Source organism: Rhodococcoides fascians NBRC 12155 = LMG 3623 (assembly GCF_001894785.1).
In the GTDB taxonomy this organism is placed as follows: Bacteria; Actinomycetota; Actinomycetes; order Mycobacteriales; family Mycobacteriaceae; genus Rhodococcoides; species Rhodococcoides fascians.
On record NZ_BCWW01000001.1, the window covers coordinates 1123359 to 1179115 of the forward strand.

Annotated in this window: 59 protein-coding genes (2 of these 59 cut by a window edge); 31 read left to right on the forward strand and 28 right to left on the reverse strand. The window is 64.7% G+C overall.

What is annotated here, in order from left to right:
* Positions 1 to 348: the end of an alpha/beta hydrolase family protein gene (locus RFA01S_RS05660; protein ID WP_027498426.1), read on the forward strand. Its footprint begins 486 nt before the window's first position; the window shows 348 of its 834 coding nt (coding positions 487-834); the start codon falls outside the window, past its left edge; the stop codon is at positions 346 to 348.
* A gap of 127 nt (positions 349 to 475) precedes the next feature.
* On the forward strand, positions 476 to 1492 hold the full coding sequence (locus tag RFA01S_RS05665; protein ID WP_032406500.1) for an alpha/beta hydrolase: 1017 nt from the start codon (positions 476 to 478) through the stop codon (positions 1490 to 1492).
* A gap of 2 nt (positions 1493 to 1494) precedes the next feature.
* On the opposite strand, the gene RFA01S_RS05670 is transcribed toward RFA01S_RS05665, so the two are convergent.
* Complete coding sequence (locus RFA01S_RS05670; RefSeq protein WP_072692004.1) at positions 1495 to 3564, reverse strand: prolyl oligopeptidase family serine peptidase; 2070 nt, start codon at positions 3562 to 3564, stop codon at positions 1495 to 1497.
* A 114-nt stretch (positions 3565 to 3678) separates the two neighbouring features.
* Between RFA01S_RS05670 and lpdA the strand changes: the two genes are divergently transcribed.
* A complete protein-coding gene (lpdA, locus tag RFA01S_RS05675; protein ID WP_032365160.1) occupies positions 3679 to 5094 on the forward strand; it encodes a dihydrolipoyl dehydrogenase in 1416 nt (471 codons plus the stop codon).
* Between the two features lie 70 nt (positions 5095 to 5164).
* On the opposite strand, the gene RFA01S_RS05680 is transcribed toward lpdA, so the two are convergent.
* From RFA01S_RS05680 to RFA01S_RS05690, 3 genes are all read right to left on the reverse strand, one after another.
* Positions 5165 to 6214 carry a M48 family metallopeptidase gene (locus tag RFA01S_RS05680; RefSeq protein WP_032406499.1) on the reverse strand — a complete coding sequence of 350 codons (1050 nt, stop codon included), beginning with the start codon at positions 6212 to 6214 and terminating at the stop codon, positions 5165 to 5167.
* A 117-nt stretch (positions 6215 to 6331) separates the two neighbouring features.
* Positions 6332 to 7096 (reverse strand): class I SAM-dependent methyltransferase, encoded by a 765-nt coding sequence (locus RFA01S_RS05685; protein WP_072692005.1) that lies wholly within the window; start codon positions 7094 to 7096, stop codon positions 6332 to 6334.
* Complete coding sequence (locus RFA01S_RS05690; protein WP_027498420.1) at positions 7093 to 7653, reverse strand: carboxymuconolactone decarboxylase family protein; 561 nt, start codon at positions 7651 to 7653, stop codon at positions 7093 to 7095. Before RFA01S_RS05690 ends, RFA01S_RS05685 begins: the two co-directional genes overlap by 4 nt.
* A gap of 111 nt (positions 7654 to 7764) precedes the next feature.
* Here RFA01S_RS05690 and RFA01S_RS05695 point away from each other — a divergent pair, with 111 nt between their 5' ends.
* Positions 7765 to 8688, forward strand: a complete 924-nt coding sequence (locus tag RFA01S_RS05695) for an ABC transporter substrate-binding protein (protein ID WP_371829093.1) — start codon at positions 7765 to 7767, stop codon at positions 8686 to 8688.
* A 7-nt stretch (positions 8689 to 8695) separates the two neighbouring features.
* Here the strand turns inward: RFA01S_RS05695 and RFA01S_RS05700 are convergent, their stop codons facing one another.
* The 6 genes from RFA01S_RS05700 to urtA all read right to left on the reverse strand — a co-directional run bounded on the left by RFA01S_RS05700 (position 8696) and on the right by urtA (position 14210).
* Positions 8696 to 9364: a GntR family transcriptional regulator gene (locus tag RFA01S_RS05700; RefSeq protein ID WP_032406497.1), complete on the reverse strand. Its 669-nt coding sequence runs from the start codon at positions 9362 to 9364 to the stop codon at positions 8696 to 8698.
* Positions 9365 to 9375: 11 nt separating this feature from the next.
* A complete protein-coding gene (gene urtE, locus RFA01S_RS05705) occupies positions 9376 to 10068 on the reverse strand; it encodes an urea ABC transporter ATP-binding subunit UrtE (protein WP_032373723.1) in 693 nt (230 codons plus the stop codon).
* Positions 10061 to 10891 carry an urea ABC transporter ATP-binding protein UrtD gene (gene urtD, locus RFA01S_RS05710; protein WP_027498416.1) on the reverse strand — a complete coding sequence of 277 codons (831 nt, stop codon included), beginning with the start codon at positions 10889 to 10891 and terminating at the stop codon, positions 10061 to 10063. The genes urtE and urtD overlap by 8 nt, the downstream gene beginning before the upstream one ends.
* Entirely contained in the window at positions 10888 to 11979 is a 1092-nt protein-coding gene (urtC, locus tag RFA01S_RS05715) for an urea ABC transporter permease subunit UrtC (protein ID WP_027498415.1), read from the reverse strand. The genes urtD and urtC overlap by 4 nt, the downstream gene beginning before the upstream one ends.
* Positions 11976 to 12860, reverse strand: coding sequence for an urea ABC transporter permease subunit UrtB (gene urtB / locus RFA01S_RS05720; RefSeq protein ID WP_027498414.1), 885 nt, complete (start codon positions 12858 to 12860; stop codon positions 11976 to 11978). The genes urtC and urtB overlap by 4 nt, the downstream gene beginning before the upstream one ends.
* A 72-nt stretch (positions 12861 to 12932) precedes the next feature.
* Entirely contained in the window at positions 12933 to 14210 is a 1278-nt protein-coding gene (urtA, locus tag RFA01S_RS05725; protein ID WP_032369802.1) for an urea ABC transporter substrate-binding protein, read from the reverse strand.
* 181 nt (positions 14211 to 14391) lie between these two features.
* Between urtA and RFA01S_RS05730 the strand changes: the two genes are divergently transcribed.
* From RFA01S_RS05730 to RFA01S_RS05740, 3 genes are all read left to right on the forward strand, one after another.
* On the forward strand, positions 14392 to 14604 hold the full coding sequence (locus RFA01S_RS05730; protein ID WP_032406496.1) for a helix-turn-helix transcriptional regulator: 213 nt from the start codon (positions 14392 to 14394) through the stop codon (positions 14602 to 14604).
* Entirely contained in the window at positions 14601 to 15122 is a 522-nt protein-coding gene (locus tag RFA01S_RS05735) for a hypothetical protein (protein ID WP_032406495.1), read from the forward strand. The genes RFA01S_RS05730 and RFA01S_RS05735 overlap by 4 nt, the downstream gene beginning before the upstream one ends.
* 331 nt (positions 15123 to 15453) lie before the next feature.
* Positions 15454 to 15774, forward strand: a complete 321-nt coding sequence (locus tag RFA01S_RS05740) for a hypothetical protein (protein ID WP_162182872.1) — start codon at positions 15454 to 15456, stop codon at positions 15772 to 15774.
* A 128-nt stretch (positions 15775 to 15902) separates the two neighbouring features.
* Here the strand turns inward: RFA01S_RS05740 and RFA01S_RS05745 are convergent, their stop codons facing one another.
* The 3 genes from RFA01S_RS05745 to RFA01S_RS05755 form a co-directional block, all read right to left on the reverse strand.
* Positions 15903 to 17840: a primary-amine oxidase gene (locus RFA01S_RS05745; RefSeq protein WP_032406493.1), complete on the reverse strand. Its 1938-nt coding sequence runs from the start codon at positions 17838 to 17840 to the stop codon at positions 15903 to 15905.
* The gene (locus RFA01S_RS05750; RefSeq protein ID WP_032406492.1) at positions 17837 to 19276 is read right to left on the reverse strand and encodes a gamma-aminobutyraldehyde dehydrogenase; all 1440 of its coding nucleotides are present in this window, start codon (positions 19274 to 19276) and stop codon (positions 17837 to 17839) included. Before RFA01S_RS05750 ends, RFA01S_RS05745 begins: the two co-directional genes overlap by 4 nt.
* 95 nt (positions 19277 to 19371) lie before the next feature.
* Entirely contained in the window at positions 19372 to 20034 is a 663-nt protein-coding gene (locus RFA01S_RS05755; protein ID WP_052060514.1) for a TetR family transcriptional regulator, read from the reverse strand.
* 70 nt (positions 20035 to 20104) lie between these two features.
* Here RFA01S_RS05755 and mqo point away from each other — a divergent pair, with 70 nt between their 5' ends.
* Together mqo and RFA01S_RS05765 are read left to right on the forward strand one after the other, a co-directional pair.
* A complete protein-coding gene (gene mqo / locus RFA01S_RS05760; RefSeq protein WP_052060513.1) occupies positions 20105 to 21427 on the forward strand; it encodes a malate dehydrogenase (quinone) in 1323 nt (440 codons plus the stop codon).
* A gap of 9 nt (positions 21428 to 21436) precedes the next feature.
* Positions 21437 to 22432, forward strand: a complete 996-nt coding sequence (locus RFA01S_RS05765) for an MBL fold metallo-hydrolase (RefSeq protein WP_238325056.1) — start codon at positions 21437 to 21439, stop codon at positions 22430 to 22432.
* Between the two features lie 26 nt (positions 22433 to 22458).
* Here RFA01S_RS05765 and RFA01S_RS05770 read toward each other — a convergent pair whose 3' ends face one another.
* Positions 22459 to 23232 (reverse strand): LLM class flavin-dependent oxidoreductase, encoded by a 774-nt coding sequence (locus RFA01S_RS05770; RefSeq protein ID WP_032406490.1) that lies wholly within the window; start codon positions 23230 to 23232, stop codon positions 22459 to 22461.
* Between the two features lie 17 nt (positions 23233 to 23249).
* Positions 23250 to 24662 (reverse strand): acetate metabolism transcriptional regulator RamB, encoded by a 1413-nt coding sequence (gene ramB, locus RFA01S_RS05775; RefSeq protein ID WP_027498407.1) that lies wholly within the window; start codon positions 24660 to 24662, stop codon positions 23250 to 23252.
* Positions 24663 to 24810: 148 nt separating this feature from the next.
* Here ramB and RFA01S_RS05780 point away from each other — a divergent pair, with 148 nt between their 5' ends.
* The gene (locus tag RFA01S_RS05780; RefSeq protein ID WP_032381228.1) at positions 24811 to 25215 is read left to right on the forward strand and encodes an SPW repeat domain-containing protein; all 405 of its coding nucleotides are present in this window, start codon (positions 24811 to 24813) and stop codon (positions 25213 to 25215) included.
* A gap of 85 nt (positions 25216 to 25300) precedes the next feature.
* Here the strand turns inward: RFA01S_RS05780 and RFA01S_RS05785 are convergent, their stop codons facing one another.
* Entirely contained in the window at positions 25301 to 26203 is a 903-nt protein-coding gene (locus RFA01S_RS05785; protein WP_081371266.1) for a DUF559 domain-containing protein, read from the reverse strand.
* A 532-nt stretch (positions 26204 to 26735) separates the two neighbouring features.
* Here RFA01S_RS05785 and aceA point away from each other — a divergent pair.
* The 4 genes from aceA to RFA01S_RS05810 all read left to right on the forward strand — a co-directional run bounded on the left by aceA (position 26736) and on the right by RFA01S_RS05810 (position 30569).
* Positions 26736 to 28025, forward strand: coding sequence for an isocitrate lyase (gene aceA, locus RFA01S_RS05795; RefSeq protein WP_027498404.1), 1290 nt, complete (start codon positions 26736 to 26738; stop codon positions 28023 to 28025).
* Positions 28026 to 28189: 164 nt separating this feature from the next.
* Positions 28190 to 29065: a 3-hydroxybutyryl-CoA dehydrogenase gene (locus RFA01S_RS05800; RefSeq protein WP_027498403.1), complete on the forward strand. Its 876-nt coding sequence runs from the start codon at positions 28190 to 28192 to the stop codon at positions 29063 to 29065.
* An 85-nt stretch (positions 29066 to 29150) separates the two neighbouring features.
* Positions 29151 to 29432, forward strand: coding sequence for a DoxX-related protein (locus tag RFA01S_RS05805; protein WP_371829090.1), 282 nt, complete (start codon positions 29151 to 29153; stop codon positions 29430 to 29432).
* 96 nt (positions 29433 to 29528) lie between these two features.
* Complete coding sequence (locus RFA01S_RS05810; protein ID WP_027498401.1) at positions 29529 to 30569, forward strand: NAD(P)-dependent alcohol dehydrogenase; 1041 nt, start codon at positions 29529 to 29531, stop codon at positions 30567 to 30569.
* 79 nt (positions 30570 to 30648) lie between these two features.
* On the opposite strand, the gene RFA01S_RS05815 is transcribed toward RFA01S_RS05810, so the two are convergent.
* A complete protein-coding gene (locus RFA01S_RS05815; protein WP_032406488.1) occupies positions 30649 to 31506 on the reverse strand; it encodes a PPK2 family polyphosphate kinase in 858 nt (285 codons plus the stop codon).
* 32 nt (positions 31507 to 31538) lie between these two features.
* Between RFA01S_RS05815 and RFA01S_RS05820 the strand changes: the two genes are divergently transcribed.
* Complete coding sequence (locus tag RFA01S_RS05820) at positions 31539 to 32000, forward strand: PPOX class F420-dependent oxidoreductase (protein ID WP_032406619.1); 462 nt, start codon at positions 31539 to 31541, stop codon at positions 31998 to 32000.
* A 69-nt stretch (positions 32001 to 32069) separates the two neighbouring features.
* Here RFA01S_RS05820 and RFA01S_RS05825 read toward each other — a convergent pair whose 3' ends face one another.
* Positions 32070 to 33059 (reverse strand): iron-siderophore ABC transporter substrate-binding protein, encoded by a 990-nt coding sequence (locus tag RFA01S_RS05825; protein ID WP_032406487.1) that lies wholly within the window; start codon positions 33057 to 33059, stop codon positions 32070 to 32072.
* A gap of 16 nt (positions 33060 to 33075) precedes the next feature.
* Entirely contained in the window at positions 33076 to 33621 is a 546-nt protein-coding gene (locus RFA01S_RS05830; protein ID WP_174557204.1) for a type 1 glutamine amidotransferase domain-containing protein, read from the reverse strand.
* Between the two features lie 72 nt (positions 33622 to 33693).
* Here RFA01S_RS05830 and RFA01S_RS27645 point away from each other — a divergent pair, with 72 nt between their 5' ends.
* The gene (locus RFA01S_RS27645) at positions 33694 to 33867 is read left to right on the forward strand and encodes an Rv3202a family protein (protein ID WP_167326064.1); all 174 of its coding nucleotides are present in this window, start codon (positions 33694 to 33696) and stop codon (positions 33865 to 33867) included.
* Here the strand turns inward: RFA01S_RS27645 and RFA01S_RS05835 are convergent.
* The gene (locus RFA01S_RS05835; protein WP_228139367.1) at positions 33864 to 34541 is read right to left on the reverse strand and encodes a TetR/AcrR family transcriptional regulator; all 678 of its coding nucleotides are present in this window, start codon (positions 34539 to 34541) and stop codon (positions 33864 to 33866) included. The genes RFA01S_RS27645 and RFA01S_RS05835 overlap by 4 nt on opposite strands.
* 140 nt (positions 34542 to 34681) lie before the next feature.
* On the opposite strand from RFA01S_RS05835, the gene RFA01S_RS05840 reads away from it, so the two are divergent.
* The 5 genes from RFA01S_RS05840 (at position 34682) to RFA01S_RS05860 (ending at position 38751) form a co-directional block, all read left to right on the forward strand.
* Positions 34682 to 35956: a DUF445 domain-containing protein gene (locus tag RFA01S_RS05840; protein WP_027498395.1), complete on the forward strand. Its 1275-nt coding sequence runs from the start codon at positions 34682 to 34684 to the stop codon at positions 35954 to 35956.
* Between the two features lie 73 nt (positions 35957 to 36029).
* On the forward strand, positions 36030 to 36497 hold the full coding sequence (locus tag RFA01S_RS05845; RefSeq protein ID WP_027498394.1) for a helix-turn-helix domain-containing protein: 468 nt from the start codon (positions 36030 to 36032) through the stop codon (positions 36495 to 36497).
* Positions 36490 to 37284, forward strand: coding sequence for a heparin-binding hemagglutinin (locus tag RFA01S_RS05850; RefSeq protein ID WP_032390624.1), 795 nt, complete (start codon positions 36490 to 36492; stop codon positions 37282 to 37284). Before RFA01S_RS05845 ends, RFA01S_RS05850 begins: the two co-directional genes overlap by 8 nt.
* A gap of 67 nt (positions 37285 to 37351) precedes the next feature.
* A complete protein-coding gene (locus RFA01S_RS05855; protein WP_032365181.1) occupies positions 37352 to 37645 on the forward strand; it encodes a DUF2516 family protein in 294 nt (97 codons plus the stop codon).
* An 80-nt stretch (positions 37646 to 37725) separates the two neighbouring features.
* Positions 37726 to 38751 carry an alpha/beta fold hydrolase gene (locus tag RFA01S_RS05860; RefSeq protein ID WP_080731889.1) on the forward strand — a complete coding sequence of 342 codons (1026 nt, stop codon included), beginning with the start codon at positions 37726 to 37728 and terminating at the stop codon, positions 38749 to 38751.
* Between the two features lie 10 nt (positions 38752 to 38761).
* Here RFA01S_RS05860 and purU read toward each other — a convergent pair whose 3' ends face one another.
* Positions 38762 to 39646: a formyltetrahydrofolate deformylase gene (purU, locus tag RFA01S_RS05865; RefSeq protein WP_032365183.1), complete on the reverse strand. Its 885-nt coding sequence runs from the start codon at positions 39644 to 39646 to the stop codon at positions 38762 to 38764.
* Positions 39647 to 39659: 13 nt separating this feature from the next.
* Entirely contained in the window at positions 39660 to 40502 is an 843-nt protein-coding gene (locus RFA01S_RS05870) for a class I SAM-dependent methyltransferase (protein ID WP_032406486.1), read from the reverse strand.
* Between the two features lie 58 nt (positions 40503 to 40560).
* On the opposite strand from RFA01S_RS05870, the gene deoC reads away from it, so the two are divergent.
* Positions 40561 to 41211 (forward strand): deoxyribose-phosphate aldolase, encoded by a 651-nt coding sequence (deoC, locus tag RFA01S_RS05875; protein ID WP_032406485.1) that lies wholly within the window; start codon positions 40561 to 40563, stop codon positions 41209 to 41211.
* 61 nt (positions 41212 to 41272) lie between these two features.
* On the opposite strand, the gene RFA01S_RS05880 is transcribed toward deoC, so the two are convergent.
* Complete coding sequence (locus RFA01S_RS05880) at positions 41273 to 42019, reverse strand: LmeA family phospholipid-binding protein (RefSeq protein WP_027498387.1); 747 nt, start codon at positions 42017 to 42019, stop codon at positions 41273 to 41275.
* A gap of 110 nt (positions 42020 to 42129) precedes the next feature.
* Here RFA01S_RS05880 and RFA01S_RS05885 point away from each other — a divergent pair, with 110 nt between their 5' ends.
* A complete protein-coding gene (locus tag RFA01S_RS05885) occupies positions 42130 to 42717 on the forward strand; it encodes a type IV toxin-antitoxin system AbiEi family antitoxin domain-containing protein (protein ID WP_027498386.1) in 588 nt (195 codons plus the stop codon).
* Between the two features lie 3 nt (positions 42718 to 42720).
* On the opposite strand, the gene RFA01S_RS05890 is transcribed toward RFA01S_RS05885, so the two are convergent.
* From RFA01S_RS05890 to RFA01S_RS05905, 4 genes are all read right to left on the reverse strand, one after another.
* Positions 42721 to 43662, reverse strand: a complete 942-nt coding sequence (locus RFA01S_RS05890; RefSeq protein WP_072692022.1) for a GNAT family N-acetyltransferase — start codon at positions 43660 to 43662, stop codon at positions 42721 to 42723.
* Positions 43663 to 43688: 26 nt separating this feature from the next.
* On the reverse strand, positions 43689 to 44384 hold the full coding sequence (locus RFA01S_RS05895) for a class I SAM-dependent methyltransferase (protein ID WP_032386176.1): 696 nt from the start codon (positions 44382 to 44384) through the stop codon (positions 43689 to 43691).
* A gap of 143 nt (positions 44385 to 44527) precedes the next feature.
* Positions 44528 to 45031: a DUF2505 domain-containing protein gene (locus RFA01S_RS05900; RefSeq protein ID WP_032381240.1), complete on the reverse strand. Its 504-nt coding sequence runs from the start codon at positions 45029 to 45031 to the stop codon at positions 44528 to 44530.
* A 45-nt stretch (positions 45032 to 45076) separates the two neighbouring features.
* A complete protein-coding gene (locus RFA01S_RS05905; protein ID WP_032369787.1) occupies positions 45077 to 45586 on the reverse strand; it encodes a DUF2505 domain-containing protein in 510 nt (169 codons plus the stop codon).
* 58 nt (positions 45587 to 45644) lie between these two features.
* Between RFA01S_RS05905 and RFA01S_RS05910 the strand changes: the two genes are divergently transcribed.
* From RFA01S_RS05910 to RFA01S_RS05920, 3 genes are all read left to right on the forward strand, one after another.
* A complete protein-coding gene (locus RFA01S_RS05910; protein ID WP_032406484.1) occupies positions 45645 to 46661 on the forward strand; it encodes a UDP-N-acetylmuramate dehydrogenase in 1017 nt (338 codons plus the stop codon).
* Between the two features lie 61 nt (positions 46662 to 46722).
* Positions 46723 to 48273, forward strand: a complete 1551-nt coding sequence (locus RFA01S_RS05915) for an MBL fold metallo-hydrolase (protein ID WP_032406483.1) — start codon at positions 46723 to 46725, stop codon at positions 48271 to 48273.
* A gap of 122 nt (positions 48274 to 48395) precedes the next feature.
* On the forward strand, positions 48396 to 49634 hold the full coding sequence (locus tag RFA01S_RS05920; RefSeq protein WP_081371267.1) for a L,D-transpeptidase: 1239 nt from the start codon (positions 48396 to 48398) through the stop codon (positions 49632 to 49634).
* 59 nt (positions 49635 to 49693) lie between these two features.
* On the opposite strand, the gene RFA01S_RS05925 is transcribed toward RFA01S_RS05920, so the two are convergent.
* Positions 49694 to 50449 carry an SDR family NAD(P)-dependent oxidoreductase gene (locus tag RFA01S_RS05925; protein ID WP_032365191.1) on the reverse strand — a complete coding sequence of 252 codons (756 nt, stop codon included), beginning with the start codon at positions 50447 to 50449 and terminating at the stop codon, positions 49694 to 49696.
* Between the two features lie 333 nt (positions 50450 to 50782).
* On the opposite strand from RFA01S_RS05925, the gene RFA01S_RS05930 reads away from it, so the two are divergent.
* The 5 genes from RFA01S_RS05930 to RFA01S_RS05950 all read left to right on the forward strand — a co-directional run.
* Positions 50783 to 52084 carry an ROK family transcriptional regulator gene (locus RFA01S_RS05930; RefSeq protein WP_032406482.1) on the forward strand — a complete coding sequence of 434 codons (1302 nt, stop codon included), beginning with the start codon at positions 50783 to 50785 and terminating at the stop codon, positions 52082 to 52084.
* Positions 52085 to 52095: 11 nt separating this feature from the next.
* Positions 52096 to 52944 carry an alpha/beta fold hydrolase gene (locus RFA01S_RS05935; protein WP_032406481.1) on the forward strand — a complete coding sequence of 283 codons (849 nt, stop codon included), beginning with the start codon at positions 52096 to 52098 and terminating at the stop codon, positions 52942 to 52944.
* 67 nt (positions 52945 to 53011) lie between these two features.
* On the forward strand, positions 53012 to 54340 hold the full coding sequence (mshA, locus tag RFA01S_RS05940; RefSeq protein ID WP_032369922.1) for a D-inositol-3-phosphate glycosyltransferase: 1329 nt from the start codon (positions 53012 to 53014) through the stop codon (positions 54338 to 54340).
* On the forward strand, positions 54337 to 54843 hold the full coding sequence (locus tag RFA01S_RS05945) for a type III secretion system chaperone family protein (protein WP_032365194.1): 507 nt from the start codon (positions 54337 to 54339) through the stop codon (positions 54841 to 54843). Before mshA ends, RFA01S_RS05945 begins: the two co-directional genes overlap by 4 nt.
* A gap of 57 nt (positions 54844 to 54900) precedes the next feature.
* A protein-coding gene (locus tag RFA01S_RS05950) for a nucleobase:cation symporter-2 family protein (protein WP_032406480.1) crosses the window boundary here: on the forward strand, positions 54901 to 55757 show its 5' portion. It continues 574 nt past the right edge of the window; 857 of the gene's 1431 nt are visible here — the first part of the coding sequence; the start codon lies at positions 54901 to 54903; the stop codon falls past the right edge of the window.

Here is a 55757-nt window from a genome sequence, read left to right on the forward strand (position 1 = left end):
AACATCGCCGGATTCTGGCCGGGGGACCGCATCGGGGTCGGCGGATTCGGTCGTCAATCACGAGTGTTGATCGACGACTGGTCGAGGTTCGCCCGAACGGGCTCGATCGAGCCGGCCGGTGCCGACATCGACTACGAGGAACGGATGGGCCGGCTGACCCTACCGGTGCTGGCAGTGACCATCGAGGGCGACGATCTGGCCCCCAAGGGTTCGATGGAGAATCTGACGGCCAAGCTTGCCAACGCCGACATCACCACCGAACACATCGACGAGCCGCTGGGCCACAACGGGTGGATCCGCAATCCCACCGCGGTGGCCGACCTGGTCGAGCGGTGGATGCACCGCTGACACAACCCCGTGCCGAACGATACGGTCGTTTGGACTAATTCATGCGATAAGTTCCAACTCCGCGCCCGTTCTGGTGTACAACGCTAGTGACTCAACTTCTGTTCTGCCGAAGATAGCGAGCACGTGTATGAACGGCCTGGGGGCTACAGCTCGTCGGATCGGTAGGGGTGTGCTCGTGGCCGCGTGTATCGCTGCGTCGGCCGCGCAGGGCACGGCCCTCGCCGCGCCCGACGCGTCGACGTCGTACGTGGTGCGCACGGAGGAGACCGACGCCGTCGCCATGACGGCGTTCGTGCATTCGGCCGCGATGGAGCGGACCATCCCGCTGAAGATTCTCCGCTCTCCGGACCGCGCGAAACCGAGCCCTACCGTGTACCTGCTCAACGGCGCGGGCGGTGGGGTGGACGGTATGGACTGGTACACCCAGACCGATGTCGTGTCGTTCTTCGCGGACAAGAACGACAATGTGGTCACTCCCGTCGGCGGCGCCTATTCCTACTACACGGACTGGCAGCACGACGATCGCGTGCTCGGCCGCAACAAGTGGGAGACCTTCCTGACCCGCGAACTGCCTCCACTCGTCGACCAGCTGCTGAAGACCAACGGCCGCAACGTCATTGCCGGGATCTCGATGGCTGCGACGTCGGTGCTCAATCTGGCGGCGCACAACCCCGGTCTCTTCCGGGCGGTCGGCTCCTACAGCGGCTGCGCCTCGACCACCGATCCGTTGGGCCGCGCGTACGTCAAGACCGTCGTATCGATGGCGCTCGGAACCGACGTGAAGAACATGTGGGGCCCGGACGGCGACCCCGACTGGGTGCACAACGACGCTGTCGTCAACGCCGACAAGTTGCGCGGCACCGCGCTGTACATCTCCAACGGCAGTGGCCTGGCGGGGGCATCGGACACCTTCGACGGAACCAACCCCAACGGCCCCGGTTTCGTGCTGCTGAACCAGATGGTGGTGGGCGGTGCCATCGAGGTCGCGACCGGCGACTGTACCCGTCGACTGAAGAGCGCGCTCGAAAAGCTGGATATTCCAGCTCATTTCGAGCTACGGGAACGCGGCACGCACTCCTGGGGATACTGGCAGGACGATCTCCACAATTCCTGGCCGATGTTCGAGCAGGCTCTGGCCGACTGACATCACCGGCTCTCGAGCTGCCGCCACAGGAACTCGTACGTCAGTGCGGTCTTGAAGGCCAGCTGCGCATTGTCCGACGCCCCGCCGTGGCCGCCCTCGATGTTCTCGTAGTAACTCACGTCCTGACCGAGCTCGGCCAGCCGCGCAGCCATCTTGCGCGCGTGTCCGGGATGGACTCGATCGTCTCGGGTGGACGTGGCGATGAGTATCGGTGGGTACTTCCGCTCGGACGCGGCCACGACGTTCTGGTACGGGGAGTACTGCGAGATGAACTCCCATTCGGCGGGGTCGTCGGGGTTCCCGTACTCGGCCACCCAGGACGCTCCCGCGAGCAACAGGTGGTACCGCTTCATGTCCAGTAGCGGGACCTGACATACCAACGCCCCGAACAGTTCCGGGTACTTCGTTTCCATGATGCCCATCAGCAGGCCACCGTTGCTGCCGCCCTGGGCGGCCAAGCGATCGGCGGTGGTGATCCCTCGGGCCACCAGGTCGCGGGCGACCGCGGCGAAGTCCTCGTGGACCAGATGCCGGCCCGCTCGCAACACCTGGGTGTGCCAGGACGGTCCGTACTCGCCGCCGCCGCGGATGTTGGCGACGACGTAGGTGCCGCCGCGCTCGAGCCACGTTCGACCCATCGCTCCGCTGTAGCCGGGCGTCATCGAGATCTCGAAGCCGCCGTAGCCGTACAGCAGTGTGGGGCCGGGGCCTGCGTCGCCGCGTCGGACTACGAAGTAGGGGATCGCGGTGCCGTCGTCCGACTCCGCGAAGAACTGTTGCACGGTCATGCCGTCCGCGTCGAAGAAAGCGGGAGCCTGCTTGAGTACCTCGAGCGCGCCGCCGACCGTGCCGACCAGCAGCGTGGCCGGGGTGAGGTAACCCGAGGAGCCGAGGAAGAACTCGTCCCCGTTCTCCTCGGCGTCCGTACCGATGATCTCGGTCGACGCCAACTCCGACAGCCCGTCGACGGTGGTCGTATCCCACTCCGTCGTGCGCGTTTTGCGCCCCTCCAGGTACGCAAAACGCGCACGAGGGGTGAGCACATGCAGACGAGTCCGGACATCCTGCAGCGTCACCAGCAGCAGATGATTCTCGGTCCAGGCGTACTGATGCAGGGATGTGTGCTCGTCGGGAGTGAACAGAACCGTCAGAGATGCTGTGCCGCTCATGAATTCGTCGAAGTCGGCCGCGAGCAGCGCGCCCGCCGGATGGGTGACACCGTCGTAGGTCCACTCGGTCATCGTCCGAACCAGCAGCCAGTTCTCGTGGACCGACGTCGATGCGTCCGTCGGCGTCGGAATGCGGGTCACCGCCGTACCGTCGAGCACGTAGGTCTCGGAGTTGTAGAAGTCGGTGGACCGCTGCACGAAGTCGCGCTCGAATCCCGGCGTGCGGTCGTGCCACGCGGAGATCGAGATGTCCCGCGATTCGCCCTCGTAGACGGTCTCCGCGTCGGCGAGCGGGGTGCCTCGGTGCCATCTCTTGGTGATCCGCGGATAGCCGGATTCGGTCAAGGACCCCGGTCCGAAATCGGTGCCGACGAACACGGTGTCGGCGTCGATCCAGCCGATGTCGGTCTTGGCCTCGGGCAGCGTGAAACCGCCGTCCTCCGCAGCGCGGAACGTGCGGGAGTCGAGATCGAACTCGCGTACCACCGTCGCGTCGGCACCGCCTCGGGACAGCGTCACCAGAGCGCGCAGCTGGTCGGGGCGCAGTACCTGAGCGCCGCCCCATACCCAGTTCTCGCCCTCGTCGGCGGCCAGGGCATCGAGATCGAGCAGGACGTCCCATGCGGGTTCGTCCGTGCGGTACTCGTTCATCGTGGTGCGCCGCCACACCCCGCGGATGTGCTCGGCGTCGCGCCAGAAGTTGTAGAGGAACTGCCCGCGCCTGCGTGCGTACGGGATCCGCGCATCGGTGTCGAGAATCTCGCGTACACCCGCCACGGTGGCGTCGAAACGCTCGCCTGCCAGCGCCTGGATCGTCACCTCGTTCTTCTCGCGTACCCACGCGAGTGCGTCGTCGCCGGTGACGTCTTCGAGCCAGAGGTACGGGTCGTCCGAGAAAGCCATGGCACAGTTCTAGCAGCACACGTGCGGTCGGGTGCAGGACGCGTGCGAGGCTACCGGCTGGTAACGAAGACCAGGTCGAGACAGTGTCGGAGGGCACGACTACGCTGGGGACTCGTGACCTCACACTATGACGTCGTTGTCCTCGGAGCCGGTCCCGGTGGGTACGTCGCTGCTATCCGCGCGGCACAACTCGGACTCAGCACTGCCATCATCGAGAAGAAGTACTGGGGCGGTGTGTGCCTCAACGTGGGCTGCATCCCCTCGAAGGCGCTTCTCCGTAACGCCGAGCTGGCGCACCTCTTCACCAAGGAGGCCAAGCTGTTCGGTATCTCGGGTGAAGCATCCTTCGACTTCGGCGCAGCATTCGACCGCAGCCGCAAGGTCGCGGACGGACGCGTCAAGGGCATCCACTTCTTGATGAAGAAGAACAAGATCCCCGAGTACGACGGCCAGGGCACGTTCACCGATGCCAACACCATCGAGGTCGAACTGTCCAAGGGCGGCACCGAGACGATCACGTTCGACAACGCGATCATCGCGACCGGCAGCACCACCAAGCTGCTCCCGGGAACCGAGCTCAGCAAGAACGTCGTCACGTACGAAGAGCAGATCATGACCAAGGATCTGCCGGGATCGATCCTCATCGTCGGCGCGGGCGCCATCGGTATGGAGTTCGGGTACGTCCTGAAGAACTACGGAGTCGACGTCACCATCGTAGAGTTCCTCGATCGCGCGCTCCCCAACGAGGACAAGGACGTCTCGAAGGAGATCGAGAAGCAGTACAAGAAGCTCGGCGTCAAGGTCATCACCGGCGCGGGTGTGCAGAGCATCGACGACGACGGCTCCAAGGTCACCGTCGAGATCAAGCACAACAAGTCCGGTGAGAGCGAGACCTTCACCGTCGACAAGGTGATGCAGTCCGTCGGATTCGCTCCTCGCGTCGAGGGCTTCGGTCTCGAGAAGACCGGTGTCGAGCTCACCGATCGCGGTGCCATCGGCATCACGAACACGATGCAGACCAACGTCCCGCACATCTACGCCATCGGCGACGTCACCGCCAAGCTCCAGCTCGCCCACGTGGCGGAGGCGCAGGCCGTGGTGGCTGCCGAAACCATCGGCGGCGCAGAGACATTGCCGATCGACGACTACCGCATGATGCCGCGCGCCACGTTCTGCCAGCCGCAGGTCGCGAGCTTCGGTCTCACCGAGGACCAGGCCCGCGAAGAAGCGCAGGCTCGTGGATCCGACATCAAGGTCGCGAACTTCCCGTTCGCCGCCAACGGCAAGGCACACGGCCTGGGCGACGCGACGGGCTTCGTCAAGCTCATCGCCGACACCGAGCACGGTGAGCTGCTCGGTGGCCACCTCATCGGACCGGACGTCTCGGAGCTGCTGCCGGAGCTGACCCTGGCCCAGAAGTGGGACCTGACGGTCAACGAGCTGGCCCGCAACGTCCACACGCACCCGACGCTGTCGGAGGCACTGCAGGAAGCGATCCACGGCCTCGCAGGCCACATGATCAACTTCTGATCTCTGCTGTAGAACGACGAACGGCGGCGACCACCTCGGTGGTCGCCGCCGTTCGCTTAGTTCTGGGGTGCTAGGACTTTCGCCAGTGATCGAACCTGCCCTTGATGTCCGACGCCACGTCGCCGATTCCGTTGCCGACGGCGTCGACGGCACCGGTGAAGCCGCTGCCGATGTCGCGGACCGTCTTGATCAGCGGGTCCTCCGACGTGTCGAAGTTGTTTTTGTACGTGCGGGCCGCGTTACGGAACTCCTCCGACACCTTGGCCTCGTGGTCGGTGAACCGGCGTGGGTAGTCGCCACGAAGGACCGCCGCGTACTCGCCGGTGTCGACCCACTTCTTCAGTTCCGCAGCTCGCAGCACCGAGAACGGGTGCGAGAGGAGTTCGAGATTGAGCAGCTTGAGCACGCCGTCGCGCAGATCTCCACTGGCCTCGTACTCGGCGGCCTGAGCGAGGAAGGCGTCGACGTCGATTTCGCTGATACGTGCGCCGCCCGCCAACTTGAGCTGCACGCTGATCGCGGTGTGCACATCCTGTCCGCACAGCAAACCTGCTCTGTCGCCGGATAATTCGGATTTGCGCTGCCATTCCATCAGCCCCGCGATGACCGCGCGCAAGGCCCAGCCGCCCACCGGAACCCAGCCGACCGTGCCGGCGAGGCGCATCAGGTGCATGAGAACGGTGCGGTACACCGCGTGGCCGGACAGGGCGTGGCCCAGTTCGTGGCCGACGACGAATCGCTGTTCCTCGTAGGTCATTATGTCGAGCATGCCGGTGGTCAGGACGATGAACGGTCGATCCATCCCGATGGTGAACGCGTTGACCATCGGCGACTGAACCACGAACAGCTCCGGAGTTTCCTCCGCGCCGAGAATCTGCACACAATCGGCTCGAAGATCGTTCAGATCCTTGAACTGGCGTTCGTCGACGCGCACCGCGGTGGCCAAGTACATCAGGCGATGCTGTCTCTCGCGCAGCAGTCCGGACAGCGTTCGCAGCACCGTGTCGAAGCCCTTGAGGGTGCGAAGAGTGACCAAGGCTGCTCGGTCCGAAGGGTGTTCCCAAGTGCGAGAAGAGATATCGGGAAACTCGATACGAGTACGGTCCGGTGCGTGTGTCACTGTGTGGCTCCCAGTCTGATCGGTCTGTTTGCCAAAGTATCAGTAAAAAGCCCTTCCGGTTCGTTCTTGACCACGGTCAGGTCTCGCTCTGCCGGGGGTACAGCAGGGTCGGTAGCGCTAATTCTTGGTGGCACTGACGAATTGGGCGAGACCGCGGATGTCCTGCTCGATGTCGGTCATGCCCGCAGCGGCGAACATCTCGGTGAACTGCCCCTTCGGGAACATGCGTACCCCGACGGCGGCAGATCCCAGGCCGACGACGGTACGCAGCGGTGCCAGGCCCAGTTGACAGCTGGTCATGATGGCGATGCGTCCACCCGGTCGCAGGACGCGGATGAGCTCGTCGACCACCTGCAGTGGATGTGGCACGAGATACAGTGCGGCATAACAGCATACGGCGTCGAATGTCGCATCGGCGTACGGGAGTTCGGCCGCATCGCCGCGAACGTATGCCGCACGCGGCCCCCGATTGTCGCGCACTGCGCGAGCGATCATGGCCTCGGAGATATCGAAGCCGACGGCGATACCGTCCTCGGTCAGCTGCTCCGACAGGAACCTGGTGAAGTTGCCGGGGCCGCAGGCGACGTCCAGGACTCGCTGTGGCCCGTGTAACCGCAAGTCGGCGACGGCCTTGGCGCGTTCGGCGGACATGGGCAGCCCGCCGATTCCCATCATCGATACGCCGAACGGTCGCCAGATGTTCTCGTAGATCGCCGCGACACCGCGGTTGTTCATCGCTCGGCTGGCCATCGTCGGATTGGGGGCCTTGGCGTCGTCCATGAGTTCGACGTAGTCGCCGTCGATCCGGGCGCTCGTGCGGACCGACTCCGGTTCGATCATCGCCAGAGCGCGGCGCAGTGCAGTCTCGGGTGTCTCGTTCATCGTCGTGGCGGCCGGTCGCCGTAGTCGCGTTCGACGCGGAGGGTGCCCAGTGTGGTTGCGAGCCCGTCGTATTGGGTGACCAGCAAGACGAATTCGATGAGGCGACGTTCGTCGAACTGGGTCGCCAGTTCGGACCACGTGGCGTCGGTGAGCGTCTTGGTCTCGATCAGCTCGTCGACGGCAGTGAGGATGGTGCGGTAGCGAGTCGACAGCCCAGGGGCGTGCGGGCCGGTCATGATCAGCTCGAGCAGGTCTCGGTCGATGCCGGCTCGACGGCCCAGGCGAATGTGGTGGTCCATCTCGTATGCGGATTCGCGCAGGTGCGCCACCCGGAGAATCACCATTTCCGATTCCTTGCGGGAGATCTTTCCGCCCGGCATCAGATGGCCGCTGTAGAACAGCCACGCCCGGTACAGGCCGCCGGTTCGACCGAGAGTGGTGAACAGGTGGGGGTTGGGTACTCCCGCGCCCTTTGCGATGACCTTGCAGATGACCCAGTTGACGGGGCCGAGAGTGCGGGCGGTACCGGACGGAATGCGAGGAGTGGTCACGATCACATCTTACCGACTGGTAGCTCCGCCGTCCGGGGACGCGGTTCGCAACGCCTTGCAGGGTAGGCTAACCTCTTTTGTGTCTCGCATTGTTCTACCCGGAGGTCCCTCGAAGTGGTGCAGTTCAAGCTCGGTCTGACAGCGTTGGCCATCACCGCGCTCGCGGTGGCGGCAGGAGCGACGGCATGCTCGTCGGCCGATACCGCCGACGGGTCCGCCGGCGAAGCGACTCGAACGGTCGAGACCGTTCGAGGCTCGATCGACGTTCCCGACAATCCTCTGCGGGTCGTCACCCTGGAACCGGTGGAACTCGACACCACGGTCGCGCTCGGCATCGTGCCCGTCGGCACGGCGGTGCTCAGCGAAACCGCCGGTGTGCCGCCCTATCTCGGTACGGAAGCGGCCGGCATCGCCACGGTCGGCACCGTGGCCGAACCGACCATCGAGGACATCGCGGCCGCGCAACCCGACCTCATTCTCGGGACGGAGACTCGGCACGCGCAGTACTACGACCAACTCTCCGCCATCGCGCCGACGGTGTTCATCGCCTCCCAGTCCGATCCGTGGCGCGACAGTGTCCGATTCGTCGGGCGCGTTCTCGGCAAGGAGGCGAAGGCAGAGGAACTGCTCACCGCATACGACGACCGGTGCGCCGAGATCGCCGAAGAGCACGACACCGCCGGGAAGACAGCGCAACTGATCAGGCCGCGCAGTGGTGAGCTGACCCTGTACGGGCCGTCGTCGTTCGCCGGAAGCACGCTCGAATGCGCCGGATTCACCACCCCGCCGCGGCCGGAATGGGCCGACGAGATCTCGGTCGACCTCTCGCCCGAGCTCGCGGCTCAGGCGGCAGCGGACCTAATCGTCGTCACCGCCGACAACCCGTCGGACCCCGCCGCCATCCCGTCGTCGATCACCGACAACGCTGCGACACTGCCCAATCCGCATGCGGTGGACCTGTCGTACTGGATCACCGGCGTCGGGCCCATGGGCGGACAGACCGTGCTCGACGACATCGATCGTATTCTGTCGGATGCCTAGTGACGCGTCAGATTCGGACCGCGCCGGCCAGTGCCGCGGCCTGACGGGCGCGCTCGACCACTCGGTCGCGGGACGAATCGATATGTGCGACAAGCGTATCCAGCGCCGTGTCCAGCTGCCCGGCCAGTAGGTGCTCGACGATCGCGAGATGTTCATCGATCGCCGAGACCACGGCCGAGGCGTCGAGACCACCGAGAATACGCACGGGCCGCACCTTGGCGTTGACGGCGCACAGGGCCTCGGTCAGAGCCGCATTGCCCGACGCGGCCGACAACGCGACATGGAACTGCTCGTCCATGGCGACCATGTCGTCGGTGGTCTCCGGTGGGTGCGCACGCAACCCGGCCCACGTCACCGCCAACGCCGACAAGGCCGCCCGATCGAAGGACTGCGGCGTCGAGCGAGTGATTCCGCGGGACTCGAGAGTCGACCGCAGTTCGTACAGATCCGGTAGGTCGCCGAGCCGGGGACGATAGGGATGCAGACCGGCCTCGTCGCGCACGACCAGACCGTCGGCTTGCAGACGTGCCAGCGCCTCCCGCACAGGAGTGCGCGAGACGCCGTACAGCTCGGCGAGACGCTCCTCGCCGAGCCGTTCCGTGGAGCCGATCGCACCGGAGATCAGATCCCGGCGCAGTGACGAATAGACCTTCTCGCGAAGGTCCTTGCGCGGCACGATAAGCCCGGTCAGATCGCCATGGCTGCGCGCACGTCGGCTTCGGAATCGGATCCGCCCACACCGGTGGACGTGATCCGGCCGGCCTCGAGAATGTAGTACTTCTGGGCAGATTCCAATGCGAAGCCGATGTGCTGCTCCACCAACAGCACTCCGAGACCGCCGCGGCGGGTGAGCTCGATGACGGTGCGCTCGATCTCGGCGACGACAGACGGCTGAATGCCCTCGGTCGGCTCGTCGAGAATCAGCATCCGCGGTTCGGTGATCAAGGCTCTTGCGATGGCGAGCTGTTGGCGCTGGCCGCCGGACAGCAGGCCGGCTCTGCGATTCAGCAATTCCTTCAGCGCCGGAAAGAGGTCGAGTGCCTCGTCGATCAGTGCCTTGCCGCGCTTGCGCCCGTCGGCCACCACCTGCAGGTTCTCCGCTGTCGTCAACTGACCGAACGACTGCTGGCCCTGTGGCACGTAGGCCAGTCCGCGGGCGACGCGGGCGCTGGGCCGCAACGCACTGACGTCCTCACCGTCGAACATGACCTTGCCCGAGTTCACTTTCAACAGCCCGACCGCCGCGCGCAGCAGCGTCGTCTTGCCCGCACCGTTGTGGCCCATCACCGCCGCGACACCGTCGGCGGGAACCGTCAGCGACGCACCGTGAACGACCTCGCTGCGGCCGTAACCTGTTCTGACGTCGACCAGTTCAAGCATGATCGGCTCCCTCTTCTGCGATGTGCTCGAGTTCCTCGCCCGCCGCGGCGGTGCCGAGGTAGACCTGCTGAACCTTCGGATCGGCCTGCACCTCGGCCACGGTGCCCTCGGCCAGAACGCGTCCGGCCGCCAGTACTGTCACCGAGGTCGCGAACATCCGCATGAAGTCCATGTCGTGCTCCACCACCACCACGGTCCGTTCACCGCCGATGCGTTGCAGCAGCTGGCCCGTCTCCTCACGTTCCTCGTGGCTCATGCCGGCGACCGGCTCGTCTAGCAGAAGCACATCGGCGTTCTGCACCAACAACATTCCGATCTCGAGCCACTGCTTCTGGCCGTGCGCCAGAATTCCTGCGGCCTTGTCTCTCTGGGCCGTCAGACCGATCGTCTCGAGGGCCTCCTCGATCTGCGGCAGAACCGATGCCCGACGGCGCAACATCGTCAGTACCGACCGGCCGGACCCGGCGGCGATATCCAGGTTCTGCAATACCGTCAGATTCTCGAAGATGCTGGCCGTCTGAAAGGTTCGACCGATACCGAGCCGGGCGATCTGATGCACCTTCTTGCCCAGCAGTTCCACTCCGGACTTGGTGACCGAGCCGGTGGCCGGAACGAGACCGGTGATGGCGTCGATCAGCGTGGTCTTGCCGGCTCCGTTCGGGCCGATGAGGAAGCGAAGATCGCCCTGCATCAGCGTCAGATCGACGTTGGTGTTGGCCTTGAAGCCGTCGAAACTGACTGTCAGATCACGGACTTCGAGGTACTGACTGGACATGCCGGCGTTGCCGCCGAACGTGGGCTGCGGGCCTTCGACATGGATCATCGTGCGAGCTCTTTCTCTGGTTCCGCGCTGGCCTCGGGGACCGATTCGGGCTCCTTCTTTCGCTTGCGCAGTGCGAAGAGTCCGGCGATGCCGGCGGGGAAGAATCCGACGACCACGACGAACAGCAGGCCCTGCGCATACGTCCAACCGGACGGGAACTGCTCGGACAGCGTGGTCTGCGCCCACGCGACTCCGAGCGCGCCGAGAACCGGGCCGAGCAGGGTGGTGCGGCCGCCGATGGCGACGCCGATGAGAAACGCGATGGACGGAACGATGCCGACGTCGTTGGGGGAGATGATGCCGACGATCGGGACGAACAGCGCACCGGCGAGACCGGCGAAGAACGCTGCGGCGACGTACGCGACGATCTTGACGTTCGCCGGGTCGTAGCCGAGGAAGCGCACTCGCTCTTCCTGATCGCGGACGGCGACCAGTAGTTCGCCGTAGCGCGAGTACATCAGCTGGCGCGTGATGGCGACGACGACGAGCAGTACGCCGGCAGCGATGAAGAACAGCATCTGCTTGTTGGCGGGGTCGTTGAGGTTGAACCCGAAGAACGTGCGGAACCTGTTGAGCCCGTTGGATCCACCGGTGGTCTGCTGTCCGATGAGCAGGATCGCGAAGGCGGCGGCCAGTGCCTGACTGAGGATCGCGAAGTACGCGCCCTTGACGCGACGCTTGAACACGCCGAGGCCGAGCACCAGCGCCACCAGTGCCGGCACGAACAGGATGCCCAGAATCGTCGTGATGGGCGAGGTGAACGGCAGCCAGTACGAGGGCAATTCACGGATACCGGCGATGGACATGAAGTCCGGTACCGCGTCGCCCCGCAGATCGGCGTCGGAAATCTTCAGATGCATGGCCATGATGTAGGCACCGATGCCGAAGAAGACACCCTGGCCGAGGGTCAGCATTCCGCCTCGGCCCCAGGCCAATCCGATACCGACGGCCACAATTGCGTAGCAGATGAACTTGCCCAGCAGATTCAACCGGAAGTCGCTGAGGACGGCGGGAGCCACAGCGAACAACAGGATTGCGGCGAGCGCGAAACCCAGCAGAGCGCCGCGCTTGGCGATGAACTCGCTCATACCAGGCTCCTTGTCTTGACGGCGAACAAGCCCTGTGGGCGGGCCTGCAGGAAGATCACGATGAGGACGAACACGATGACCTTGGCGATCGAGGCCGTGGTGCTGTATTCGATGAACGAGTTGAGGATTCCGAGGGCGAAGGCGGCGATCACCGCGCCCTTGATCTGGCCGAGTCCACCGACGACGACCACCAGGAAGGCGTCGATCAGATAGCTCTGTCCCACAGTGGAACTCGTGGATCCGATCAGAGTCAGTGCCACGCCCGCGACACCCGCCAAACCGGAGCCGAGGAAGAACGTCGAGATGTCGGTCCGGCGGCTCGAGATGCCCGACGTTTCCGCGAGATCGCGGTTCTGCACCACCGCGCGGATGCGTCGACCCATGGCGGTCTTCTTCAGCGCGATCGACAGTGCGACAACGGCGACGACCGCCAGCACCAGAATGAAGATTCGGGTCTTGGGCACCACGGCACCGAGGATGTCGACGCCGCCGCTCAGCCATTCCGGCGAGACGACGTTGACCGCCGGGGCACCGAAGATGTCACGAGCGAGCTGCTGCAGGATGAGCCCGACGCCGAACGTGACGAGCAGGGTGTCCAGTGGACGGTGGTACATGCGCTGGATCAGCGTCACCTCGAGCAGCACACCCATTGCGCCGCCGACGAGGAAGCCGACGATGAGCGAGATGAACAGTGATGCGCCGCCGGTCGAGACGATCTGCTGCACTACGTAAGCCGTGTACGAGCCGGCCATGATGAACTCGCCGTGTGCCATGTTGATGACGCCCATCTGACCGAACGTCAGTGAGAGCCCGAGGGCGGCGAGCAAGAGAATGGATCCGATCGACAGGCCGGTGAACAACTGTCCGATCACGACGTCCATGGGGGAGCTCCTTCGGAGCATGTGAGTGGAACTTCGTAGCAGGCTACGAAGTTCCACTCACATGGGTGGTGGTCAGTTGAGGTCGGAGGCCCAGTCGTAGGTCTCGAGGAACGGGTCGGGAGCGATGGCCTCGGGGGACTCCCACACCGTGTAGATCAAGCCGTCGGGCCGGATCTCACCGATGCGGGCGGTCTTGGAGATGTGGTGGTTGTCGCCGTCGATGACGACCTCGCCCTCGGGAGCGGCGAAGCTGACACCGTCGGCTGCGGCCTGAATGTCGGCCACCGCGAACGAATTTGCCTTCTCGACGGTGTTCTTCCACAGGTATACCGAGGTGTACGCGGCTTCCATGGGGTCCGAGGTGGGCTTGTCGGCACCGTACTTCGCCTTGTAGTCGGCGACGAACTTGGTGTTCTCCGGGCTGTCGACGGTCTGGTAGTAGTTCCAGGCAGTCAGCTGGCCCGCGATGTTCGCGGCTCCGATGCCCGCCACCTCTTCCTCGGCGATGGACACCGAGATGACCGGCATGTCAGCAGCTTTCAGGCCGGCGTTGGTGTACTCACGGAAGAATGCAACGTTGGAATCACCGTTGAGCGTGTTGAACACGGCATCGGCGTCGGCGGAGCGCACCTTGTTGACGATGGTGGAGAAGTCCGTCGAACCGAGCGGGGTGTAATCCTCGCCCTTTATCTCGATACCGTTGGCGGCCGCATACGCCTTGATCTCGCGGTTGGCGGTCTGCGGGAACACGTAGTCGCTGCCCACCAGGTAGAGGGACTTGACGCCCTTCTCCTTCAGGTAGTCCAGGGCCGGGATGATCTGCTGGTTGGTGGTGGCTCCGGTGTAGAAGATGTTCTTCGACGCCTCGAGGCCCTCGTACTGCACGGGGTAGTAGAGGAGTGCGTCGTTGTCCTCGAACACCGGCAGCATCGCCTTGCGCGACGATGACGTCCAGCCACCGAAAACTGCTGCGACACAGTCGCTGCTGATGAGTTTCTCGGCCTTCTCGGCGAACACGGTCGGCTCGGATGCGCCGTCCTCTGCGACGACCTCGATCTGCTTTCCGTTGACGCCACCGGCCGCGTTGATCTGCTCGACGGCCAGTGCGATCGAATCACGCACTGTCACTTCGCTGATCGCCATCGTGCCGGACAGGGAGTTGAGCGAGCCGACCTTGATGGTGTCACCGGAGGTGTCCACACACGAGGTGGACGAGCCTCCGCCGCCCTCGGCGGTGGTGGTGTCGCTCGCCTTGCTACCGCAGGCAGTGGCAACCAGGCTCAATGCAGCCAGTGCTGCGGGAACGACCATGACGCGCTTGACGGACATGCGCTTCGAGACAGCAGGCATCTACGGCCCTTTCGGAAAGTGTGTATACGGAGATGTATTCGCGATTGCGAACAGTAAAGGCAACTTATTGCGTTGGTATTTTCTGCGGTGACGAGTCTGTTTCTCGCGTTACGAGTAGGTAAAGGCGAGCGAATGACAAGACTGCTTGACATTTCATGACAAGCAGAGTTGACTTCTTGTCATGCCCGGATCCAACAACGTTCGCGCGCATCGCAAACAGGCACGCATCACGCAGGCCGAACTCGGCACCATCTGTGGAGTCAGCCGGCAGAGCATCGTCTCCGTCGAGGGCGGCGACTACGCACCGAGCGTGTACCTGGCACTGCGACTGGCCCGAGCACTCGACACGACAGTCGAAACACTGTTCGGCGAAGACGAAGGGAAACGAACATGAGCGCATTCACCAAAGCTGCCCGCTTCGTGGGAGACCTGGACGACGACTTCTACGCCGACGAACTACAACGCGACATCTGGAATGAGGCCTCGGCCGTCGGATTCCAATCCCTGCTGTGGATCGGAATGATCGTCGGCGCTGTACTGCCCTTCGCGGCGGGTGTCACCGGGGCCTGGGTGGCATTGGGAATCTTCGTGGCTCTGACGGCCGTCGCGAACGTGGTGTTGGCATACGCCCGCGCGCGGGGGATCGACATGTACACCTCGCAGGAACTCCGGCGCGCTCGAATCGCATTGGCGGGCGTGCTGCTTTTTCTCACCGGCGGCGGCGCAATGATTCGTCTGCTTGCTCATTACGGTGGCGGTGACCTCGGGTCTGTCGCGATCGGAGCCGCAATAGGTGCACCCGTGGGCCTGGCTGCCGTAGTCGTGGGTGTGAAGATGCATCAGCTCCGGCAGCGAAAGGCCGAGCATGCTGCGGAGCTGGCCGAGCAGCGGGCTTTCGATACGGACGAATGAATTGGGTCTCGAATGTGTCGCACGATCTGTTACAGGGTGCAAGGATGCGTAAAGGCTTCGGTTGGACCGTCTCCGTTTCGCAGATTTGCAGGCCGGAGGGTATGTTCTGACCGATGACATCGCGATTTCCCGGTGTTGCGGCTGTAGGGGTGCTGTTCGGCGGCGGTTTCGGTAACGCGGACGGATGCACGTTCGATGTAAAGGGAGGCTCGGGTGGACGGCGATGACGACGTGTAATACCAATCCGTCCTCCGTCGCGCCACGAAGTAACAACGAGACCGTGTCGGGCGTCCACCTTCCGGTGGAGCATGCAAACAGGGAAGTCGAGACCGTGCGCAGAGAAAAGAGCTACCTCAGACTCGTAGGGTCGAGCACTCCCACGATCGAGGTTCTGGGCGGCCCCAGAACCATCACCGTCGATGTGGACAACGTTTTTCCGGGTCAGGTATGCGAGGTCCTGCACAACGGCATGCTGTCGCTGAGCCCACGCGTCGTTGTGGAAGACAACGCGACAAGCATCTCCATCACCACGTTCGCGCTCAAGCCGGGTGAGTACAACGTCTCGCTGCGTCTGGACGGACGCCTGGATTGCGTCACCGAATCGCAGACTGCTGTCGTCGGCGAGCAGTTCGAGGTCCGACGTAGTTCGTAGGCCGGACACAGCTCCTAGGCGGGACGCAAGGCCCGGTCATTTCAACACAGCGAAGCGGCGCGTAGCTCAGGTGAGCTACGCGCCGCTTCGCTTCGTTGTCGGTCCTCGCTGCCGTCAGGTCGCGCCAGTCAGTGACAGGTGCTGCCGGGATCGGTGTGGCAGTGCTTCGGCTCCGATGGTGCGACGTCGAGCGAGGGGTTGCGGTCGAAGAAGCCGAAAGGCTTGAGCCAGAACGAGACGGTGTCGGACGGCATCACCGGCCAGTCCTCGGGCCTGGTGATGTGATGGATGCCGAAGGTGTACCAGACCACCACATCGGTGTTCTCGATCGAACGGTTCTTCTCGGTCCACTCGGGGAGGCCATGGTCGACGCCACTCTGATTGACGAACTCGCCACTGGGCCAACGCTCGTCGGGTGAATTGGGCGTGACCCATACGGTGTGACCGATCACCTGGGAACGCTGGAAGATCGGCGACGCCGGATCGAACATCGCCGGAATCGCCGAGCCGGGCACCAACTTGTACGCGGGCCGGGTGCCGAGACCGTTGGTGACGTTGTCGTTGACCACCTTCCATGCCTTCTGCGTGTTCCAGTCGTAATCCTGCTTGCCCTCGGACTCGGTGGTGAGCGGGGTGTTCACTTGCGTCAGGGCCAGGCCGTACGGATTGTCGGGACCCATCGGAACCATTTGGGTCTGGCTGGAATAGACGGTGTTCTCGGTGCCGTCGATGTCCAGATCGAGCCGGGCGACCAGGAAGTGCTGGTGGTACGGCGCATACGTGCGATTGTCGATCAGCGTGCCCGACGGATGGGTGCCGCCCTCCTCGAAGTGGGTGACGACCATGATGCCGGTGGCGCGCACCTCGCACTCGATGTTGCCGTCCTGATAGAAGCACCAGTAGACGAGATACTCGTAGTTGGCGACGGTGGCGTGGAAGCTGACGGTGAGACGGCGCATCCGACGCACCTCTGCCCCGGCGTCGTGATCGACGTGCTTCCACAGCACCGCGTTGTCTTCCTCGTGGATGCAGATCGCGTTGGTGATCGTGTACGGCTCGCCTTTGCTGTTGTGCAGCACGGCATCGAGGTACCGGATCTCACCGAGGCAATCGCAGCCGAGCTCGAGCGAGGTGGTCATGAAGCCCAGGCCCCACTCGCCGATGTCGAATGCGGTGCGCCGATAGTGGTCCTCGGTGTGGTCACGATACGGAACGACCATCTCCGCGAACGACATTCGGTTCGCGACGGATCGCGTGTTCCCGTTGTCGTCGTAGGTGACCGCGTGCAGCGTCATGCCCTCGCGGTAGTTGAACCCCACACGCAGCGACCAGTTCTGCCACGTCAGCTTGTTGCCGTCCAGCTCGAACGACGGGCCGTCCGGCTGGGTGATCTCGAGCGGCTTCAGCGGCGGACGGCTGCTGGCGTTACGGATGCGCTCCGGAATATGGCGGGGTACATACTCGCCCATGATCTCCGGCCGCTCGACGCGGTAGGTGTCCTCGATTTCGAGCAGTTCCATCGTGTTGGCGTCGATGACGCAGTGGAAGCCGCCCACCGGCCCCGCGTACGGATTGGCACCCTCTGCGGCTTTGACCCACGTGTCGGACCAGCCCAGGCGTCGACCCTTGTACTTCTCGGGCGTCACCGCCTCGCCGTACGTCCAGGTGTCCATGAACACCAGATCGAGATCGGTGATCCCGCGATCGGCAAGCGCGGCAATCACATCGGGGTGTGCACGCAGCGCCGCGTCGGCCTCTTCCCACTCGTCGACGGTGAAGTTGGGCTGCACGTCCGGGATGTGGGTCCAGGATTCGGTGCTCCTGTTGTCCAGTGACACCACGGCTTTGAACGTGCTGTTCTCGGCGCGGTTCAACACCACCGAGACTGCGCGACGGGCGGGGACGGTACCGTCCGCATCGAACGCGGCGACCTCGGACTTGGACGGTTCGATCATCTCGATCGAGGCGAATCGCCACCCGTCGCCGACACCGTGTTCCCGGCCCAGAACCTCGGCGACGGTAGAGAATTCGTCGCTCGAGAGTGGGTCCAGGGGATGGAATGTCATGCGATGGTCTCCGTCGAGCTCATCACGTGCTTGATGCGGGTGTAATCGTCCACGCCGTAGGCCGAGAGGTCCTTGCCGTAACCGGAGTACTTGAAGCCGCCGTGCGGCATCTCGGCCACCAACGGGATGTGGCAGTTGACCCAGACGGCACCGAAGTCCAGAGCCGCCGAAATGCGAAGCGTGCGAGCATGATCGGACGTCCAGACGCTCGACGCGAGACCGAAGTCGACGTCGTTGGCCAGCTCGATCGCCTCTGCCTCGTCGGAGAATTTCTGCACCGTCAGCACGGGGCCGAACGTCTCCTCCTGCACGATGGGATCGGCTTGCTGCACGCCCGTGATGATCGTGGGCTCGTAGAAGAATCCCTTGTCGCCGATGCGCTTTCCGCCGGTGACGATGGTGGCGTGCGCGCCGATACCGTCGACCTTGGAGCTGACCTGGCCGAAGTGGTTGACGTTGTTCAACGGGCCGAGGAAGGTGTCGGGGTCGTCGGGCAATCCGACCTTCAGTGTCTTCGCCTTGGCGACGAGTGCGTCGACGAGCGAGTCGTGTACCGACTCGTGTACCAACACGCGAGTGACCGCCGTGCAGTCCTGGCCGGCGTTGAAGAACGCGGCCTCGGCGATGCCGTCGGCGGCCTTGGTGATGTCGACGTCGTCGAACACGATGGCCGGTGCCTTGCCGCCCAGTTCGAGGTGCGCGCGCTTGAGCTGCTTGGCAGCGGCGACGGCGACGGCGATGCCTGCCCGCACCGAACCGGTGATCGAGACCAGGCCGGGCGTCTTGTGTTCGACGATGGCTGCGCCGGTGCCGCCGTTGCCGAGCACGATGTTCAGCACGCCGTCGGGGACGATGCCCTTCGACAATTTCGCCAGCACCAGGGTGCTCTCGGGGGTGGTGTCGCTCGGCTTGAGAACGACGGTGTTGCCGGCCGCGAGGGCAGGCCCGATCTTCCAGATCGCCATCATGAACGGGTAGTTCCATGGAGTCACCTGCCCCACGACGCCGATCGGCTCGCGGCGTACGTACGAGGTGAACCCGTCCATGTACTCGCCGGCCGACTTGCCTTCGAGCATCCGAGCAGCCCCGGCGAAGAACCGAATCTGATCTGCTCCGACGGTGACTTCCTCGGCGGCGATGGTGGCCTTCGGCTGACCGGTGTTGCGACTCTGCGCCTCGACGATCTCGTCGCTGTGGGCCTCGATGGCATCGGCGAGCTTCAGCAGTACCTTCTGCCGCTCACTCGGAGTCGTCTTGCCCCAGGTCTCGAACGCTTTGGCGGCAGCCGACATTGCGGCGTCGACATCGGCAGCATCGGAAATCGGCGCTCGAGCGACCACCGACTCGTCCACCGGACTGACGACATCGAGCATCTCGGTACCGGAGGGCGTCACGAATGCCCCGTCGATGTAGTTCTGCAGGACAGGCACCGTCATCACAACCCCTAGCGTCGACTATTTCGGTTCTGCAAAGCCTGCACCCGCGGACGAGACTTTGCCACCCGACAAGATGTACACGACGATGCGAGTAATCAGGACGAAACGTCAGTCTCCTCGGCCAGGGCCCTGATACCGGCGATGTAGGTGTTCAGCCCGAGCTTCTCGAACGCCGTCCGCGCGCTGACGTCGCTCAGATGCGAGGCTGCGGCGAGGATATTGGGAAACTCGTCGGGATGGAGGGAGTCCATCGTTTTCGCCACCTCGTGTTCGACGTGTGCCCGACGCTCCGGCTCGACTTCGACACCCGTGAACAGCGGCTCCGTGATCAACGAAATGGCGACTCGAACGCCGTGACGGGCCAGCTGGGTGGCGTCGGACAGGGAGAAGCCGGCCTCGCCGAGAAGTTTCAGGCTGAGCTCCATCGCCGCTCTGCTGTTGGGGGAGAACAGCATTCGTGGAACGACGATGGTCGCTGCTCCGGGATGTGCGCGCAAGGCGCGCATGAAGTCCTCGAGCACGGTGCGCAGTTGCTCCCACCACGTCGCCGTGGGATCGACGGTGATCTCGAGATCCTGGCAGACGCGGTCGCCCATGGCGTCGAGCAGTTCGTCCTTGTTCTTCACATGCCAGTAGATCGCCATGGGAGAGACACCGAGTTCGGTGGCGATCTTGCGGATGGTGAGCGAGTCGAGTCCGCGTCGGTACGCGACTTCGAGCGCGGCGTCGACGACGGCAGTCCTGGTCAAGCGAGGCACCGGCAGAACTATACAGGCGTACGAGTCGGTGTTGGCGTGACTTGTACTTAGTACGAGAGAGGGGTGCACGATGGATGACGTCATCCTCGTCGGCGGTGGGGTGATGAGCGCGACGCTCGGCACGCTGCTGCAACGTGTGGAGCCGACCTGGTCGATTAAGGTCCTCGAACGATTGCCCGAGGTAGCGATGGAAGCCTCCGACGGGTGGAACAATGCCGGGACCGGCCACGCCGGCCTGTGCGAAACCAACTACACGACGGAGAGAGTCGACGGCTCCGTCGATATCGACCGGGCCGTCGCGATCGCCGAGCAGTTCGCCGTGACGCGACGCTTCTGGTCGACGCTGGCCGACACCAGCTTCGTACGTTCGGTGCCGCACATGACTCTGGTGCAGGGGGCGGAGAACGTCCGATCGCTGCAGGCAAGGCATCGAGCGTTGACCGCGCATCCGCTGTTTCGAGCCATGGAGTACACCGAAGATGCTGCGGTACTGGACGAGTGGGCACCGCTGGTGTCGGCGGGACGAACAGGCGACTGGGCCGCCACCCGAGATGCGACCGGAACCGACGTCGACTTCGGTGCACTGACGCGGCAGTTGCTGGGGGACATGAGTGGACGTGGTGCGCGCGTGGAGACCGGGCGGGAGGTGACCGGGATGAGTCAGGAACGGGACGGATCCTGGTCCCTGCGAGTGCGCGGTGGCCGATCGATCGAGCGCGCGCGCTTCGTGTTCGTCGGTGCCGGTGGCTGGGCTCTGAAGCTGTTGCGCACAGCAGGGATTCCCGAGGCCCGCGGTTACGGACTACTACCGATCAGCGGGCAGTTCTTGCGTTGTGATCGGCCCGAGGTGGTCGACAGACACGACGCGAAGGTCTATGGAACTCCGCCCATCGGAGCGCCTCCGATGTCGGTGCCCCATCTCGACACCCGCATCGTCGACGGGCGGCGGTCCATACTCTTCGGACCGTACGCCGGCGCGAATCCTCGGTTTCTGAAACACGGATCGTGGCTCGACTTCCCGACGTCGATCGACCGGCACAACATCGGGTCACTGCTGTCGATGGCAGGCAACAACACGCCGTTGATAGGTCTGCTGCTGTCGGAATTGACGGCCACCCGAGCCAAGAAGATCGCTGCGTTGCGCCAATTCGTACCGAATGCCGGTCCGTCGGACTGGTCCGTGGTCCCCGCCGGACAGCGCGCCCAGATCGTCGTGAACGGGCAATTGCGTTTCGGCACGGAGGTGATCGCGTCGCAGGACGGCTCCATCGCCGCCGTGCTCGGCGCATCGCCCGGCGCCTCCACCGCTGTTCCCATCATGCTGGAGGTATTGGGTCGATGTTTTCCGGAGCGCCAGTGGAATGGTCGACTGCAGGAGATGCTCAGCGGATAGCCTGTGGCAGTGCGAAACACCGAGGTGGGATACCAGCAGATCGCCGACGACACCTGGGCCTTCATGCGTCCACCGGGAAGTTGGGGTCAGACCAACACCGGGCTCGTCGTGGCACCCGGTTCGGCGTCGATGCTGATCGACACCGTCTGGGACGTGAACTGGGCCGGGCGGGTTGCCGCCGACACCGCCGAGTTGGCTGCCGCCGCACCGATCACCGAGGTCCTCAACACGCATTCGGACGGTGATCACTGGTGGGGAAACGACAGCGTGCCCGCCTCCGCACGCATCACCACCAGTGCGGCGTCGCTGCACGCGATGAAGGAGGAGACCCCGCCGAAGGGAGTAGCCGCATTCGCGTCCTTAGGCAAGGCGGTCGGCTGGGTGCCGGGACCGATCGGTGCGATGGGCTCCTACATGGACCGTGTTCGCGGCGATGCGCTGTTTCCGTCGGCGCTGCCCCGGCTGCCTGATCACACCTTCGAAACCACCGAAACCATCGATGTCGCAGGACGACTGGTTCACCTGCGCTACCTCGGTCCGGCGCACACCGAAGGCGATCTCATCGCTCACCTCCCGGACGTGGGGGTCGTGTTCGCGGGCGACCTGCTCTTCATCGACGCCACCCCGGTGCTGTGGCACGGCCCGCTGCAAAACTGGATCGACGCCCTCGACCACCTCCTCGAACTCGACGCCGACGTGTACGTTCCCGGCCACGGCCCCCTGTGCGGCACCGACGAAATACGCGCCGTGCGCAGCTACTGGACCTGGGTCGGCGAGGCCGGACGAGCGTGCTTCGACGCGGGCCTCGGCTCCACCGAGGCCGCCCTGAACCTGCTCAAATCACCCGAATTCGGGCACTATGCGCACTGGGATTCGCCCGAGCGACTCATCCTCAGCATGAGCACGCTCTACCGCCTGTGGCGAGGCGAACCCGCTGCGCCACCCACGCTGACGCGTCGAGCACGCGCATTCGCCGACGCGGGACGGTATCTGCGGGAGCGCTAGTGTCAGCCTTTCGGTGAGGCTGCTGGTTACTGGGCTCCGAACTCCTTTGTCAAGGACGCGGCGTGCGCGAACAGTGGGGTCGGATCCGGTTGTTCTGCAGTCGGTTCCAGTACGACAGTTGTCGCGCCCGCATCGATCCAGCGCTGCAGATTGCTCATGGCGGCATCGGAATCGGATCCGACGGCGACATAGACGACGATGTCGTGACCCGGCCCCGCGGCGATATGCCCGACGGCAGTCCGCAGCTGATCCGGGTCCGTCTCGCTCGTGAGAATGGTGCCGACACTCCTGCGGCCGCTCAGAGCAAGGGTTTTCGGGCCCGTGGCCCCGACGAGCAGTGGAGGTGCCTGCAGCGGAGGCCAATCGAGCTGCACATTGTCGAGCGAGACGTACCGACCCTGCGTGGTGACGCTCTCGCCCGCGAGGAGAGCGGTGAGGGCTGTCATCTGCTCGTCGAGCAACGTCAGCGGAGACTGCACTCGTGCGCCGATCTGGCCCATCCACGACTGGACGCCGTGGCCGAGTCCCACGCGGAGCCGGCCCGGATGGACCCGAGCGACGGTCGCGATCTCCATGGCCGTCGACGCCACGTTCCGCATCGGAGTGGGCAACACCCCGATGCCGACGTTCACGCGATCGGTGCTCGCGAGAATCAGTGCAGCAGTGGACAGCCCGCCGGAGAAGAAGCAGTCTTCCCACAGCCAGACCTCGTCGACGCCCGCAGCATCGGCTGCGCGAGCCGCGTCGACCAGCGCCTCCGGGGCGATCTCGGGCCGGAGTACAACGCCGATTCGGGTCATGGGAATTCTCTTTCTACTCAGCGAACGAGGTACGGGGACACCGAGCTTCGGTGCTCGTCTATGTCGAGATCCTTGCCCAGCGGCGGAAACGCACGCTGCGGGCAGTTCGAGCGTTCGCAGACCCGGCAACCCGCTCCGATTGGAGTTGCGACCGCCGAGCCCTGCACGTCCAATCCATCGGCATAGACGAGCCGTCCGGCATGGCGCAGTTCGCAACCGAGGCCGATGGCAAAAGTCTTGCCGGGCTGACCGTATCGAGCGGCGCGGCGTTCCACCGTCCGCGCGATCCACAGGTAGTTTCGGCCGTCGGGCATCTCGGCGATCTGCGTCATGATCTTGCCGGGATACGCGAACGTCTCGTACACGTTCCACAGCGGGCAGGTGCCGCCGCTGGAGGAGAAGTGAAAGCCGGTGGCGGACTGTCGTTTCGACATGTTGCCGGCGCGATCGACCCGGACGAACGAGAACGGAACACCGCGCATCTCGGGGCGCTGCAGCGTGGAGAGTCGGTGGCAGATGGTCTCGTAACTCACCGAGAAGAAGGCCGACAGCCGCTCGATGTCGTATCGGAAATCCTCGGCGACGTCGTGGAACTGGTGATACGGCAACACCGTCGCGGCCGCGAAATAGTTGGCGAACCCGAGCACCGCCAGTTTCTTCGACGCCTCGCTCGTGAAGTTTCCCTCGTCGGCCATCTTGTTCAACAGATCACCGCATTCGAGATACGCGAGCTCGGCGGCGAACTTGAACACCTTCTGCCCGCCGGAGAGGTGAGGAGAAATCTCCAACACCCGCGTCTGCGGGTCGAACCGATGCAGCACGTTCTCACCGAGGTCGATGCGATTGACGATCTGCACGTCGTGCACCGTGCGCAACCGCTTCGCGATCTCACCGCCCACATCGGCGCGATGGAACCGAATTCTCGACGTCAATGCCTCTGCGGCGGTATCCAATTCGTGCAGATAGTTCTGTCGTTGATAGAAGTAGTCGCGCACCTCTTCGTGCGGCTTGCTGATCGAGCCGCTGCCACTGCCGTCGGAGAATCGTTCCTCGGTCGCTGCCAACAGCTGAGCCGTCGTATTGCGGTATCGGCGATGCATATTGACCATTGCCCGAGCCAGCTGTGGGTGCGAGCTGACCATCTGCGCGATCTCGTGCGGATCGGCATCGATGCCCATGTCCTGATCGAGTGCGACTTCGCGCAACTCGGCAACCAACCTGGTGTCGTCCTCCGAGGAGAAGAACGAGGTGTCGACGCCGAAGACCTCCGAGATCCGCAGCAGTACCGGAACCGTCAACGGGCGTACGTCGTGCTCGATCTGGTTGAGATAGCTGGCCGAGATACCGAGCTTCTGCGCCAGAGATACCTGGCTCATGCTGCGTTCGCTGCGGAGCTGCCGAAGGCGAACGCCGACGAAAGTCTTGGACACGGTTGCCAGGCTACGCCTGCGAAGAATTGCCTTAACACCGTTCGCAACTAGCTGCTGGGTCACGATTCGGTGACCGTTGGGAACATTAGCCGAAGTAAAGGCGTATACCGATATACGAGCTATTCACCACGCACCTCGAGGAGCGGTCATGTCCAATCGTCAGCGCACATCGGAAATCGTCAGGGACGTCGTCGTCTTCGTCACCGGAGCCGTTCTGGTCGCCTCCACCGTCTGGCTTCCCGTCCAGGGCGACCAAGAAGTCACCGGAGCCATCCTGGTGCTCGGCATCCTTGCGGCATCGTCGGCGCTCTGGGCCATCGGATCCGCGTCCAGGCAGAGTCACTGGACTCACGTCGGCCTCGGTGTGTTGCTCGCCGTCTCACCCGCGCTGATGGTCTTCCCCTCCGGATTGCTGGCCGCGGACCTGTTCGCCATCGTCGGCGGACTCGTGATCGCTGCAATGGGTGCGCTGGGGGTCATTGCGTCGCGCCGGGCGCCGGTCACCTCGCGAGTAGTGGCCTCCAGCAACGAGCGCACCGGCGTTCGCATCTGAGGCTTCTCTGCAACTGATGCTCCACTTCCCGGGACAGGCGCGATGAATCCCGTGTGCGGCCCAGCGAGTGGAGCATTGTGTGCAGTCATCGCCGCGATGCCCGGCGCCGCCTGACAACCGACGCGATTTCGCCCGCAACGCGATCGGGTGCAGTGAGCACATCGAATGCCGAGTAGCGCAGCACCAACCAACCATCGAGGATCAGCGCGTTCTGTCGTCGGCGATCCTTGCTGAATACGGCTGCTGCACTGTGGAATTTGCGACCGTCGACTTCGATGATCGTTCGGCTGCGGCGGTCGACGAAATCACACACGAACGGACCGACTGCAGCGTTCATCTCCAGGCGCAGGCCGAGTCGATGCACTGCGCGGCCCAGGGCGCGCTCGGGCTCCGACGCAAATCTCGATACCGCGAGCCGCACCTGACGAGCCAGCTCGACGTTCCCGTGCCGACCCGGGAATCGGTCGAGTAGGCAGAGCAGCGAAGCCGGGTCCATTCCGAACTTCATGCGCTCGTCGATCAGCAACTCGGCATCGGGGCGGGGGAGTAGCGCCAGGCAGTCGAGCATCGTCTGCGCAGAGATGGTGCAGGGCAGCGCTGCGACCTCGTCGACGAGCGTGGAGTCCATCTCGCGACGGTGCAGCCGAAGCCACGACGGAGGTCTCAGCCGCGCAGTTCGGGGGACGGTGGCGTCGAGCATTGTCGGTTCGGTGGTCCAGCCGCGCAGGTACGCGGCCGATCGATGACTGAGGACGGCGTCGGGTCGCCACAGCGTGATCGCCCGACAACGGTCCCTCGTCGACGGCTCCCCGCGCATATGGACCGTCGGCAGGACGCGCGTGAAGCGACGCGAGATGGTGCTGGGGTGAATCCCTCCGGCGACGAGGTCCCCCAAGGTGGTGGGGGTGGAGCCTGCGGGGGTGGGGGTGGAGCCTGCGGGGGTGGGGGTGGAGCCTGCGGAATGACCTGCGGGGTTCTGGTATGTCATGGCTGCAGCATCGGCGCGTCGTTGTGGGGCGTTGATCGGTCGACCTGGGGAAATGGAATGGCCTGTGCATGGCCGATGGCTTGTGGATGGTGCAATTCCTGCTCCACTCGACGCACTCGCACGGGGGATTCTCCGACGAGAGATCGCGAGTGGAGCACCTTGTGCAGCGTCCACATCGTGAGACGAAGCGAGTGTGACGTCCATCACTAACGAGTCGCTTTCTGACTCGATTCAGACGCTCGATTCAAACCGTACAAGCGTCCCGTAAAGAATTTTGTTCATTCCGTTCACCAACTGGGGATTCGTCGCTACCGACGAGTAACCACGCTGCCCGATCGGCGAGGTATGCGAGCCCCGAAAATTCGCAGACTTAGCAAAGGGCTCTGGAAAGCTAGCCAAGATTGGCACTAACAACTGGTAGACGCCTGTTTTCGGGTGTGCCATTGTTTTGGAGTACACCAGAAGGGCCTGGCAACGATGTGAAGATTCGTCTCGCGGCAGGCCGAGAAGCAGAGAAGAGACTGGAGCTCCGATGTCGACCACCGGCACCCCGAAGACCACCGCCGAGATTCAGCAGGATTGGGACACCAACCCGCGCTGGAAGGGCGTCACCCGTAACTTCACCGCGCAGCAGGTCTCCGACCTCCAGGGCACTGTGGTCGAAGAAGCCACACTCGCTCGCCGCGGCAGCGAGATCCTGTGGGATCTCGTCAACAACGAGGACTACATCAACTCGCTCGGTGCCCTCACCGGCAACCAGGCCGTGCAGCAGATTCGCGCCGGCCTCCAGGCGATCTACCTCTCCGGCTGGCAGGTCGCCGGCGACGCCAACCTCTCGGGCCACACCTACCCGGACCAGAGCCTCTACCCGGCCAACTCGGTTCCGTCGGTCGTCCGTCGCATCAACAACGCGCTCCTGCGCGCCGACGAGATCGCCAAGATCGAGGGCGACACGTCCGTCAAGAACTGGGTTGCACCCATCGTGGCCGACGCCGAAGCAGGCTTCGGTGGCGCACTGAACGCCTACGAGCTGCAGAAGGCCATGATCGTGGCCGGCGCTGCCGGTGTGCACTGGGAAGACCAGCTCGCATCGGAGAAGAAGTGCGGCCACCTCGGTGGCAAGGTGCTCATCCCCACCCAGCAGCACATCCGCACCCTGACCTCCGCCCGTCTGGCCTCGGACGTCGCCGACGTCCCCTCGGTCATCATCGCCCGCACCGACGCCGAGGCAGCCACGCTGATCACCTCCGACGTCGACGAGCGTGACCGCGAGTTCCTCGACGGAACCCGCACCGCAGAAGGCTTCTTCGGCGTCAAGAACGGCATCGAGCCCTGCATCGCTCGCGCCAAGGCCTACGCACCGTACGCAGACCTCATCTGGATGGAGACCGGCGTCCCGGACCTCGAGGTCGCCAAGAAGTTCTCCGAGTCGGTTCGCAGCGAATTCCCGGACCAGCTGCTGGCCTACAACTGCTCGCCTTCGTTCAACTGGAAGGCACACCTGGACGACGCCACCATCGCGAAGTTCCAGAAGGAACTCGGCGCCATGGGCTTCAAGTTCCAGTTCATCACCCTCGCGGGCTTCCACTCGCTCAACTACGGCATGTTCGACCTGGCACACGGCTACGCCCGCGAAGGCATGACCGCGTTCGTCGACCTGCAGGAGCGCGAGTTCAAGGCTGCCGAAGAGCGTGGCTTCACCGCCATCAAGCACCAGCGTGAGGTCGGCGCCGGCTACTTCGACCGCATCGCCACCACCGTCGACCCCAACACCTCGACGGCTGCACTGAAGGGATCCACCGAAGAAGGCCAGTTCCACTGAGCTAGCCCGCCTCCCCGGAACTTCAGCGCACTAGTCAGGCGGCCCCAGCGTTTCGCTGCGGGCCGCCTGATTTGTATCGCCTGGGTTCTGGGCGTACCCCGGAAGGGTTACCCTCATCTCGCTTTAAGCTGTTGTGGTGCAACATTATTCGCTAGGAGTTTGCTGTGACGGTGGAGAGGGTGGGGATCGTCGGAGCCGGACAGATGGGTGCGGGAATCGCAGAGGTCTGCGCCCGCGCGCACGTCGACGTGGCGGTCTACGAACAGACTCGCGAACTGGCGACGGCCGGCCGCAGCCGCATCCTGCAATCACTGAACCGCGGAGTGAGCAGCGGCAAGATCACCGAGCGCGAACGAGAACACGCCGCCTCCCGGTTGCGGTTCACCTGCGACCTCGGGGACTTCGCAGACCGCCAACTCGTCGTCGAAGCAGTCCTCGAGGACGAAGAGATCAAGGCGGCAATATTCGCAGAACTCGACGCGGTGGTGTCCGACGCGAATGCCGTGCTCGCGTCCAACACCTCGTCCATTCCGATCACGACGCTCGCGTCGGCCACCACGGCACCGCAACGCGTCGTCGGACTTCATTTCTTCAATCCGGTTCCGGTATTGCCGCTCGTCGAGCTGGTCACCACGAGCACAACGTCCGATGCGGTGGCCGACCGCGCCGAAGCCTTCGCCGGAGATGTTCTCGGCAAGCAGGTGGTGAGATCCGCGGATCGCTCGGGCTTCGTCGTCAACGCACTTCTCGTTCCGTATCTGCTCTCGGCGATCCGCATGGTCGAGTCGGGATTCGCCACCAAGGAAGACGTCGACAAAGCGACGGTTCTGGGTTTGGCGCACCCGATGGGACCGCTCGCGCTCGCGGATCTCGTAGGCCTCGACACCGTCAAGTCCATTGCCGACTCCATGTATTCGGAATTCGACGAGCCGCTGTTCGCGGCACCGCCGTTGTTGCTGCGCATGGTCGAGGCGGGGCAGACGGGCAAGAAGACCGGGGCCGGGTTCTACCGCTACGAGAACGGCCGCGTAGCAAAGTAGTGGGCGTCTCGGGCGGGTCGCCGCGCAGCGGCCTGCCGAGCGCTATTGTCGGTCTGCCGGTGCAAATCCATCGATCCCAGGGAGCATGTCAGTGAGCAAGTCCAAGAAGTCGAACGGTCTGGTGCCCAAGGCATTCGGAATCGGGTTGGCCGCTACAGGCGCGGCCCATTTCGTCGTGCCGGAGGCCTTCGAGGGAATCACCAAGCTTCCGTTCCCCAAGGACACTCGAACCTGGATCAGTCGTAACGGGGCCACAGAACTGGCCGTCGGCGTGGCGATCGCGTACCCCAAGACCCGCAAGATCGGACTGGTCGGTCTGGCAACGTATGTTGGATGGCTCGGCGTCAATATCGCCAAGAACAGCTGACGTTACTGTTGCGAACGACTCGTTCGGAGCAGGAATAGCCTGGTCGCAGCGGTAGCTGTGTTGCGCTTACACAGATGCGTAGGTAGCAATGTAGATATGACTTCAGCTACCGCTTACCAGGCCACCGCTCCGGACGCTCCGCTCGAGAAGGCGACGATCGAGCGACGCGCAGTCGGACCGCACGACATCCTCATCGACGTCAAGTTCGCGGGCATCTGCCACTCCGACATCCACACCGCCCGAAACGAGTGGGGCGGCACCACGTACCCCGTTGTTCCCGGACACGAGATCGCCGGCATCGTGGCCGAGGTCGGCTCCGAGGTGACCACCCGCAAGGTCGGCGACCGCGTGGGCGTCGGCTGCTTCGTCGACTCCTGCGGCAAGTGCGAGGCATGTCTCGACGGCGACGAGCAGTACTGCACCAAGGGCGTCGTCCAGACGTACAACTCCACCACCTACGAGGGTGAGTTCACCAACGGCGGCTACTCCACCCAGATCGTCGTCACCGAGAAGTTCGTCCTCGGAATCCCGGAAGGCGTCGAACTCGACGTCGCCGCGCCGCTGCTGTGTGCCGGCATCACGCTGTACTCGCCCCTCAAGCACTGGGGAGCCGGCCCCGACAAGAAGGTCGCCATCATCGGAATGGGCGGCCTCGGACACATCGGCGTCAAGATCGCTCACGCCATGGGCGCGCACGTCACCGTGCTGAGCCAGACGGATGCGAAAGAAGCTGACGGCAAGGCCTACGGTGCCGACGAGTACTACGCCACCAAGGACACCACCGCGCTCAAGGATCTGCAGGGCAAGTTCGACCTGATCCTCAACACCGTCTCGGCCAACCTGCCCATGGGCAAGTACCTGGGACTGCTGGCCCGCAACGGAACCCTCGTCGAGCTCGGTGTTCCCGAGAAGCCCCTCGAGGTGCCTGCATTCAACCTGCTGGCCAACCGTCGCTCGTTCGCCGGTTCCATGGTCGGCGGCATCGCCGAGACCCAGGAAATGCTGGACTTCTGCGCCGAGCACCACATCGGTGCCGAGATCGAGGTCATTCCGGCCGAGAAGATCAACGAGGCATACGACCGCGTCGTCAAGTCCGACGTGCGCTACCGCTTCGTGATCGACGCAGCCACGCTGTAACTGTCTCCTTGGACGCGTGAATGGTCCATCGACCTGCCCAGACGGGGGTCGATGGACCATTCACGCCTTCGAAGGGGGTTCAGCTTTCGGCGAGTCGCTGCTTCTCGTGTTCGACATCGAAATCGGCTGCGGGCCAATCGAGATCGAGCTTTTCGAGCGCGTCGATGAGAATTTCCGTGACGGCCAGTCTGCTGTACCACTTGCGGTCGGCCGGCACGACGTACCACGGTGCATGATCGAAGTCCGTACGATCCAGCACTCGCTGATACGCGGCCCGGTACTGCGGCAGGAAGCCACGCTCGGTGACGTCACCCGGGTTGTACTTCCAGTGCTTCTCGGGTCGATCCAGCCGTTCCTGCAGTCGCTTCTTCTGTTCGTCGGCCGAGACGAACAAGGCCACCTTGACGACGACCGTGTCCTCGTCGACCAACTCTTTCTCGAAAGCGTTGATCTCGTCGAATCGCTTCTCCCACACCTGCCGTGGCACGAGGTCGTGGACCGCGACGACGAGAACGTCCTCGTAATGGGACCGATCGAACACCCCGATCCGGCCTGCGCGCGGAAGAGCTTTGCGGATGCGCCACAGGTAGTGGTGTTGCTTCTCCTCCTGGGTCGGCACCCCGAACGACGCGAGGTCGACGCCTTGAGGATCGACCATCCCGATGACGTGCTTGACCATGCCGCCCTTGCCTGCAGTGTCCATGCCCTGCAGCACGAGCAGAACCGACTTGGTGCCGCCTGTGCGCCCGTGGGCATAGAGCTTTTCCTGGAGCGCCGCCAGCACCGCACCGCGCTGCTCGAGGACGTCGTTGCCGTGCGCTTTCGCGCCGTCGAACCCCGGAGTGGCGGTGAAATCGATGTCCTCCACACGAGGAGAGGCACTGGCGCGCAGCACATCGACGGGAGAGAGCGTCCACAGTTTCGACTTGTCGGCCATAGGCGGAAGACTACTTCTCTACCATGGGATTCATGGCCCCTACCATCGCAAAAGCCGAGACTGTGTCGCGTGAGCAACTGCTCGAATTCGTCTCTCCGCGGCACCACCACACCCTGATCACGCGTAAGCGCGACGACGGTCTGCAGGTCTCCCCGGTGTCCGCAGGCGTGGACTCGGAAGGCCGCATCGTCATCGCCACCTACCCCGAGCGCGCCAAGGTGCACAACATCCGCCGCACGCCGGCCGTCACCGTGTTGGTACACAGCGACGACTGGAACGGCGACTACGTTCAGGTCGACGGGACGGCCGAGATCATCGATCTCCCCGACGCCGTCGAGCCTCTGGTGGAGTACTTCCGCAGCATCGCCGGCGAGCACTCGGACTGGGACGAATACCGCGCAGCGATGGTGAAGCAGGGAAAGTCGTTGATCCGCATCACGATCGACACCTGGGGCCCGATCGCCGCGGGTGGATTTCCCCCGGGAAGAATATGACAAGCCCGCCCGGGAGAGTGTGACAAGCCCCCGGGCAGGGTGTGACAAGCCCGCCCGGGAGGGTGTGAGCTAAGCCTTCAGTGGTGCTGCGAACAGTGGCACTGCGTTGTCGAGTGCGTATCGGGTTCCCGCGACCGAGGCGGCCGAGAATGCGTTGGACAGGTCGGTGTCACCGAGCACGACGAGGCGTCCGTCGCGGGCCGACGGGAGTCCCTGGATGAGCGGGTTCTCGGTGATGACCTCGGGTCCGCTGCCGATGGGGAACATGACCGTCAGGTCGGCGTCGAGGTTCGCGATGTTCTCCTCGGAGAGGTCGACGCTGAACTTCCCGGGTTGGGCGAGGTCCTGGATGGCCGGGGCGTTCGTCAGTCCGAGTGCTTCGAGGAAGTCGACTCGGGTGTCGCCGCGTACGTAGGCCCCGCTCTGGCCGCTGTACAGCGTGCCGACGGCGACGGACTTGCCGGCGAATTCCGGGTTGGCAGCCACGGTCTCGGCGAATTGGGTCTTGGTGTCGTCGATCAGCTTTTTGCCTTCGTCGACTTTTCCGAGTGCCTTGGCGACGATCTCGGTCTGCCCGTCCCATGTGGTGCCGTAGGCGACGTCGGTTCCCGGAGGGGCCGCGACAGTGGGGGCGATGTCGGACAGCTGGTCGTACACGGCCTTGTCGTTGGTGCTCCGGGTCCACAGGATCAGGTCCGGTGCCAGGGCGGCGACCGATTCGACGTCGATGTCGTAGGTGGCCAGGATCGTCGGGTCGGTGTCGTACTTTTCGGTGACCCAAGGGCCGAGGCCGTTGCCTCCGACGCCGAGCCAGTCACTGGCTCCGACGGGCTGCACGCCGAGAGCCAGTGCGGTTTCGGCGTCGGACCAGCCGAGCGCAACTACTCGCTGGGGATCGGCCGGCACCTCGACCTCCCCGAACATGTCGGTGACTACCGTGCCCGCAGCAGCCGAGTCGGCCGAGTCACCGCCGTCGGAACTATCGGATCCGCACGCGGTCAGGGTCAGAGCGAGGGCCACGGCTGCCGCAGGCAGGGCCAGAGATCGAGAAATGCGCATAGGGCACGCTAACCTATCAAGCGCGGAAGTGCTCCACGATCTTCGCGCAGAAGGCCGGCAGGTCGTCGGGGTTGCGGCTCGACACCAGGTTGCCGTCCACGACCACTTCCTCGTCGACGACAGTCGCACCGGCGTTACGAAGGTCGGTCCGAATGCTCGGGTAGGACGTCAGCGTGCGGCCTTTCAGTACGTCTGCTTCGACCAACGTCCACGCGCCGTGGCAGATGACTCCGACCGGTTTGCGCGCCTGAACGAACGCACGCACGAACTCCACTGCGTCCGCATCCACGCGCAATTGATCGGGATTCGTGGTGCCGCCGGGCAGGATCAACGCGTCGAAGTCGTCGACCGATACCTCACCCGCGATCTTATCGACACTGAACGTGTCGCCTGCGTTCACGTCGCTGTTCATGGCTTGGATGTCGCCGTGATCGAGCGAAACCAATGTGACTGTGCCACCGGCATTTTCGACGGCTTCACGGGGCTGCACCAATTCGACCTGCTCGACACCGTCGGTGGCGAGAACGGCAATTCGGCGTCCGGACAATGTTTCGTTGTTCATGTTCGTTCGGATTACCGGCGCGATCGAGTTTCAAACGAGAACCGTGTGCGCGGCAGTGGTACGAATGGACACATGAGCGAATCACCGATCGAATCTCCGACCGAGGATCGCGTCGAGCAGAATCTGCCGATCGCGGACGAACCGGACGAGCCGGATGCGGGCGATCTCCCCGTCGAGGCCGACGCCACGGACGTCATCGAACAACGCACCGAAGTTCCGCTCGACGACGAATACGACGAGCGCTAGGACTTACCCGGCTCGTCGTCCACCAGAGGATGCGGCTGCGACTTGAACTTGGCCGGTGAGCCGTCGGCCATGGCCACGCCGTGGATGCCGCCCCACATCATCATGCAGAGGTAGTCGATCAGGTCGTCGGCGGACATGGACTTGTTCGAGATCCACCAGTGCGTGGCCAACTGGACTGCGCCGACGATGGCGAACGCCCACGGCACCGAGCCGCCCGAATCCATCTCACGTTGGCGCAGCCGCTCACCCAACACGGTGGAGAGGAGTTCGGCGATCATGCGCTCGGACTCGGCCACCACGTCCCGGTTGTTGCCGGCGTTGTTGGCCATCACGTAGAGGTACACCTCGGGATCGGTGGCCACCGTCTCGACGTAGGCGGTCACTACCACCCGGGTCAGCTCGTACTCGTCGAGCTCGTGGGAGATCGCGGAGTAGATGCGCGGCGCGAGGGTGGTTTCGACGTACCGGGACATCGTCGCGCTGGTCAGATCGTTCTTGTCGGTGAAATACCGATAGAGCACCGTCTTCGAGATACCGATCTCCGACGCGATCTCGTCCATCCCGATCTCGCGACCACGCAGCCGGATCGCGGCCAACGTACCGTCGACGAGCTCCTCGCGTCGGGCAATCTTGTGCTCTCGCCATCGACGCTTGCGGCCGTCCGGCTTCTCGATCTTGGGCTTGTCCGCGTCCGCCTCGGGGGCGTCCTCCGAGGCTGCCGCCGCACTATTTTTCACCACGTCACCCACCTTATGCGTCGGGTACGACACAGGAGGGGGCCGTGCCCGGTTGATCGGTTGCGATTCTGGGCACAATGTCGGGTGTGCAGCTCATGAACTTCGACGACGAGACCAAGCGTCGCGACCTCCGCAAGATGAAAACCGTCGCGACGGGATTCCTCGTCTTCGCCTCGATCGTCTATCTTTTCTGCCGCTGGCAGGAATCCACCGGGGCCGGGGCATGGGTGGGGTACGTCCGAGCGGCGTCGGAGGCAGGCATGGTGGGCGCGCTGGCGGACTGGTTCGCGGTGACGGCCCTGTTCAAGCATCCGCTGGGCATTCCGATTCCGCACACGGCCCTGATCAAGAAGAAGAAGGACCAGCTCGGTGCCAGCCTGAGCTCGTTCGTCGGTAGCAACTTCCTCGCGCCCGAGGTCGTCTCGGAGAAGGTCGCGTCGGCCCAGGTGCCGTTGCGACTCGGCACCTGGCTCGCCCAACCCGACAATGCGGAACGGGTGGCGGCCGAGGCGGCAACGGTGCTGCACGGCGTGGTCGACGTGCTCAACGACGAGGACATCACCGCCGTCATCGACAGCACCATCGTGCGCCGACTGGCCGATCCGCAATGGGGGCCGCCGATCGGCCGCATCCTCGACGAGCTGCTTCGCGAGAATCGTCAGCTCCCGCTGATCGACATGCTGGCCGAGCGCGCTCATCAGTGGGCACTGGGCAGCCAGGAAATGATCGATCGTGTCGTCGCCCGGGACTCGCCCAACTGGTCGCCGAAGTTCGTCGACACGCTGCTGGGGGAGAAGGTCTACAAGGAACTCGTCGAGTTCACGTGGAAGATCCGCTCCAATCCCGAACACGAGGTGCGCCTGGCGGCGAACAAGTTCCTCGTCGACTACGCCAACGATCTGCAGAACGATCCGGCCACCATCGAGAAGGCCGAGAAGCTCAAGGCACAGATCATGGGCCGCGAGGAGATCACCGGGCTCGCCGCGTCGACGTGGAAGGTGGCAAAGCGTCTGATCACCGAGTCGGTGGACGATCCGACGAGTACTTTGCGCAACAAGATCAAGGAGAACACGGCCAACTTCGGCATTCGACTGCGCGACGACGACGAATTGCGCGGAAAAGCGGACGGTTGGCTGCTGGGTGGGGCCCGTTACATCGCTGCCAACTACGCAGACGAGATCACGACGATCATCGGCGACACCGTCGCGCGCTGGGACGCCGAGGAAGCGAGCAGGAAGATCGAACTGCAGGTCGGACGAGACCTGCAGTTCATCCGGATTAACGGCACCGTCGTCGGTTCCATCGCAGGCCTGGCGATCTACACCGTCTCCGATCTGATCTTCGGGCACTAGTGCTAGCAGGGTGCTTGCAATAGTTAGCACCCTTCGGTACCGTCCAGTAGGACACCGAAACCAGGAGGCCGAGATGGCCGAGAACGAGGGGGATCTGGTCGCCAAAGCGACCGAGGCGACGCAGGTGGTCGCCGAGGCCGGAGACCTTGTCGCCGCAGTCGTCACGACTGCAGCCCAGGACATCGGAAGCTACATCCGGTCCCAGCGAGAAGCCGCACAAGTATCCATGCGGCAGCTCGCGAGCAGGGCCGGAGTGAGCAACCCGTATCTGAGCCAGATCGAACGCGGACTACGCAATCCGTCCGCAGAAGTGCTTGCGCAGATAGCCAAGGGTCTGCGCGTCTCCTCCGAGGTGCTGTACGTCCGGGCCGGGATCTTGGAAGCGCGTCCCCACGGTCCGGTGCGCGAAGCTCTGCTCGGCGATGAGCACATCACCGAACGGCAGAAGCAAGTGCTGATCGAGATCTACGACTCGTTCTGTCGTGAGAACGAGTCGACGCAAGAGCCCGAAACCGACGAACAGGAGACACCAGATGTCTGATTCCAAGAATTTCGAGAACGTCAAGACTCCGATCTACGCAGCTGTCGGTGCCGGCGACGCAGTCGTCCAGGCCGTCGCAGATGTCGTGGCACAGGTGCGCTCGCGCGCCGAGAGCCGGACCAGCGAGGTCAACGCCCGCATCGCAGACCTCTCCGACGAGGTCACCGAGGGCGTCGAGTCGCTCCGCGAGCGCCTGACGAACCTGCCCGCAGAGCTGCCCGACGAGATCGCCGAGCTCCGCGAGCGCTTCACCCCGGACGAGCTTCGCAAGGTAGCCGAGGCGTACCTCAAGGTCGCGTCCGACCTGTACACCTCGCTCGCCGAGCGCGGCGAAGAGACCGTCGAGCGCATCCGCCGCACCCCGGCAGTCGAAGAAGGCCTCGAACGCGCCAACTCCGCCGCCAACGACGTCGTCGACCTCACCGAGCACGCTCTCGGAACTGTCGCATCGCAGACCCGCGCAGTCGGCGAGCGCGCCGCAGCTCTGGCCGGCATCGCGTCGGACAAGGTTCGCGAAGGTGCCGACGAGATCTCCGAGGCCGCCGACGAGCTCGCCGAGAACATCGACGAAGCCGGCGACGAAGCCAAGGACAAGGCCGTCGAGGCGTCCGACAAGGTGAGCGGTGTGGCAGGCAAGGTCGAATCCAAGACCCGCGGCACCGCCGACGCACCGATCAAGAAGGCTGCTCCGGCACCGGCCAAGAAGACCGCACCGGCACCGGCCGCCAAGAAGACCGCACCGGCACCGGCTGCCAAGAAGGCTCCGGCCAAGAAGACCACCAGCTAAAGCACTCGTAAAGAAAACGACCCCTGCACCGCACGGTGCAGGGGTCGTTTCTCGTACACTGTCGCCTGTGAGCATCGCAGGCAGTTTCAGCTTCTATATCCTGACCTTCCTCCAGCTACTCGGAGTGGCAGGAGCGGCCTACGCGATTTTCCACGCACTACGTCAGCGCTCGGACGCTTTTCCGGCCGTGGACAAGCTGACCAAGAATGCCTGGCTCGCAATCCTGTTCGTCGGTCTGCTGCTGATCCTTGTCTCGGGCGTCATCGGCTTCCTGGGCATCATCGGTGTCGTCGCAGTCTGCGTGTACCTGGTGGACGTGCGTCCCAAGCTCGACGGCATTCAGCGCGGACCGCGCTGGTAGAGGGGCTTGAAGCACCCGTTCGGCGCTGGGCGTAACCTCTACCGCACCCGCTCGGGGGTCACAGGTAGAGGGGAATATCAGTGGTTTCACGCAAGGTAATCGAACGTTCGCTGCTCGGAGTCGGAGGCATCGCCGCTGCCGCGAGCATCGGGGCCTTCGTCGTTCGGCGACGTCGACTGCATTCGTTCACCAAGACCACGGACGTGCAGCCGGACGAGTTGCTGCAGCATCCCACGGCCGAGCCGACCGTCACCGAAGTCGTCACCGACGACGGCGCACACCTGCACGTGCGCAGCTACGGTGACCCCGATGCCGAACCCGTCCTGTTCAGTCACGGTTGGACCTGCTCGGCCGATTACTGGTTTCCGCAGATCAATGCGCTCGCAGGTCGCTACCGCGTCATCGTCTACGACCAGCGCGGACACGGGCGCAGCGACGTCGGAACGCGTCCGCTGAGCCCCGACGTACTGGCCGACGACCTGTCGGCCGTTCTCTCGGCCACCGTCACCGAGGACAACAAGACCGTCCTGGTGGGGCACAGTATGGGCGGCATGTCGATCATGGCGTGGGCCGGAAATTACCCCGATCAGGTCGACCGCCTGGTCAGCGCCGTGCTGCTCGCCAGCACGGCGACGGATTCCCTCGTCCGAGAGACCACCGTCATCCCGTTGCCGCAGCGCTTCCCACGGGTACCCGCTCCGGTGGGACGCGCTGTGCTGAGCTCGGCGCTACCGCTACGGCCGTCCCCGGTGACCCGCCAAGCCATCAAGTACATCTCGATGGCCCCCGGTGCCACGCCCGCCGAGGTGGCGTTCTGCGAGAAGATCGTGCTCGAGTGCGCGCCGCGTACCCGGGGTATCTGGGGCGCTGCGTTGAGCGACCTCGACATCCGCGAGGCGCTCGAGAACATGTCCGTGCCCACCAGCGTGCTCGTCGGATCTGCGGATCGACTGACCCCGCCCGTGCACGCGCGCAAGCTCGCCCGAGCACTCGACGACCACGATCACCTGAGCCGACTGATCGTGATCCCCGGAATCGGCCACATGAGCTCGGTGGAAGCGATCGACGACTTCAACGCCGAAGTGGTTCGCCTGCGGAACCTGTGACCCTAACGGTCTAGCTGAACACCACGGTCTTGCGTCCGTGCACCAGGACGCGATCCTCGAGGTGCCAGCGCAGGCCGCGGGAGAGCACCAGCTTCTCGATGTCGCGCCCCTGACGCACCATGTCGGTCACCTCGTCGGAGTGGTCGACGCGGATGACGTCCTGCTCGATGATGGGACCCGCGTCGAGCTCGGCCGTCACGTAATGGCACGTCGCGCCGATGAGCTTGACGCCACGGGCGAACGCCTGGTGGTACGGCCGAGCACCGACGAACGACGGCAGGAAGCTGTGGTGGATGTTGATGGCGCGACCGGCCCAGTGCTCGCAGAGCGACTCGGGCAGCACCTGCATGAAGCGCGCCAACACCACTGCGTGCGGGTCGTAGGAGTCGACGAGCGAGCGGACTTCCTCGAAAGCCGGTCCGCGCTCGGACGGGTCCTTCGCGAACTCGACGTGATGGAAGGGTGTTCCGTGCGCCGCAGCGACGGGCTCGAGCGACCTGTGGTTGCCGATCACCGCCGAGATCTGAGCGGGTAGCTCCCCGCCGGCCGCGCGGCCCAGGAGGTCGTGCAAGCAATGTGCTTCCTTGCTCACCAGCAGTACGACTCGCTTGGGTGCGCCCGAATCATGCAGTGCCCATTCGGTTTCCGGGCCGAGCTCGGCAGCCACCTCGGCGAAGCGGGCACGCAGATCCTCGACGCTCATGCTCACCGACGAGGCCCGCACGGCCTGACGCGTGAAGAACCAACCGGTATCGGGATCGGCGTGATAGGCGGCCTCGACGATCCAGCCGCCGACCTCGGCGAGAAACGTGGAGATACGGGCGACGATGCCCGTCTTGTCTGGGCAACCGAGGGACAGAACGTAGCGGCGATCCTCGGACACGGAAGAACTCATGGGGGCAATTCTCTCAGGGCGCTCGCAACCCGGTTGCCACCAGTGTCCCGAGATCGATCGAATCGATGCCGCGCTCGGTCAGCGACGCGAACAAGTCCGCTCGAATCCGCCCGACGGCTGCGTCGTCGAACGGGGTGAGGGCACCGCGCAGAGCACTGCCCAACACGAAGCTCCACACGAACGACTCCGTGGCGGGTACATGATTGCTCAGCTCGGATACCCGGACGTCCGTCGTACCGGCCGCCGCGAGCCACGTACCGAGCAGATCGGCCGTCTCCATGCGCCGGATCGGGTGCTTGTCGTACCCCTCCTGCGCGAGGCGGCCCACCTGCTCCGTGGACGGAGAATGTGCTGCGATCACCTCGAAATACGCACGGGAGAACGCCTCGATCGCGCCCTGACGCCACACCGTCACCCCGACGCCGCCACCAGGCCGGACCAGCGACACCAGACGCGAGAAGTCCCGCTCGGGATCCGGCAGGAAGAAGATGCCGTACGAACACGCCAGGGCGTCGTATCCGGCGTCGGGAACGGTCGACGGCGGTTCCCAGGCCGTGGCGTCGGCGACGACGAAGTCGATGTTGCGCAGGGCGCGCTCGGTGGCTTTCACCCGGCCCACCTCCAGCAGGTCGTCGGCGAGGTCGACGGCATGGACCAGGCCGTCCGGGCCGACTGCTGCTGCGGCGGGGAGCGCGGACGCTCCCGTGCCGGAACACACGTCCAGTACGGCGTCGCCGGATCGCAGCCCCAGAGCGAACGTCAGCGACTGCCCGGCCGGGCCCCAGACCAGCGGCGTCACCGCGTCGAACTCTCTGCTGGTGGCGTTGAACGTGTCGGCGAGCGAGGCTGCGTCCATAGCCGAGAATGGTAGACCGACAGGGCCGCGACATGCGGTGCTGTGAAAAGCTGGGTTCATGACACTCACCCGCGCCGCCCTCGCCGGAATGGTCGATCACACCCTGCTCAAGCCGGAGGCCACGGCCGCCGACGTGGAGGCCCTCATCGAGGAAGGCCGCGAGCTGGGAGTGCTCGCCGTGTGCGTCTCCCCGTCGATGCTGCCGATTCGCGCCGAGGGAATGCTCACCGCTGTGGTGGCCGGATTCCCGTCGGGTAAGCATCATTCGTTGATCAAGGGATCAGAGGCGCGACTGGCCGTGCAGCAGGGGGCCGACGAGGTCGACATGGTGATCGACGTCGGCGCGGCCGTCGCCGGGGACTACAACGCCGTGCTGGCCGACATCGTGACCGTCCGCGAAGGCATCGGCGACGCGGTACTCAAGGTGATCATCGAATCGGCAGCGCTGTCCGACGAGGCGATCGTCGAAGTGTGCCGCGCCGCGGAGAAGGCCGGAGCTCACTTCGTCAAGACATCCACCGGATTCCATCCCGCTGGCGGCGCGAGCGTCGAGGCGGTGCGGCTGATGGCCGAGACCATCGGCGGACGTTTGGGCGTCAAAGCCAGCGGCGGCATCCGCACCACGGACGCTGCCCTGGCCATGATCGACGCCGGTGCCACGCGGTTGGGGCTATCGGGTACCCGTGCGGTGCTGGACGGGCTGAACTAGAGCGACTGCGTCGCACGTGCACGGAAACTCGTAGTGGGCTACGAGTTTCCGCTCACGTGGGTTACGCGACCAGGGAGCAACCCTCGGGCGTCTGCTGATTCTGGTTCTGCTGGGTGGCCGGGATGGTGTACTGGCCGCCTTCGAGGGCGAGTTCGATGCCGGAGTCGGTGACGGTCAGCGACGTCGGAGCCATGTCCAGCGGGTACGCCTGCAGGCTGTCAGTGAGCACGCCGACGACGGAATCGACCAGATCGGTGGGGATTCCCAGGCCCAGAATCGATGCGTCGACGGTTTGGACGTCGACCTTGCCGCCCGTGACCTGCGGCTTGACGGTCAGCTTCGCAAGCGCGCCGACGGCGAACTCCAGGGTGCCCGCCGACGCGTCGGACGTGACCCCGGAGACGATGGCACCGATGCCCTGGCTCTGCAGGGTGCGGGTGATGCCGTCGGTCGACCACGAGATGTCGGCACTCGAGCTACCGATGGTGCCGCCCGAGTCGGCGCTTTGGGTCAGGTTCAGATCGTTCGCCTCGGCGTGCACGACCATGCCCTCGGCCGGGCCGAATCGAGCATCGTCGCTGTCGACGGTCACCGACGAGACCTTCTTGTCGACCAAGGACAGCAAGACCGGCTTGAAGCCGAGACCCACCTCCACCTGGCTGCCCAGCTCGGACTCGAGCTGGCCGGCGAGGCAGGATTTGATCTGCTGCCGAACGAACAGTTCTCCGCCGATGACGGCGACGAGGAGGACGACAACAACGGAGACTGCGATCAGCGGTACTGTGCTGCGCCTGGCTGAGGATGTCATTCCCGGCAGTCTTCCCGAAGTTTCTGAGCAAGCTCTGTGAAACTCGCCGAGTCCGGGGATTCGATTCGAAAGTTTGTGATGTGTAACACATTCTGACGTACTCTTGCTGCATGAGCACGATAGGACCGAGTGTGCAGGAGCTGCACTCGCTCGCTACCCGGCAGGACGGCTACTTCACCGCCGAACAGGCCGGTGAACTCGGCTTCGACTCTGCGATGGTGCGCGTCAACCTGGCCACGTCCACGTGGACTCGCGTCGAGCGCAACCTGTTTCGGCTCGGACAGTGGCCGCACAGCGAACTCGAAGTGTTCGCCATGTGGTGCGCGTGGTTCGGCGGCGAGGCAGTGATCTCACACCAGAGCGCCGCCGAATTGCACGGTTTCGGACACCTGCACCCGCAGTTCGTACATCTCTGCGCGTTCGGCGACCTAAGACTCACCGACACTCGCCTGGCAGTGCACCGACTGCGGCTCGAGCCGCGTGACGTCGAATCGGCCGGCACGTTCAACATCACCACTCCCGTACGCACGGTCCTCGACCTCGCCGCAGGCGGTATCTCGCAGATCACCCTCGACGAGGTGGTGGGCGACGCCGTGGCCATCGGTCGCGTCGACCCGCAGGCGCTGTACTCCGAGGCCGGCAGCAGCACCGATCGAGTGGCCGAACGCGTCGAACTGGCGCTGTCCGCCTGTACGTGATCGCTAGCCCGCGTGCACGATGCGGGTGCGGGTGACGACGAAGCCTGCGCGCTCGAAGGCTGCTCGCATGGGTGCGTTTGCTGCATCGGTGGTTCCGACTATGCGGTGCTGCCCGTCGTCGTGGTGTATCCGGACCATCTCGGACAGTAGATCGTCGACATAGCCCTGACCACGATGCTCGGGGAACACCCCGAGATAGCTAATGGCCGCGTCGTAGGCATTTCTGGTCGGGACGACGAAGCCCACCGTCGTGCCGTCGAGTCGGCCGGCGATCTGCCAGGACTCCCGCCGCCCCGGTAGCGAACCATAGAAGACGAGATCGTCCGCGGCGAGTGTGGCGACGCCGTGCTCGGCGACCATCTCTCGAGTATGGGAGTCGAGGCTTCCGGCTGCGACGGCTTCGAACACCTCGAGGAATTCTGCATCGGTGCCCGCCGAGAAGTGCAGTCGGGTCGACGTCTCGGGCGGCGGGGCGTCAGCCGTCCGGGCGAACGAGACGCGTTCGGTCGTGCGGGTGAATCCGCCTCCGTACGCAGCCGATGCGCGCCACGCCAACGCCCGCGGCAGGGAATCGTCCATCGAGTTCCCTACCGGCACATCGACATTGAACTCCAATGCGATGCTGTGATCGAACGCTGCACGGGCGGCACCGACCAGTGCAGCGCCGACGTCGTCCGGTCTCTCCTCGTCCGGGGCGACCGACAAGCAGTCGAGGGTGACCGGGCTCGTTGCGTCGGAACGGCCCCACCACACCGCGCGCCCGACCGGACGGCCGGCGCGTTCGGCCAGCCATGTCCACTCGAACCGGTAATTGCCCGACGCCATGTCCTCGTGGAGGCGAGTCGAATCGACCCACTCGACTGGCTCCACAGTGCGCCACTGCTCGAGTATTTCGAGGTCGTCGCGCACACACGGCCTCACCGTGAGAGCGTCAGGTGTGTTCATGCGCATTTCCTTCGCAGCAGGATCGGTCACGTCGGGGCGACCGTCGACCAGGGCACTGTGAGCACGTTGTCTCGCATGCGGCGGCGGGGGAGTGCGACCGGGAGTCCTTGCTCTGCAAGCACTTTCAATGCCGCCCGCCAACGCAACCGGGGGCCGAACGGGGCCAGTGGTGCCGAGACCGACCACGCGCGGTCGGCGCGGCGCAGCACATCGTGGATCAGCTCGCCCTCGATGTTGCGGTGTATCAACACTTTCGGAAGCCGCTCCGCGATGTCCGACGGCATCTCGACATCGAACGGGTCCCAGGCCAGAGTCAGAGATCGTGGCCCATCGGCGTCGAGCAGCACCCACGCGCAGCGTCGACCGAGTTCGTCGCAGGTGCCGTCGACCAACAGGCCGCCGGGTGCCAGGCCCGACAGAATGCGGTGCCAGGCACCGGGAACCGCGTCCTCGGGATATTGCCGCAGCACGTTGAAGGCCCGCACCAGATTCGGTCGCAGTCCGGCCAACTCGAAGCCGCCACGGGCGAATTCGACGCCGCCGCTTCCTTCGACCACCCGCGCGGGATCGATTTCCAGACCGGTGACTCGGAGATCGGGCCTGACGGTTCGAAGTCGGCCCGCGAGTTCGAGAGTCGTGTTCGGCATCGCCCCGTACCCGAGGTCGACGACGAGGGGGTCCGGTGATTCGCGCAGGACGCGTCGGACATCGGGATCGTGCATCAACCACCGGTCGCTGCGACGCAACCGGTTGATGCCGGTGGTGCCGCGGGTGATGACACCCTCAGGGGCAGGAGTGGAGCCTGCGGAACGACCCGGGTGGGGAGTGGAGCCTGCGGAACGACCCCTGTTCGGACTGTTCAGGGCTAGGCGTTCTTCTCGAGCCAGTCGGCGGTCACTTCGCCCTCGCCGCGCCACAGGTCGATGAGGTTGACGAGCATCAGTTGCTCGAGTTTGCCGCCGATGAACGGCAGGAACACCTTGGCCTCGGAGGACGTGCGCAGCGTCGAGCCACCGTTGGTGGGGAACAGTGACGTGGTGCCCTTCAGTGAGCCGGGTCCGGCCGGAATCGACGCGTCGTAGTGCCCCGCCGTGGTTTCCCCGTACGCGTCGAAATGCACGTTGCGGGTGATGACCATGTCTTTCTTCATCACCGTCTGTGCGATGTCGGGCAACTCGGTACGGGGGATGACGTGGTGCATCACGATGTCGATTCCGGCGTCGGACACCTCGAAGCTCTTCAGCTCGTTCTCCGAATACTTACGCATCTCCTCGATGCGCGCGTCCCAGTGCTCGCGACTGGACAGCGCTGCATAGACCTGCTGCGTCGAGTGGGTGAACCGGGCGGAGTAGTTCATTCGGCGAGCCATAGTGCGCCAGGTTACCCAGGAGTGGAGCCTGCGGAACGACCAGGCTCAGCTGCTTGCTTGCGCGGCGATCCAGTTACCGGTGAAGTCCTGCTCGTTGTCGATGAGGGCGAGGACCTGCTCACTGATCATCGCTTCGATCTTCCCGCCGAAGATGGGGACCTTGACCTCGGTGGTGCCGGCCAGCGCGACGGTGGTCGTCTCGCCCTTGCCGTCGAGGCTGGTGGTGCCGGTGATGCGCGCGGGTGCTCCTTCGACGGTGGCTCCGAAGGTGCCCGCGGCGTGGGTGCCGTCGAACTGTCCCCAGCTCTCGGTTCGTTCGATGATGAGGTCGCCCTTCTTGAAGGCTGTGACCGCGGACGGCAGCTCTTCTTCGGGGACCGACTGGGTCATGACGACGTCGATGGTGCCGTCGCCGACGGTGACGCTCTTCAAGCTGGCACCGGGGCCGCCGATCTGCTCGATGCGGTCCTTCCAGTACTGCTCGGACGTCAGCGCTGCGTGGACCTTGTCGGCGGAGGCGGGCACAGTCGAGCTGTGCTCAATAGGGCGAGGCATCCCCGCAGGTTACCGGGTGACTGAGGACGTTCGTGCGCGACCGGTAGCGTGAGAGTCCGTGCCTACTGCAATTTCCGAACTCACCACCATCCGGGTGGGCGGCCCAGCCCGTGAATTCACCGTCGCGACGAACGCTGACGAGTTGGTCTCCCTGGTGCGTGACGCGGACCGTGCAGGGACGGATGTGCTGGTCATCGGCGGCGGATCCAACCTGGTCGTCGGCGACGGCGGGTTCGACGGCCGGGTGGTTCGGGTGACCGGCTCGCGGTTGGAGATCGACGGCGAGCGGGTGACCGTCGACGCTGGTGTCGAGTGGGATGCCGTCGTACAAGCGACGATCGATGCCGGGCTGTCCGGGATGGAAGCGCTGTCGGGGATTCCCGGAACGACGGGCGCGACGCCCATTCAGAACGTCGGCGCGTACGGCGCGTCGACGTCGGAATTGCTGCACAGCCTCACCGTCTACGACCGGCAGACGCAGGAAACGTCGGTGTGGACGCCCGAGCAGTGCGGATTCGGAACGCATCGGTCGTCGGTGTTCAAGCGATCGTCGCGTTACGTGATTCTGGACGTGACGTTCGCGCTGAAGAAGACCACCGAATCGCTGCCGGTGCGCTACGCGGCGTTGTCCGAGCGGCTCGATGTGCAGATCGGCGACGTCGTTCCGGTACCGGACGTACGCGCAGCAGTGCTCGCGCTGCGCGGTGAGCGTGGAATGGTGCTGGATGCGGCCGATCACGACACGTGGAGCGTGGGGTCGTTCTTCCTCAACCCGGTGTTGCCGGAGGTGCCGGAGCAGGCAACCCACGCGCCGAGCTTCCCCGATCCGGCCGGCACGAAGATTCCGGCCGCCTGGCTCATTCAGAACTCGGGATTCCCGCGCGGCTACGGCACCGAGTTCGGCCGCGGTACCGCGGCCCTGTCGACCAAACATGTACTCGCGATCACCAACCGGGGCGGGGCCACCGCGTCGGACATCATGGCTCTTGCCGCGAACGTCCGAGACGGTGTGCGAGAGAAGTTCGGGGTCACGCTGACCCCCGAGTGTGACCTCGTCAACTGCGCTCTGGGTTAGGGACGCTCGAAACGGCGCATACGATGGAGATTCGAGAGTTCGGCTCGTAGGAGGTAAGTCAGTGCAGGTCACCAGCGTGGGGCACGCGGGATTCCATATTCGGACCGAGGCGGGGAGCATCCTGTGCGATCCGTGGGTGAACCCGTCCTTCTACGCGTCGTGGTTCCCTTTCCCCGACAACTCGGGCCTGGACTGGGACGAGTTGGGTGATTGCGATTACCTCTACGTCTCGCACCTGCACAAGGACCACTTCGATCCGAAGAACCTGGCCGAACACGTCAACAAGGACGCGACGGTGTTGCTGCCGGACTACCCGGTGCTCGATCTCAAGCACGAGCTGGAGAAGCTCGGCTTCCACAAGTTCTACGAGACCACCGACTCGGTCAAGCACACGTTGACCGGGCCCAAGGGTGATCTCGACATCATGATCATCGCGCTTCGCGCGCCTGCCGACGGCCCGATCGGCGACTCCGGCCTGGTGGTGTCCGACGGGAAGACCGTCGCGTTCAACATGAACGACGCGCGGCCGGTGGACCTGGACATGATGACCGAGCAGTTCGGTCCCGTCGACGTCCACATGCTGCAGTATTCGGGCGCGATCTGGTACCCGATGGTCTACGACATGGTCTCGCGTGCGAAGCGGAATTTCGGTATCCAGAAGCGTCAGCGACAGATGGATCGTGCGCGTCAGTATATCGAGCAGGTCGGCTCCACGTGGGTCATTCCGTCGGCGGGCCCGCCGTGTTTCCTCGACGACGAACTGCGCTCGCTCAACGACGTCTACGGCGACCCGGCCAACGTGTTCCCGGACCAGATGGTGTTTCTCGAGCAGATGCGACTGCACGGGCACGACAAGGGTCTGCTGATGATTCCGGGCACGACGGCCACATTCGAGGGTTCGGATCTGAAGTCCCACGAGCATCCCATCCCCACGGCCGACGCCGAAGCCATCTTCACCACCGGCAAAGCCGACTACATCGAGGCCTACGCCCAGCGTCAGGCGTCGGTCATCGCAGCCGAGAAGGCCGGCTGGGCACCGGCCGAGGGTGAGTCGCTGCTCGAGCCGCTGCGCGGACTGTTCGAGCCGATCATGGCTCAGACGGATCTGATCTGTGATGGCATCGGCTACCCCGTCGGGATCACGATGGGTGACGAGACGGTTGTGCTGGACTTCCCGAAAAGGATTGTTCGAGAGCCTATCTCGAACGAGAAGTTCCGATACAGCTTCACGATCCCGCCGGAACTCGTACGCACCGCAGTGCGTGATCAGGAGCCGGACTGGGTCAACTCGATCTTCCTGTCCACCCGGTTCCGGGCCCGACGCGTCGGCGGGTACAACGAATTCCTCTACACGTTCTTCAAGTGCCTCACCGACGAACGCATCGCCTACGCCGACGGCTGGTTCTCAGAGGCGCACGACGACACGGCCACCATCACGATGGGCGGCTACGAAATTCAACGTCGCTGCCCGCACCTGAAGGCGGACCTGACGAAGTTCGGCATCGTCGAGGGCAACAAGCTCACCTGCAACCTGCACGGCTGGGACTGGAACCTGGACTCGGGCCGGTGCCTGACGTCGAAGGGACACGAGCTGCGCTCGCAGAAGCTCTGACTCGTCGTCGACGGTTCGCTGTGAGACTGCCCCCAAAAACAATGGGAAATGTGGGGTAGTTCGCAGACGCAGGTACGTTGGACAACGTGCATGAGCAGGTAGAACAGACAAAACGGACGCGCATGGTGTGGTTGGTCACCGTGCTTGTCGCACTGATTGCGTTAGTAGCCGGCTGCACCGTCGGATCGGGCGACAAAGGCCCCGGTGCTTCGGCACCGACGACCGAGGCAGCGCCCGTCGCGCAGATCACGCAGAACCCGGCCGAAGGTGCCACCGACGTCAGCCCGGTGGCACCGATCTCGGTGTCGGTGACGAACGGAACGCTCACCCAGGTCGAGTTGACGAACCCGGACGGCAAGATCGTTCAGGGTGCGCTGGCACCCGACAAGGCGTCCTACGCCGTCACCGAGCCACTCGGGTACGGGGTGAAATACACGTGGTCCGGTTCCGCCGTCGGCGCGGACAACAAGACCGTGCCGATCGAGGGCAGCTTCACCACCGTCGAACCGGACAGCCGCACCTCGGTGAGCACCAACATCGGCGACGGCCAGGAAGTCGGCATTGCAGCGCCGATCATCCTGCAGTTCGACTCGGCGATCGAGGACAAGGCAGCCGTCGAGAAGGCGCTGACCGTCACCACCAATCCGCCGACGCCCGGTGCCTGGGCGTGGTTCCCCGACGACAACGGCTCGCGCATCCACTGGCGTCCCACCAACTACTGGACGCCCGGCACGACGGTCTCGGTGAACGCCAAGCTCTACGGCGTGAACTACGGCGACGGTGCCTACGGGGCCGACGACGTCACCCTGAACTTCAGTATCGGACGCAGCCAGGTCGTCGTCGCCGACGCCACCAGCCACCGCATGCAGGTGGTGCGTGACGGCGCGACGATCATGGACATTCCCGTCAGCTACGGCGAGGGCAACGAGGATCGCAACGTCACCCGCAGCGGCATCCACGTCGTCACCGAGAAGCACGAGGACTTCCTGATGTCGAACCCGCCGTTCTACGAGAACGTGCGCGAACGCTGGGCGGTGCGCATCTCCAACAATGGCGAGTTCATTCACGCCAACCCGCTGACCACCGGCGTGCAGGGCGCATCGAACGTCACGAACGGATGTATCAACCTCTCGACGGAGGACGCGCAGCAGTACTTCGGCACGGCGATGTACGGCGATCCGGTGGAGGTCACCGGCACCCGCATCGACCTCTCCGCAGCGGACGGCGACCTGTACGACTGGGCCATCGACTGGCAGACGTGGGAGTCGATGTCGGCGCTCCCTGCCGGCGGGGCACCAGCGACGACGACGCCTGCGACAACGGCACCCGCGACGACAACGGCACCTGCGCCCGCTGGGTAGAGCGCTGCGCGCATGTGAGTGGAACCTCGTAGCCCACTACGAAGTTCCACTCACATGGGTTACTTGCGGGAGAAGCGCCCCGGACCGGCCTGATCGCGTGGCTTGATGATGATCTGGTCGAGATTGACGTGCGACGGGCGGGAGGCGACGAAGCCGATCACCTCGGCGATGTCGCTCGCGACCAACGGCGTGATGCCCTGGTAGACCGCGTCGGCCTTGGCCGCGTCGCCGTCGAAGCGAACCAGTGAGAATTCGGTTTCCACGGCACCCGGTGCAACCTCGGTCAGCCGCACCGGCTTGCCGAGCAGCTCGCCGCGCAGCGTCCGATGCAGTACGGCCTGAGCATGTTTGGCGGAGGTGTATCCCGAGCCGTTATCGTAGGCCTCGAATGCCGCGACGGAGGTGATGGTGACGATAAGGCCGTCTCCGGAATCGATCAGCTTGGGCAGCAACGCTTTCGTGACGCGGAGTGTGCCGAGAACGTTGGTCTCCCACATCCAGCGCCAGTCGTCGAGGTCGGCGTCGATCACCGGGGCCAATCCCTTTGCGCCACCGGCATTGTTGATCAGGACGTCGACGCGGGGGATGACGGCGGTGAAGGCGGCCACCGAATCCTCGTCCGTCACATCGAGTTCCAGGGCGGTGCCGCCGATCTCCGAGGCCAGTTCTTCGAGGCGGTCGAGCCTGCGTGCGCCGATGACGACGTGGAATCCGTCGGCGGCGAGTTGGCGCGCAGTGGCCGCGCCGATGCCGGAACTCGCTCCGGTGACGACGGCGATGCGGGTTTCGGGTGCGATGTGTTCGGGCGAGGTCATGGAGAAATTCTAGTTCGGGAGAAACAGCGCATCCGGACGGGCCCGATTGGACAATCGGGCTTCGAGTGCTAATTTTGGGTTCATGTCCGCCAGCGAGACCACCGCGATGCGGGTCACCTATGTGACCGCGTCCCTCGGGTCTCGCCTCCCGCTTCCTCGGGAATTGTGTTGTCTCGGCCAAGGAACCTGTCTCTAGCCTTCTCGCGCTACGGGCAGTCGATTCGCGTGACGTGGACCTCTCCGGTCCGCCTCACCCCTTGACCTGCATCACTTCGCTCTTTCGTCGACGTTGCACACGAGACGAGAGTTTTCCACTGCTGAGGAACACGACGGATGTCCGTATCCACGCTGCACCACCACTCTCGCCCCACCGCGCTGCGCTCGCCGGCGCGGTCCACCTCCCACACCCCGCTGCGATCGCGGGTCCAGCTCGTCGCGCCCGATCTTCGGATTGCCGACAGTCCCGCGGCGTCGGTACTGCGGGTCGCATGCGTCGAGGGCCCGGTCTCGCGTGACAGTGCGGCGCGCACAACGGGTTTGAGCATTGCCACGGTCAATCGTCAGGTCTCTGCTCTGCTCGGCGTCGGATTGCTGCGCGAGCGCGCGGACCTCACGGCCGCCGGTGCGATCGGACGACCCCGCGTGCCGTTCGAGGTCAATCACGAGCCGTTCTCGACCATCGGGATCCATATCGGTGCCGTCGTCACCGGGATCATCGTCAGTGACCCGCGCGGAAAGATCCTTGGGGCTGTGGAGATTCCCACGCCGAGCGGGTCCGCCGATGCGGCGCTCGCTTCGATCACCCGCAGCGCCGGGGCCTTCGCCGGCAGATGGCATCGGCGCACCCCACTGTGGGTGGGGGTTGCCCTCGGCGGCCGTGTCGACACGACGACGGGCACCGTCGATCATCCGCGTCTGGGCTGGGAGAATGCCCAGGTGGCGGGTGTCATCGGCGGTGGGTTGGGGCTACCGATCTCTGTTTCCGGCCACGTCGAAGCGATGGCGGCGTCGGAACTTCTGCTCGCGCCCCGCGTATCGGACGCCGCTGCTCCGCCGAGCAGCACCGGCACCTCGCTCTACTTCTATGCACGCGAAAGCGCAGGCATGGCGCTGACGATCGACGGCCGCGTGCACACTCCGTCCAGCGGACCCGGGTCGATCGCTCACCTGCCCACCGGCTCGTCGGTGCTGTGCAGCTGCGGCAACCGGGGCTGCCTCGAAGCGGCCGTCAGCGATCGCGCGATCGTGACCGCGGCGATCGACCGCAAAATTTTCGCGAGCGTAGCCCGCGGAGCCCGGCCGACTATCTCCGCCGTGTACCGAGCCGCGACCGACGGCTCGGAGGCGGCCCGGGACTTGCTCGTCGAACGGGCCGTCACGTTGGGTCGGACGGTCGCCCTGTTACGCGACATGTTCAATCCGGATCGAGTGGTACTCGGTGGCCAGGCGTTCACGGCGTACCCCGCCGGGATTCCGCACGTGGGGGAGGCCTTCGCCGCCAATTCGATGTTGCCGCGCAGGGACATTCGGGTCACCGGATTCGGCGACAGGGTGCAGGAGTTCGCCGCAACGGTGGTTTCGCTCAGTTCCCTGTACTCGGATCCACTGGCCTCGATGCGCCGAGCAGCCGCGTAAGTTGACCCCACATGAGCACCCCTGCAGCAGGACCGGTTCGGCAGGCCACCGGCATCGACGGAACGAACATCGTCTATCGCGTCACCGGTGACCCGGCGGCGAGACCGCTGGTTCTGCTGCACGGGTGGGCGCAGAGTTCGGCGTGCTGGGGCGACGGGCTGCTGGCCGATCTGTCCTCGCGCTACCGCGTCGTCGCCGTCGACCTGCGTGGCCACGGCTACTCCGATGCCCCCGAGGCCGGATACGACGACTCGGAGATCTGGGCCGGGGACGTGGCCGCGGTGCTGGACGCCGAGAACATCACGGCGGGCGCAGTGCTGCTGGGGTGGTCGTACGGCGGGCTGGTGATCTGCGATTATCTCGCGACACACGGCTCGGACGCGATCGCGGGCATCGTGCTCGTGGGCGCGATCACGAGTATCGGCAGAGGCGAGGCAGGCGGACGGGTGGGCACGGCCATGCGGGCGGCGATCCCCGGGGCGATGGCGGAAGAACCGCGTATCGCCATCAAGGCGCTGGGTAGTTTCGGTAATGCGTTGACAGGCCCCGTCGAGGGAAAGGGCACCGAAGCGCAGGCCCTGTTCGGGCTGACCCTGTCCACCCGGCCGAGGGTTCGCGCCGCATTGTTCGATCGCACCGTCGGCCACGACGAGCTGCTGCGCAACCTCGATGTCCCCGCCTTCGTGCTGCACGGAACCGACGACACCGTCGTCGATGTCTCGGCCGGTCGGCACGCCGCGGACCTCATTCCCGGAGCCGGCGCGTCGTACTGGGACGGCGTCGACCACGGCCCGTTCGTGGCCGATCCGCAGCGCTTTCTCGGCGAGGTGAGCGAATTCGTCGACGGTCTGGACGGGTGAGCAAAAGCGCAGGCCGTGCGAAGCGGAAGACGTGGCGACGTAATGTGGAGGCGTGCACGCTGAAGAAGTGACTGGACGCCGGCTGAACAGGGTCGCTGTGTTGTCCTTGCATACCTCCCCGCTGGCGCAGCCCGGAACGGGCGATGCCGGGGGAATGAACGTCTACGTACTGCAGAGCGCCAAGCAGTTGGCCGAACGCGGCGTCGAGGTCGAGATATTCACCCGCGCGACGTCGTCGAGCGATGCGCCGGTCGTCGAGGCCGCTCCCGGGGTGCTGGTACGCAACATCGTCGCGGGGCCGTTCGAGGGTCTGGACAAACACGACCTGCCCACTCAACTGTGTGCGTTCGCGGCCGGGGTGCTCCGCGAGGAAGCTCGGCACGAGCCCGGCTACTACGACCTGGTTCATTCGCACTACTGGCTGTCGGGTCAGGTGGGGTGGTTGGCACGTGACCGCTGGGGAGTGCCGTTGGTGCACACGGCGCACACCCTCGCCGCCGTCAAGAACGCGTCCCTGGCTCAGGGCGACGCACCCGAGCCCGCGGCCCGTCAGATCGGTGAGCAGCAGGTGGTCGCCGAGGCCGATCGGCTGATCGCCAACACCACCGAGGAAGCGAAATCGCTCGTCGAGATCTACGGGGCTCGGCAGGAGTCGATCGACGTGGTTGCCCCGGGAGCCGATCTGGCGCAATACAATCCGGGAGACAAGCGGGCTGCACGTGCCGCACTCGGACTCTCGCAGGACGAGGCCGTCGTCGCGTTCGTCGGGCGGATCCAACCGCTCAAGGCCCCCGACGTTCTGGTCGCTGCGGCTGCCGAAGTGCTGCAACGACATCCGAGCATGCCGCTGCGGATCCTGATCGTCGGCGGACCGTCCGGTAGCGGGTTGGACCGACCCGACAGTCTGATCGATCTGGCCGATACGCTCGGGATCACCCCGCACGTCACGTTCATGCCGCCGCAGCCGTCCGCGCGCCTGGCGCAGGTGTACCGAGCCGCCGATCTCGTGGCGGTGCCGAGCTACAACGAATCGTTCGGTCTGGTGGCGATCGAAGCCCAGGCCTGTGGAACACCGGTTCTCGCAGCAGATGTCGGCGGGCTCGGTGTCGCGGTGCGATCCGGTGAAACCGGGCGACTGGTGCAGGGACACCGCATCACGGACTGGGCCGACGCCTTGGCGTCGATGCTCGTCGATCGAGCGGCGTTGTCCGAGATGGCAATTGCCGCACCGCTCCATGCGCGAAACTTCTCGTGGGAACACACCGCGGACGGCCTGATCGAGAGCTACCGGCAGGCCCGATTCCACTTCGATCGAGGCGAGGCACCCAGTGAATTCTCGCCGCGACGAGTCCGAGGATTGTCGAAATTGCGCAGATCGGGAGCAGTGACTGCATGAGCGAAACCGCCGAACTGATCGACCGGGTCCTGAAGGATCGCGAACTGGACTACACGCGGCGCGGCGAGGTGTTCACCGTCGAACTGCCCGGGGAACGCAAACTGAAGACGACGACGATGTTGACCGTCGGACACCACGGGGTGCGCATCGAGGCGTTCGTCTGCCGCAAGCCCGACGAGAACTTCGAGGGCGTCTACAAATACCTGCTGCGTCGCAACCGTCGGCTGTACGGAGTGCATTACACGATCGACAAGGTCGGTGACATCTACCTGGTGGGCCGAATGTCGTTGCGCGCCGTCGACGGTGACGAACTCGATCGGATCTTCGGTCAGACCCTCGAGGCCGCCGACGGCGACTTCAACGTGTTGCTCGAGCTGGGTTTCGCGGAGTCGATCAAGCGCGAATGGGCCTGGCGTGTGTCACGCGGTGAATCGCTCGCGAATCTGAAGGCGTTCGAGCACCTGGTGGCCAGTGGCAGCAGCGACGAGCCGGAACATCCGTAACTCGCCGGAAACGGCTGGGTATTGCCCTCGGTAACGTCCGGTTCCTAGCCTGAGGTCATGACCAGGCCCGAGGACACTCGCCCGCCGCTGCTGCAGATGTTCGGCTACGGCATGCAGCACATTCTGTCCATGTTCGGCGGTGTCATCGCCGTCCCGATCATCGTGGGCGGAGCAGCGGGCCTGTCCGGGGCCGATCAAGCGCTGCTCATCTCGTGCGCGCTGTTCGTCAGTGGCGTCGCGACCGTGCTGCAGACCGTCGGAGTGCCCTTCTTCGGCTCGCAACTGCCGCTGGTGCAAGGCATCTCGTTTGCATCGGTGTCGACGGTGCTGACCATCATCGGCAGCGCCGAGGACGGTAGAACCGGGCTCCGCACGGTCCTCGGGGCCGTCCTGGTGGCCGCGCTGATCGGTTTGGCCATCGCCCCGTTCTTCTCGAAGATCGTCCGCTTCTTCCCACCCCTGGTGACCGGAAGCATCATCACCGTCATCGGGCTGTCGCTGATGCCGGTCGCCGCACGCTGGATCACCGGCCAGGAGATGGTGGGCGGTGCGCCGAACCCCCTGTACCTGGACCCCGGCAACATCGGACTGGCGATGTTCACCCTTCTCGCGGTGCTGGTGATGACCAAGATCAAGGTGCTCTCGCGCCTGTCCATCCTGCTCGGGCTCGTCGTCGGGACGATCGCAGCACTGATCGTGGGCAAGACGGACTTCGGCGGCGTCGGGGACGCCGCGGTGGTCGCGGTGCCCACCCCGTTCGCCTTCGGCTCGCCGATCTTCGCCGTCGGTGCGATCGTGTCGATGACGATCGTGATCCTGGTGGTGATGGTGGAGACCACGGCCGACATCCTGGCCGTGGGAGAGGTCGTCGGAACCGACGTCGACTCCCGACGTGTAGGCGACGGATTGCGCGC

Coding starts and splice junctions, on each gene's coding strand:
- RFA01S_RS05665 (WP_032406500.1), top strand. CDS start 476: ATGAACGGCCTGGGGGCTACAGCTCGTCGGATCGGTAGGGGTGTGCTC.
- RFA01S_RS05670 (WP_072692004.1), bottom strand. CDS start 3,564: ATGGCTTTCTCGGACGACCCGTACCTCTGGCTCGAAGACGTCACCGGC.
- RFA01S_RS05685 (WP_072692005.1), bottom strand. CDS start 7,096: ATGAACGAGACACCCGAGACTGCACTGCGCCGCGCTCTGGCGATGATC.
- urtE (WP_032373723.1), bottom strand. CDS start 10,068: ATGCTTGAACTGGTCGACGTCAGAACAGGTTACGGCCGCAGCGAGGTC.
- urtD (WP_027498416.1), bottom strand. CDS start 10,891: ATGATCCATGTCGAAGGCCCGCAGCCCACGTTCGGCGGCAACGCCGGC.
- urtC (WP_027498415.1), bottom strand. CDS start 11,979: ATGAGCGAGTTCATCGCCAAGCGCGGCGCTCTGCTGGGTTTCGCGCTC.
- urtB (WP_027498414.1), bottom strand. CDS start 12,860: ATGGACGTCGTGATCGGACAGTTGTTCACCGGCCTGTCGATCGGATCC.
- urtA (WP_032369802.1), bottom strand. CDS start 14,210: ATGCCTGCTGTCTCGAAGCGCATGTCCGTCAAGCGCGTCATGGTCGTT.
- RFA01S_RS05730 (WP_032406496.1), top strand. CDS start 14,392: ATGCCCGGATCCAACAACGTTCGCGCGCATCGCAAACAGGCACGCATC.
- RFA01S_RS05735 (WP_032406495.1), top strand. CDS start 14,601: ATGAGCGCATTCACCAAAGCTGCCCGCTTCGTGGGAGACCTGGACGAC.
- RFA01S_RS05745 (WP_032406493.1), bottom strand. CDS start 17,840: ATGACATTCCATCCCCTGGACCCACTCTCGAGCGACGAATTCTCTACC.
- RFA01S_RS05750 (WP_032406492.1), bottom strand. CDS start 19,276: ATGACGGTGCCTGTCCTGCAGAACTACATCGACGGGGCATTCGTGACG.
- mqo (WP_052060513.1), top strand. CDS start 20,105: ATGGATGACGTCATCCTCGTCGGCGGTGGGGTGATGAGCGCGACGCTC.
- RFA01S_RS05770 (WP_032406490.1), bottom strand. CDS start 23,232: ATGACCCGAATCGGCGTTGTACTCCGGCCCGAGATCGCCCCGGAGGCG.
- RFA01S_RS05780 (WP_032381228.1), top strand. CDS start 24,811: ATGTCCAATCGTCAGCGCACATCGGAAATCGTCAGGGACGTCGTCGTC.
- RFA01S_RS05785 (WP_081371266.1), bottom strand. CDS start 26,203: ATGACATACCAGAACCCCGCAGGTCATTCCGCAGGCTCCACCCCCACC.
- aceA (WP_027498404.1), top strand. CDS start 26,736: ATGTCGACCACCGGCACCCCGAAGACCACCGCCGAGATTCAGCAGGAT.
- RFA01S_RS05805 (WP_371829090.1), top strand. CDS start 29,151: ATGTCAGTGAGCAAGTCCAAGAAGTCGAACGGTCTGGTGCCCAAGGCA.
- RFA01S_RS05810 (WP_027498401.1), top strand. CDS start 29,529: ATGACTTCAGCTACCGCTTACCAGGCCACCGCTCCGGACGCTCCGCTC.
- RFA01S_RS05815 (WP_032406488.1), bottom strand. CDS start 31,506: ATGGCCGACAAGTCGAAACTGTGGACGCTCTCTCCCGTCGATGTGCTG.
- RFA01S_RS05820 (WP_032406619.1), top strand. CDS start 31,539: ATGGCCCCTACCATCGCAAAAGCCGAGACTGTGTCGCGTGAGCAACTG.
- RFA01S_RS05825 (WP_032406487.1), bottom strand. CDS start 33,059: ATGCGCATTTCTCGATCTCTGGCCCTGCCTGCGGCAGCCGTGGCCCTC.
- RFA01S_RS05830 (WP_174557204.1), bottom strand. CDS start 33,621: ATGAACAACGAAACATTGTCCGGACGCCGAATTGCCGTTCTCGCCACC.
- RFA01S_RS27645 (WP_167326064.1), top strand. CDS start 33,694: ATGAGCGAATCACCGATCGAATCTCCGACCGAGGATCGCGTCGAGCAG.
- RFA01S_RS05840 (WP_027498395.1), top strand. CDS start 34,682: ATGTCGGGTGTGCAGCTCATGAACTTCGACGACGAGACCAAGCGTCGC.
- RFA01S_RS05845 (WP_027498394.1), top strand. CDS start 36,030: ATGGCCGAGAACGAGGGGGATCTGGTCGCCAAAGCGACCGAGGCGACG.
- RFA01S_RS05850 (WP_032390624.1), top strand. CDS start 36,490: ATGTCTGATTCCAAGAATTTCGAGAACGTCAAGACTCCGATCTACGCA.
- purU (WP_032365183.1), bottom strand. CDS start 39,646: ATGAGTTCTTCCGTGTCCGAGGATCGCCGCTACGTTCTGTCCCTCGGT.
- RFA01S_RS05870 (WP_032406486.1), bottom strand. CDS start 40,502: ATGGACGCAGCCTCGCTCGCCGACACGTTCAACGCCACCAGCAGAGAG.
- deoC (WP_032406485.1), top strand. CDS start 40,561: ATGACACTCACCCGCGCCGCCCTCGCCGGAATGGTCGATCACACCCTG.
- RFA01S_RS05880 (WP_027498387.1), bottom strand. CDS start 42,019: ATGACATCCTCAGCCAGGCGCAGCACAGTACCGCTGATCGCAGTCTCC.
- RFA01S_RS05885 (WP_027498386.1), top strand. CDS start 42,130: ATGAGCACGATAGGACCGAGTGTGCAGGAGCTGCACTCGCTCGCTACC.
- RFA01S_RS05890 (WP_072692022.1), bottom strand. CDS start 43,662: ATGAACACACCTGACGCTCTCACGGTGAGGCCGTGTGTGCGCGACGAC.
- RFA01S_RS05895 (WP_032386176.1), bottom strand. CDS start 44,384: ATGCACGATCCCGATGTCCGACGCGTCCTGCGCGAATCACCGGACCCC.
- RFA01S_RS05900 (WP_032381240.1), bottom strand. CDS start 45,031: ATGGCTCGCCGAATGAACTACTCCGCCCGGTTCACCCACTCGACGCAG.
- RFA01S_RS05905 (WP_032369787.1), bottom strand. CDS start 45,586: ATGCCTCGCCCTATTGAGCACAGCTCGACTGTGCCCGCCTCCGCCGAC.
- RFA01S_RS05920 (WP_081371267.1), top strand. CDS start 48,396: ATGGTGTGGTTGGTCACCGTGCTTGTCGCACTGATTGCGTTAGTAGCC.
- RFA01S_RS05925 (WP_032365191.1), bottom strand. CDS start 50,449: ATGACCTCGCCCGAACACATCGCACCCGAAACCCGCATCGCCGTCGTC.
- RFA01S_RS05930 (WP_032406482.1), top strand. CDS start 50,783: ATGTCCGTATCCACGCTGCACCACCACTCTCGCCCCACCGCGCTGCGC.
- RFA01S_RS05935 (WP_032406481.1), top strand. CDS start 52,096: ATGAGCACCCCTGCAGCAGGACCGGTTCGGCAGGCCACCGGCATCGAC.
- RFA01S_RS05945 (WP_032365194.1), top strand. CDS start 54,337: ATGAGCGAAACCGCCGAACTGATCGACCGGGTCCTGAAGGATCGCGAA.